The organism is Ruegeria sp. A5, assembly GCF_056543005.1.
The window spans coordinates 171,336-227,859 of the sequence record NZ_JBQGAV010000002.1 but is presented as its reverse complement, the minus strand read 5'-3'; the positions used below and the strand labels follow the sequence as shown (position 1 = coordinate 227,859).

Genomic DNA, 56,524 nt, shown 5'->3' with positions numbered 1-56,524 from the left:
CTGGTGCAACCCTTGCTGGCCGGACGCTGGTTGCCTGGGCTTTCACCTGTGCGCAGCCGCTTATGGCACAGGCGGTGCGGTCTGGCCCTTGTCGCAGCGATCGTAATCCATGTGGGCGGTTTGTGGATCACGAGCCCGCCGGATGTCGTGGACGCGCTTCTATTCGTATCAGCCACACCCTTTTCCGTCTGGGGTGTGATCGCGATGTGGACGGGTTTTGCTGCAGCAACGATGGGCGTTCTGCGCCTACGCCTGAACCTGCGATTTCGGCTCTGGCGTCTGGGGCACACAGGACTGGCGCTGGTAACCATTCTGGGCAGTGTCGTACACGCCCTGCTGATTGAGGGCACAATGGAGATCATGACCAAGATCGCATTGTGTGTGCTGGTAGTTCTGGCGTGCGTTGCTACGCTCGCCAGATTACGGGTCTGGGAAGTGTCCCGACGCGTTTAGTCCTCCCATACGCATACCGGGGCCGCGTCAGGCTGACAGGCGTTTGGCATAGGTCGCGCGATCTATTTCAACATCCCGCACGGTGATGCTGCCGACCGTGGGCGCAGACGCAGCCAGAACATTCAGAATGATCGCGTTCAACTCGGCGCGCGTTGCCTCATCTCGGCCTTGCAACAACAAGAGCGTGGCATGAATGAAGGTCTGCGGTTCGGTCCCGATGCGGAAATACGGAAACGAGGTGGCACGGATTTTGAGTGTTGGGGCATCGAATTCTTCATGCGCGGCGAGCACGGAATAGAGCTGCTCACAGATGGCTTGAAAATCATGAGTTTTTTCGAGCCCGGCAGAGAATTCCAGAGTAATGTGTGGCATTGGTTGCTCCGAGATTTAAGAGAGCCATCTATGGCTCTCCCAGATTGCTGTCGGCCTCAGACGCCCAGACACCAGCGCATCACGGCTTTTTGCGCATGCAGGCGGTTTTCGGCCTCGTCAAAGATCACCGAGTTCGGGCCGTCCATGACCTCGGATGTGGCCTCTTCTTCGCGGTGCGCAGGCAGGCAGTGCATGAACAACGCGTCTGGCTTGGCATGCGACATCAGCTCGGCGTTGACCTGATAGGGGCGCAGCATGTTGTGGCGGCGCTCCTTCGCGGATTGAGAATCGTGCATTGAGACCCAAGTATCGGCGACCACGAGGTCGGCCCCTTCAACAGCTTTGTGCGGGTCCCGTTCGATCACGATTTTCGAGCCCTTCTGGCGTGCAAGCCCCATGAATTCTTCTTCCGGGTCCAGCTGCGCCGGGCCGGTGAATGTCAGGTCGAAACCGAATTGACCGGCGGCATGCAGAAATGAAGCGCAGACATTGTTGCCGTCGCCGGTCCAAACGACCTTTTTTCCTGCGATGGGGCCGCGATGCTCTTCATAGGTCAGCACATCGGCCATGATTTGGCAGGGATGTGTACGATCGGTCAGACCATTGATGACGGGAACGTCCGAGTATTCGGACATCTCGGTCAGGATGGTTTCATCAAAGGTTCGGATCATGATCATGTCGACATAGCGCGACAGGACCCGTGCAGTGTCGGCGATGGTCTCGCCATGGCCCAGCTGCATGTCCTTGCCGGACAGCACCATGGTCTGCCCGCCCATTTGGCGCACGCCAACATCGAAGGACACACGGGTCCGCGTTGATGGCTTTTCAAAGATCAGCGCAACCATGCGGCCTGCCAGAGGCTGCTCGTCGTCCGGGGCAGCTTTGGGGCGCCCAAGGCGCGCCTGTTTCATCGCGCTCGCCTGATCGATCATGTTCCGCAGATCACCTGCGTTAGTTTTGTGGATATCAAGGAAGTGGTTCATTTTAATTCACTTTTTAATCAGGCGAGTTCAGGCCGAAGCCATTGCGTTTTCGACTTGTGCCGCAGTTTTTTCGAGGCGGATCAGGGCTTGTGCGATGTCATCCTCGGTGAGGGTCAGCGGCGGCAGCAGGCGGATCACGTTATCTGCGGCGGGAACCGTTATGACCTCGTTGTCATAGCCAGCGTTGACCACGTCGATATTGGTGGGCTTGCATTTCAGGCCTAGCATCAGGCCTGAGCCGCGCACCTCCTGGAATACTTCGGGGTGGTCCGCGATCAGGCCTTCGAGCTTCTGACGCAGCAGGCCCGCCTTGCGATTCACCCCTTCGAGGAAGGCCGGAGTGGCGACCTGATCGATCACCGCGCAGCCTACAGCGCAGCCCAGCGGGTTGCCGCCATAGGTCGAGCCGTGGGTGCCTGCCGTCATGCCGCTGGCGGCCTCTTCGGTGGCCAGAACCGCACCCAGAGGAAAACCGCCGCCAATGCCTTTGGCGACCATCATGATATCCGGCGTGATGCCGGCCCATTCATGGGCAAAGAGTTTGCCGGTCCGCCCAACGCCGCATTGGACCTCATCGAGGATCAGCAAAAGGCCGTTATCATCGCAAATCTGGCGCAAGGCTTTCAGCTCTGCATCCGGAACAGGGCGGATGCCGCCTTCGCCCTGAACCGGTTCGATCAGGATGGCTGCCGTGGTGTCGGTGATGGCGTTGGTGACGCCGTCGAGGTCTCCGAATGTCAGATGCACAAAGCCGGGAAGCAGCGGTCCAAAGCCTTTGGTCATCTTCTCGGACCCGGCGGCGGCGATACCCGCCGATGACCGGCCATGGAATGAGCCGTCGAAAGTGATGATCTCGACCTTCTCGGGCTGACCTTTGTCATAGAAATACTTGCGGGCCATTTTGACGGCCAATTCGCAGGATTCTGTTCCCGAATTGGTGAAGAACACCGTATCGGCAAAGGTGTGTTCCACCAGCTTGTCCGCCAGTGCCTGCTGTTGCGGGATGTTATAGAGGTTTGAAACATGCCACAGCGCATGCGCCTGTTCCGTCAGGGCCGCCACCAGCGCCGGATGCGCATGACCCAGCGCGTTTACCGCTATGCCCGCGCCCAGATCCAGAAAACGTCGGCCATCCGCCTCGGTCAGCCAGGCGCCTTCGCCCTTCACAAATGTCAGGGGCGCGCGGTTATAGGTCGGCAGAACGGACGGGATCATCGGATCATCCTTTTCGAATAGCTTGAGCCCTGTGAGTGATACACTGGGGCCATGGTCGTCAACTGATTTGGTGGGGTTTGCGCGGATTTGGACAGCGCAAATGGATCAAACGGGCCGATTATGCGGTCAGGCGTCGGCGTCGGAGGCGCAGGATATGTGCGGTATTGATCATGTGAGGCCGTATAGCGGGGTGCACCGGGTCTGAAAACCCCGTTTTTGCGATCGGGGCAAAAATCATTCTGAGACTGGGATTTACCGCTTGTCATTTACCCGACGCTGGCGCACGGCTGAACCATGACACCGATACGTCAGAATCCTGCCCTTGCGGCCCTGCTGATCCTTGCGGCCAGCGCCCTTCTCGCAGGGACCACATTGCTGGCGAAAGCACTGGGGACGGATGTGCTTGGCCCCGCCCTGCATCCGATGCAGATCAGCCATGGACGGTTTCTGTTTGCCTTTCTGGTAATCGTGACAGCCGTCGGCATCATGCGCCCCCGCCTGAGCCGCCCGCATTGGGGTCTGCATATCGGACGGACAAGCTTCGGCTGGCTAGGGATCACGCTGATGTTTGCATCCGTTGCTTTCATACCGATTGCGGATGCGACGGCGATCTCGTTCCTGAACCCGGTCTTTGCCATGATGTTGGCGATCCCGCTGCTGAAAGAAGGTGTCGGCCCGTGGCGCTGGTTGGCCGCCATCGTGGCCTTGATCGGTGCCTTGGTTCTGTTGCGTCCAACGCCCGCTAGCTTTCAACCCGCTGCATTACTGGCCCTGACCGCAGCAGTGATAATTGGGATGGAACTGATCTTTATCAAAAAGCTCTCGGGCCGAGAAATACCGATCCAGATTCTGCTGATCAACAATGCGATGGGTCTGACCATTGCGACAGTCGCGGTAAGTTTCGTTTTCCAGATGCCGACGCCTCAGCAATGGGCGGCGCTGGCCTCGATTGGTGTGCTAATGGCCTGTGCGCAGGCTTGTTTCGTCAACGGAATGGCGCGGGCGGATGCCTCTTTTGTGGCTCCGATCAGCTACGCTACGCTGATCTTCGCTGCCTTCTACGATTTCGCGGTATTCAAGGTGATACCGGATGGGATCAGCCTGATCGGCTCGGCCATCATCCTGACCGGAGGTCTGATTCTGGTCTGGCGCGAGGCGATACACCGTCAGGCCTTGAGCCGGTAGCCGGTGCGCAACATCTGCCAGGTCAATCCTCCAACCAACAATGTCGCGCTGGCGCAGATCGCCATGCCCAACCAAGGAGAGCTGTCGGACACGCCGATCATCCCATAGCGCAACCCGTCAATCAGATAGAAGACCGGGTTCGCATGGCTTAGCCGATTGAGCACTGGCGGTAGCGCCTGCACAGAATAGAAAGTGCCGGACAAGAAAGCCAAAGGCGTGACGATGAAGTTGGTGATCGCCGCCATCTGGTCAAACTTGTTGGCAAAAATCCCGGCAAAAAGCCCAAGCGCGCCCATGAACGCGCCACCTAAAACCACGAATATCAGTGCGATCAGCGGGTTCTGCGGCACGATGCCCAGAACCAACGCCAGAGCGATTGCGACAACAAGGGCGATCAGGATTCCGCGGGCGATGCCTCCGGCCAGATAACCCAACAGGATTTCCAGCGGCGATAGCGGCGGCATCAGCGTATCGACGATATTACCCTGAACCTTGGCGATCACCATCGATGACGATGTATTGGCAAAGGCGTTCTGAATCACGGTCATCATCATGATGCCCGGTGCCAGAAAGGTCAGAAACGGCACCCCCATCACATCCGGTCGGCTGGGACCAATGGCAATGTTGAAGATCAGCAGGAACAGGCCTGCCGTCACCAGCGGTGCCAGCAGGGTCTGCGTCCACACGGCCAGAAAGCGCAGGGTTTCGCGCTGCGCCAGTGTATAGAGGCCCATCCAATTCACCGCGCCAAAGCGGCGTGCGTCGTGATCCATGAGATTATGCATGCTCTGCCCCATACCTGATTCGAAGACCGCTTGTAACTCGGGCCGCAGTGTTTAGAATAGGGCGCTGAGATGATTTCCCAAGGCGGCCCGAATCCGGGGCCGCTTTCCGCTTTTGAAAGGCAAATGATGTCCTGGACTGACGAGCGTGTAGAGCTGCTGAAAAAGATGTGGGGCGAGGGCCAGTCGGCCAGCCAGATCGCCAAGGAACTGGGCGGCGTGACCCGCAATGCGGTGATCGGCAAGGTGCACCGTCTGGGTCTGTCGAATCGCGCCACCGGTGCAAGCCCGGCAAAGGCCGAGCCTAAGGAAAAACCGGCCCCCGCGCCCAAGGCCGAGGCCAAACCGAAACCGACACCCAAGACTGAACCGGCCCGTCCGGTGCCAGCCCCCGAGGCCAAACCGGTCACCCCGGCCCGTCGCCAGATCATACCCGCCGGCCAGCCGCTGCCTCCGCAACCGTCGGCCAATGAGATCAGCCCCGAGGCTTTGGCCAAGGTCAACGAGATTGAAAAGAAGGCCAAGAAGCTGTCTTTGATGGAGCTGACCGAAAAGACCTGCAAATGGCCTGTCGGCGACCCCGCGACCGAGGATTTCTGGTTCTGCGGCCTGCCCGTCGAGGCAGGCAAACCCTATTGCGAAGCGCATGTGGGCGTGGCGTTCCAGCCGATGAGCTCGCGTCGCGACCGTCGGCGGTAACTGCGAACGCGAGAACCTAAACCATTACTAGGGAACGTGAAAAGGGCGCAGGCGTTTCGCCACGCCTCTTACCGGAAGCGCTGCATAGTCGGGAACAACACAAGGCGTAACGAGCTCTTACAAAGAAAACACCCTCGCTGAAAACTGCGAGGGTGTTTTAGACTGGAACGCCGGCTGTGCGGGACAAACCGGCCGATTGATGCGCAAAGCGCGTTCAGCGTGTATTGACGACAGGCGGATTTTTGCAACGGCCCAGACAGTAGTGAACTCCCTCGGCCGCGCCAGAATCAAGCTTTTCAGGCACAATTGGTCCCGGGAACATCATATCGACACAGGCATCCGGATTGGACTTAAAGTAATTCCTAATGCGCCAAGAAGCACCCGAGGTTTTCGTATAAGCCCTCCATCGAATAGGGTCCTTGTCATCTTTCTCGTTGGCTTCCCAATAATTAACGATTTCGATATTTGCACCATGCGCATATAGTTTGCGGTCAAACCCTTCTGCCATGCCTTTCGAAACTTCGAGGCCGGTGGCCTGCGCCGCATCTGGGAACACGTTGTCCTCGTTGGTTAAGTCCTTTTCATCGACCAACGCAGAGGTGGCCTCGATATGGAAATACTGGTATCGGACCTTCTCATTGTTGTTCTGAGGATTGGCTATGATTGTACGCATGATCACGCATAGGCGCAAATTGCCATCTTTGTAGTGATAGCCCGGAATATTCGCATGGAGGCATTCATCTAGGATCTGACCCTTTACCTTTACATCCCATTTGTTTTGCGTGTTTCTACCTCCTTGCGCGGTTCGAAGAAGAGCTCTGCCGGTGATACCGGACAAACTATCTTTGAACGCACGGCCGCCCCAAATACTCTCGCGGCGCTTAGCACAATTCGCAATGTTCTCTCTCGCGCCACAGTTCATTACAGTTTTGAATTGCTGATCCGTCAGATCGCGTACCGAAACCATTTTGGGATTTCCGGCCCCAAGTCCGCCAACCATGAATTTCTGATCTGGTACATTTTTGAAATCGATTGATCTGACTGTCTTCGGGGGCTTTACCGTTGGTGCACAAGCGCCTAGGAGAATTGCAGCAGAAATGGTCGCGGTCATGATCGAAAGGAATTTTCGCACCTTTGGCTCCAAATAATTGTATCCAATGTGGCACAATAACATGGAAATGGCGCGCAAACGAAGTTTTTCTTGGAAAGCACGAATGGCGCAAAAGGGCTCGAACCTGACATTGAAGTGCCGGTGATCTTGGAACCGCTGGTATATGACTAGCCTTTCACTGCGCTGGATGTGACGGCAAATCCGGCATCGGAACCCAGCCGGGCAGTTCATCGGGTGAGACCGAGACATGCAACTTTTCTGACCGGTCGCGCCCCACCTTTCGATGCTTGCGCAGCAGGAAAATCTTACCCCAGCCGCGCCATGTGCCCACGGATTGCGCATGCGGATCGGTAGGGAAACGGTCGCGCCAGCCCTCGGGCAATGGCAGGCCGTGCAGCTCGGCCTTGTCCAGCATCCAGATCAGGGAGATGTTGCTGAGGGGGCGGGCCTCTTCGAACCCGTTCAGCTGGCCGCCAACATCGCCGTGGGTGCCGCGGAACCAAACCTGCTCGATATGGCCTTTGAAGTCAGGCGTGCATTTCCACAGCACCGGCTCGAACACCTCGCGGGTCTCGTCCAGCGCCATGGCGTGATAGCCGTGGCGGGTGGCAGGGCCAAGCTGGTGGTTGTGGAAGGCATGGCGTTCCTCGGCCCAGCGCCAGAGCAGCGGCAGGCGCAGGCCCAGCGCCTTGACCGTGTCCCAGACGCCGACCATCTCGATGGCGACATCCTCGTGACAGAACTCCCGACGAAAGACCGCCGCCGCTTCGCCATTGGCGTTACATTCATAGTGTCGATAGGCCTGTTTGATATTGCGGACAGTGGCGTGTTCGGCCTTGAGCAACCCGATAGCATCGATCACGCCCGCAAGGCTGCGGACCCCGTATGCGCCGCGTGAATAGCCGATGAAAAAGATCTTATCACCGGGTTTGTAACGCGAAGCCAAATAACCATAGGCCCGACGAATCTGACGGTTGATACCCCGCCCCATCATCACGTCCATAGTCGACTTCCAGCTTTCCCACTGCACGCCGGATTCGTAGAAAACCGAAACCTGGCTGCCCATCTCGCAGCACAGGCGCAGGGTCTGGCCCGCGTGGGTTTCCCGCCCTGCTTCCAGCGTCGACATGGTGCCGTCAAGAATGATGACATGGCTGACAGGTTCGCGGTGGCGCGTTTCGGCCGAGTGCTCGGACCGCAGAGGCCGTCCGAGCCATCCCAGTACCTTTCTACTCAGCCGCGACAGAACCATGCGTCAACAATTCCCAAACTTTGTGAGGTGTGAAAGGCATATCCGCCTGCCGCACCCCGTGATCCCAGAGCGCATCCTGTACCGCGTTCGCCACTGCGGCCAGTGCGCCCACGGTGCCTGCCTCGCCACAGCCTTTCATCCCCATCGGGTTGGCGGTTGACGGAACCGGCGCCGAGGTAAACTCTATCATGGGTATCTCAGCAGCGCGGGGCAAGGCGTAGTCCATGAACGAAGCCGTGAGCAGTTGCCCCTCGGTATCATGAACAACATGCTCGGTCAGTGCTTGGCCGATACCCTGCACTACCCCGCCATGCACCTGCCCCTCGGCCAGCATCGGGTTGATAAGATTGCCGAAATCATCCACCACCGTGTAGCGGTCGACCCATGTTTCACCAGTGAAAGAATCGATAACGACTTCGGCAACATGTGCACCATTGGGATAGCTGCGTGCATCTAGCGTAGCGCGGGCTTCGTGCTGCAACAGATCGGTGCGCCCGTCAGCGCGCGCCATCTCGGCCGCCTCGGTCAGCGTGGGGGTCAGGTTGGACCCCGGCGCGCGGAAGGTTTCATGGTCGAAGGTCACATCGCTTTCCTCGACCCCCATCTTATCCGCAAGATAGGGCGTGAATGCGGCGATCATCGTATCAACTGTGACCAGTGTCGCGTTGCTTTGGGTCGTGACCGAGCGTGATCCGCCGGTTCCGCCGCCCTGCGCCAGCCTGTCCGTGTCGCCTTGCACAACATTGATCAGGTGCGAAGGAATCCCTGTCTGGTCCGATAGGAACTGGGCATAGACGGTCTCGTGCCCTTGCCCATTGGACTGAGTGCCGACATAGAGGTTCACCGTTCCGTCCTCGCAAAACTCGATCTTCGCGCCTTCGGAAGGGTCTCCCAAAATACTTTCGATATAGTAACAAAGCCCCTGCCCCCGGATCAGGCCGTTTTCCGCATCCGCCGCTTTGCGGGCCTCAAAGCCCGTAGTCTGTTCGGCGGCGCGGCTGAGGACCATGTTGAACTCACCCACATCATAGGTTTCGCCGGTTGCGGTCTTATAGGGGAAGGCTTCGGGTCGGATGAAATTCTTGCGCCGCAACTCCCACGGATCAATCCCCAACTCACGCGCAGCACGGTCCATGACGCGTTCCAGCACATAGATCGCCTCGGGTCGCCCGGCACCGCGATAGGCGTCGACCTGCGTGGTGTTGGTGAAGAATCCTTCGACCCGCAAGTAGGTGGTCTGAACATCGTAGACACCCATCAAAACCTTACTGAACAGGCTGGTCTGGATCGCCTGCGCGAAATGGCTGTTATAAGCGCCAAGGTTGATCTTGCTGTGGACCCGGTAAGCAGTGATCTTGTGATCGGCATCAAAGGCGAGCTCCGCCAGTGAGGTCAGGTCGCGGCCGTGGTGATCGGACAACATCGCTTCGGACCGGTCCGACATCCAGTGCACCGGCTGGCCCAGTTTCATGGCAGCAACAGCAACGGTGAAATATTCGGGATAAGGCATCGCCTTCATACCAAATCCGCCGCCGACATCTGGCGTAGTGACGCGGATCGCCTCGGGGTCCAGTTTCAGCTTTTGTGCCAGTTGCGCTTTCATCCCCCAGACACCCTGCCCGCCATATGAGAAATGCATACGGCCATCCGACCAATCGGCCTGACAGCCACGCGGTTCGATCGAGCTCACGATGACCCGGTTGTCATGCACGTTCAGCGCGACGGTGCGCGCCGCTGCCTGAAAGGCGGCATTGGTCGCCTTCTCATCACCCAAGCCCCAGTCAAAGGCGCGGTTGTCGGGGGCTTGTGGATGCAAAGGTTCGCCACCCGCAGCGACATCCATCTTGACCGGCAGGTCTTCGGTTTCCATCCAGATCAATTCGACTGCATCGCGGGCCTGTAACAACGAGTCGGCAATGACGACCGCAACGGGTTCTCCGACGAAACGCACGCGGTCCTTGGCCAGCATGTTCCGCTCAGACGCAGCGCCTTGACTGCCGTCGCGGTTGGCGACTGTAGTCGCGTTCATCACCGTATCGATCCCGGCAGCAGTCAGATCTTCCAGCGTCATGACCAAGCGCACCCCATCCGCTGTACGTGCATCTTCAAGGTCCAGCGACGTGATCGTGGCATGCGCCACCGGGCTGCGAAAGAATGCTGCGAACAGCGCATTCTCGGGCACAGAATCGTCCATGTATTGCCCCTGCCCGGTCAGAAACCGCTGGTCCTCGGTCCGTTTGATGGGCTGGCTTTTGCCGAATTTTTCCATGGGATGATCCTCTGGCTGCCTGAATGCGCGACCCTAGCGTGAAGCAGGACCTTGTCCAGTGGCTGAGAAAATTAACCCCGCACGGTCTGAAAGCGACATTCATGTCTGGAAACAGCGTTGCGCGCCGATCTGGGCCGCGCCTAGGCTGAACCTAAATTCAGTCGAGTGGAGGTTTCCATGCCCAAAGAAATCAAGCTGACGAATGGCCGATTGGACAGCCAAAGTGCCGAGGCCTATTGGGATGATGGGTTTATATTTCCGATCCCCGTGTTCTCTGCCGCAGAAGCCGCCGGGTACCGTGCCGAGTTGGAGGATGTCGAGGCCAGCTGGCGCGAGGCTGACCTGCCGCTACCCCTGAACATGTACAAACGCATCAACGCGCATGTGGTGATGCCATTTGCCACTCGCATCGCGTTGGATCCGCGCGTTTTGGACGTTGTCGAAGGTGTTTTGGGCCCAGACCTGCTGTTGTGGTCAGCTGAGCTGTTCATCAAGGAACCGCGCACGACGCAAGTGGTGGGCATGCATCAGGACCTGACATATTGGGGTATGGGTGAAACCTCGGACCAGTTGACCGCCTGGATCGCCCTGTCCCCTGCGACGGTTGAAAGTGGCTGCATGGATTTCGTGAAGGCCAGCCACAAGAACCCGATCCTGCCGCATAATGATACGTTCTCCGACAACAACCTGCTGTCGCGTGGGCAAGAGGTGGCAGTCGATGTCGCGGAGGAAGACAAAACCCATATCGAGTTGCAGCCCGGCCAGATGTCGCTGCACCATGGGCTGACCATTCACGGGTCAGGGCCGAACGTATCTGATGATCGTCGAATTGGCCTGGCTATCCGTTATCTCAACCCCAATGCGCAGCAGAAAGTGGCGGATCGCGACTATGCCATTCTGGCGCGGGGCGAGGACCGGGTGGGGAATTTCATCCATATCCCTGAGCCGACCGAGCTGTTTGCTCCTGAGGCGCTGGACCTGCACGCGCGCATCCGCAGCGATCAGGCCAAGGCGATGGGGCAAGGGGCCAGCGAAAAGCTGGATCTTTATGCGCCCGCCCCGTCAAATCCCGGCTGATCATTGCAGGACCGCCGCGCAGGGCCTTCCCCTTCCTGCGTCCATTCGCTATTGCAGGCGCTGACCCGATATTGTTGACGCAGGACGCATCCCATGGCGATGGAAAAGACATTCAACGCGGCCGAGGCCGAGGCCCGCATCTATCAGGCCTGGGAAACGGCCGGAGCCTTCAAGGCAGGCGCGAACAAATCGCGCGACGAGAGTTTTACCATCATGATCCCGCCACCGAACGTGACGGGTGCGCTGCATGTGGGCCACGCGTTCAACAACACACTGCAGGATATTCTGACCCGCTGGCACCGGATGCGCGGGTTCGACACGCTATGGCAGCCCGGTCAGGACCACGCTGGTATCGCTACGCAGATGCAGGTGGAAAAGATGTTGGCCAACACCCAGCAGCCGGGACGTCGTGAGCTGGGACGTGAGGCGTTTCTGGACAAGGTCTGGGAATGGAAGGGAGAATACGGCGGCACGATCATCGAGCAGCTCAAGCGTTTGGGCTCCAGCTGCGACTGGTCGCGTAATGCCTTCACCATGGCAGGTGCGCCGCGCGACCCGCGTACAGGTCATGAGAACTCGCCGAACTTCCACGACGCGGTCATCAAGGTCTTCGTCGACATGTACGAAAAGGGCCTGATCTATCGCGGCAAGCGGCTGGTCAATTGGGACCCGCATTTCGAGACCGCGATTTCGGACCTTGAGGTCGAGAATATCGAAGTTGCGGGCCATATGTGGCACTTCAAGTATCCGCTGGCGGGCGGTGAGACCTATACCTACGTCGAGAAAGATGAGGACGGGAATATCGTGCTGGAGGAAGAGCGCGACTATATCTCGATCGCCACGACTCGCCCCGAAACCATGCTCGGCGACGGCGCAGTTGCGGTTCACCCATCCGATGAGCGCTATGCGCCCATCGTCGGAAAACTTTGCGAAATCCCGGTAGGCCCGAAAGAGCATCGCCGTCAGATCCCGATCATCACCGATGATTACCCTGATCCAGATTTCGGCTCGGGCGCGGTGAAAATCACCGGTGCACATGACTTCAACGACAATATGGTCGCCAAGCGCGGCGGCATTCCAATGTATCGCCTGATGGACACCAAAGGCGCAATGCGCGCCGATGGTGCGCCTTATGCCGAAGAGGCGGACAAGGCGCAGGAATACGCGCGCGGGCGAGAGTTCACCGAGAACGAGATCGACGCGATCAACCTGATCCCTGATCATCTGCGCGGCCTCGACCGGTTCGAGGCACGTGCGAAGGTGGTTGAGGAGATCACTGCAGACGGTCTGGCTGTCATGACTCGCGCGGATGATCAACGTCTGGGTTCGACCGCTTTAAAGCCGGAACACGAAGGCGCGGACAAGCTGGTGCCGCTGGTCGAAAGCAAACCGATCATGCAGCCCTTCGGCGACCGCTCGAAAGTCGTCATCGAGCCGATGTTCACCGACCAATGGTTCGTCGACGCCGCCAAGGTCGTCGGCCCTGCGCTGGACGCGGTCAAGGACGGCACGGTCAAGATCATCCCCGAGTCGGGCGAGAAGACCTATTACCACTGGCTGGAAAACATCGAGCCGTGGTGCATCTCGCGCCAGCTGTGGTGGGGGCATCAGATACCGGTTTGGTATGGCCTCGATCTCTCGGCTGAGAATTTCAAGGACGACGAAAACGACGGCGACCTTGATTTGGTCGAATTGGGTCGTTTGCTGAACGAAGGCGGCATGCTGCATCGTGGCAATGTCATGGAATGCGCGGCAAGCCTTGAGGCCGTTACAGAGAAATTCCTCGACGACAATGCCAATATACCCAGCCCGCTGAGCCACGCGACGGTCATCGAAGTTGCCGATAAGCAGGAAGCGATCCATCAGTTCGCCGAAAGCCTTGCTCAATACGCAGTCGAACAAGACCCGACCAAGCTGGTCTACCCGGTCTGGCGCGACCCCGACGTACTCGACACATGGTTCTCTTCCGGCCTCTGGCCTATCGGCACGCTGGGCTGGCCTGAAAAGACTGAAGAGTTAGAGCGCTATTTCCCAACCGATGTGTTGATCACCGGCTTTGACATCCTGTTCTTCTGGGTCGCGCGGATGATGATGATGCAACTGGCCGTAGTGAACGAGATCCCGTTCCACACCGTCTATCTGCACCAGCTCGTCCGCGACGAGAAGGGCAAGAAGATGTCCAAAACCACCGGCAACGTGATCGACCCGTTGGAGATCGTGGACGAATTCGGTGCTGACGCGCTGCGCTTTACCAATGCCTCGATGGCGGCTATTGGCGGGGTACTGAAACTGTCGCGCGAGCGCATCACAGGTTACCGTAACTTCGGCACCAAACTGTGGAACGCTGTCCGCTTTGCCGAGATGAATGAGGTCTTCACCGACGCTGTCCCGCAACTGGACGTGGCTGACCTGAAACCCAAAGCCGCCGTGAACCGCTGGATCATCGGTGAAACCGCCCGTGTGCGGGAAGAGGTCGACGCGGCATTGGAAAGCTATCGTTTCAACGACGCGGCCAACGGGCTTTATGCCTTTGTCTGGGGCAAGGTCTGCGACTGGTATGTAGAACTGTCGAAACCCCTGCTGCAAGGCGATAACGCCGAGGCACAGGCCGAAACCCGCGCCACCATGCGCTGGGTTCTGGATCAGTGCATGGTTCTGCTGCACCCGATCATGCCCTTCATCACCGAAGAACTCTGGGGCCTGACCGGCACGCGGCCCAAGATGGTCGTGCATGCAGACTGGCCAACCTATACGGCGGCTAACCTGATCGACGCGGATGCGGATCGCGAGATGAACTGGGTGATCTCGGTGATCGAAAACACCCGCTCGGCCCGCGCGCAGATGCGAGTTCCTGCTGGCCTATACGTGCCGATGCTGGTGACTGAGATTGACGCGCACGGCCAAGCTGCATGGGACCGCAACGAAGCGCTGATCAAACGTCTGGCGCGGATCGACAGCCTGACCAAGGCGGATGAACTGCCAAAGGGCACGATCTCGATTGCCGCCCCCGGTGCCTCCTTTGGCCTGCCACTGGCGGACATCATCGACATTGGTGCGGAAAAGGAACGGCTGGAAAAAGCCAAAGGCAAGTTGGCCAAGGAACTCGGCGGTCTGCGCGGGCGCCTGAACAACCCGAAATTCGTGGCATCGGCCCCGGAAGAGGTTGTTGCGGAAGCCAAAGCTAACCTTGCCGCCCGCGAAGAAGAAGAAGCCAAGCTAAACGAAGCTCTCGCCCGTTTGGCTGAAATCGCCTGATCTTTTTCCTGCTGCTGACATATTGAAATCGAACCTCACCACCCAACCGGCGGTGAGGTTTTTCTTTACCCTCAGAGCTTTCCCCTTGTTCACGCCACGCCCCGCTTGTTAGCACTTCGACGACACAACCTGGCGAGGCACTGACGATGCGATCTTTCCCTCCAATGCAGACCGTCTCAACCGGGTTGGTTGTGGCCATTGTCGGGTTCTTCAGCTCGTTTCCCATCGTATTGCAAGGGTTGGGCGCAATGGGAGCTTCATCGCAGGAAGCCGCCTCGGGTCTGATGAGTGCGGCGATTGCCATGGGGCTTGCAGCCATCGTCCTCAGCCTGCGGTACAAAATGCCGATCAGCGTTGCGTGGTCGACCCCGGGGGCCGCTCTGTTAGCAGTCTCGGCCACCCCGGTCGAGGGATTTTCAGGCGCGATTGGTGCGTTCCTGTGCGCCGGAGCATTAACGGTTCTGGCAGGGCTGTGGAAGCCGCTGGGACGATTGGCAGCAGCAATTCCCACAACACTGGCGCAAGCAATGCTGGCAGGTGTGCTCTTGCCACTATGCCTTGTGCCCTTCAAGGCGGCGATCGAGATTCCATGGCAGGCGTTGCCGGTGATCCTGACGTGGTTTGTCGCGGGCCGTTTCAATCGGTTGATCGCAGTTCCGGCAGCTGTGGTCACGGCGGCTATCATTGTGTCGCTGAACGCAGGAGATGCCCAATTGATGCCGGATCGTTTGATCGCGGCTCCGATCTGGACCATGCCATCATTCTCGGTCGCGTCGGCCATCGGGATCGGCGTACCGCTGTTTATCGTCACGATGGCGACACAGAATATCCCCGGCGTCGCGGTGATGCGCAGCTTTGGCTTTGATCCTGTTCCCGGCCGGTTGTTTTCATCCGTCGGTGGCGCAAGCATGCTTTCGGCCCCTTTCGGGGCGCCCGCAACCTGCCTGGCCGCAATCACCGCAGCGATGTGTTCCAACGAGGAAAGCCACCCCGAACCGGCGCAGCGTTATTGGTCGGCAATCATGGGTGGCGTGTTCTACTGCCTCTTCGGTATCTTTGCCGTGGCGATCACCAGTTTTGCCGCCCATGCCGACCCGCTGCTTATGGGCACTCTGGCAGGTGTGGCCCTGATCGGGGTCCTGGCCAATGCCATGCATGCCGCACTGGACGTCCCTGTCGAGCGCGAAGCGGCTATTTTGACACTGGCCATCACAGCCTCTGGAATAACGGTTTTTGGATTGGGCGCGGCAGTCTGGGGGCTGTTGGCTGGGGGTATCGCATATCTGGCAACAAACCGAGTGCGCTGAGCCCTTTCATCAGAACCCCTCAGGCGGTAAAATGAGCGCATGTTCGGATCGCTTGGAAAACTGATTGAACGCCAGATCAAAAAGGCGCAGGCCGAAGGCCAACTGCAGGGTCTTGAAGGCGAAGGTGCCCCGTTGCCCGACCGCTCGGGCGAGGCACAAGGCGATCCCGCCATTGCTGCGGGTCATCGGATCATGGCGCAGGCCGGAGTGCTACCCGAGGAGTTCGACATCAAGAAACAGCTCGACGCCGCCCGCAAGGAGTTTGCAGCGCTGACTGACAATCAGGACCGCAGGGCCGCAATGGCAAAGATTGCTGATCTTGAGATGCGATACAACATGGCCCGCGATGCACGGCGCGCATTCATGCGGTGATCATTTGAACTCGGGCTTTCGGCCCTGCATCTGTGCCATGACAACTTCCATTTGATCCGACTTACCGATCAGGTCGACCTGTTCGGTAGATTCGGCCAACAGCACATCAGCACGGTCACGGGTTTCGGCCACACCAATCAACCGTTTGGCGGCGCGGATGGCGGACGGGCTTTTACCCGCGATGTCCTCGGCCAGCGCCAGCGCTTCGGTCAGGGGATCATCCGACAGTTTGGTAACAAGCCCCCAATCTGCCGCCTGAGGCGCTCCGATAGGGCGGGCGGTATAGGTCAGCAGGCGCAGCACGTCCGAGCGCACGAGCTCTGGCAGCAGAACCATGCCGCCCATGTCGGGGATAATGCCCCATTTCATCTCCATCACTGCCAGCTTGGCTTCGGGATGCGCGATGCGGATGTCAGCACCCAGCGCAATCTGTAGCCCACCGCCATAGGCGACGCCTTGAATAGCGCAGATCACCGGCACCGGGACGCGCCGCCAGATCAAGGCAAGTTCCTGCATTTCGTTGGCATCTTCGTGGCTGCGGGTCATCAGCCATTCGCTTGGGTCTGTGTGCGCCATGCTGGCAAAGCTGGCCATATCGAGCCCAGCGCAAAAGCTTTTGCCTTCCCCCGATAGCACCACGGCGCGAATGTCGGCTGCGGCGACCTCTTGACCGGCCGAAAGGATCGCCTTGATCATCGCATCGTCCAGCGCGTTCATCTTGTCGCCACGGGTCAGCGTGACACGTGCGATGTGGTCTTTGTATTCGATGGATACGCGGGACATGGGACCTCCGGGGCGTGTTTTGTTGTGTAAACATGCCAGCAAGACGCCAGCAGCGCCACAGCGACGTCAGGGCAAACCGCACATCCGAAGCCTCCTTTGAACTTCTGGCAAGGCTTGCCCCGCCTGATCGGTTGCGCTTATCTGCGGCCATGACTGGTCCTCGTTATACCCCGCTTGCCCTCACCCTGCCCGCGACCGTGCCTTTTGTCGGCCCCGAAACGCAGGAGCGCCAACGTGGCGCGCCCTTCGTGGCCCGGATCGGTGCGAATGAAAGCGTGTTTGGCCCGTCCCCGCGCGCCATCGATGCAATGCAACGGGCCGCAGGCGAGATATGGATGTATGGCGATCCCGAGAATTACGAACTACGCCATGCGCTGGCGGTACATCATGGGGTTGCGCCTGAAAATATCGTGGTTGGCGAAGGCATTGACGGGTTGCTGGGCTATCTGGTGCGCCTGTTGGTTGGTCACGGCGATGCAGTTGTGACTTCGGATGGAGCTTATCCGACTTTCAATTACCACGTGGCCGGGTTTGGTGGGGTATTGCACAAGGTCCCCTACCGCGACGATCACGAGGACCCGACGGCACTGTTCGCCAAAGCGGCGGAGGTAGACGCCAAGTTGGTCTATCTGGCCAACCCGGACAACCCGATGGGAACATGGCATTCAGGTGAGGATATCGTGTCCGCTCTGGAGGCTTTGCCAGAGGGCTGTTTGGTGGTTCTTGACGAGGCATATGTCGAATGCGCGCCCGAGGGGACCGCTGCACCTGTCGCTGCTGATGATTCACGTGTGATCCGGATGCGAACGTTTTCCAAGGTTTATGGCATGGCCGGGGCGCGGGTAGGCTACGCTATCGGCTCGCCCGAGTTGATTGCGAGCTTCAACAAAGTGCGCAACCATTTCGGCATGAACCGAGCCGCGCAGGCAGGGGCGTTGGCCGCGCTAAAAGATGAAGATTGGCTGACGCATGTGCAGCAAAGGATTGCTGGGTCCCGGAACCGCATCGAAGAGATTTCACGGTCGAATGGTCTGGTGCCTTTGCCGTCTGCGACAAACTTTGTCGCGATTGATTGTGGGCGCGATGGGGTGTTTGCCAAGGCCTTGTTGGACACGCTCGTTGAACAAGGCGTGTTCGTGCGGATGCCATTTGCCGCGCCCCAGAACCGGTGCATTCGGGTCAGCTGCGGAGGTGAGGCGGAAATGGCGGCGTTTGAAGCTGCTCTGCCCACGGCCTTGGCAAAAGCCCGAGCCTCGTAAAGGGGGCTGTCTGCCCACTATCGCGCACATGCGCGATTTCCCCCGAAGGTATTTCGGGCCAGATGAAGAGGCGGATCGGGCTTATCCGGCCAGCGTCGCGGCGGCGGCTTCGAGCGCACCCTGACCACGGGGGATATCGAGCGCAGCCATAGCGGTTTCGACGCCACCCAGCATGGCCATGACCATTTGAGCGTTTACGTGCCCCATGTGGCCAAGGCGGAAGCAGCCGTCCCAATCCTCCATTCCCAGACCGATGCCCAGCGTCAGACCCAGTTGGGTTTCGGTATAGCTGCGCAGCGGCGTGCCGCGCCCCTCGGTCAGGCGGAGGGCAGTGACCGCGTGGCTGCGATGGGCCGGGTCGGCGACGTTGAAATCCAGCGCGCCACCTTGCGCCCAGATTTCACAGGCGGCCCAGATGGCCGTTGCCAGGTGTTCGTGGCGAGCCCAGACCTGTTCGATCCCTTCGCCATGGATCAGGTCGAGCGCGGCGCGCAGGCCATACAGGTGGTGGGTTGGCGCGGTGCCGTTGAAATACTGATAGAACAGATCTGGATTGGCGCGTGGTTGCCAGTCCCAATAATGCGAGACGCGGGGCATTGTGGCGCGCTTGGCTTGCGCCTTGTCGTTGAAGAAGACAAAGCCGGTGCCCGCCGGGGTCATCAGCCCTTTCTGGCAAGCCGTGACAGTGACGTCGACACCCCAGGCATCCATCTCGAACCGGTCGCAGCCCATCGACGCGATGCAGTCAGCCATCAGCAAGGCTGGGTGGTCAAGGTCGTCGAGCAACGCTCGCAGGGCCGGGATATCGTTGCGGATCGATGTGGACGTATCGACGTGGACTGCAAGGACCGCTTTGATCTTGTGGCTGGTATCGTTACGCAGGGCCTCGGCGATGCGGTCAAGATCCCAGGGCGAGGACATGCCGAAATCGATCAGGTCAACCTTGGCGCCGATTCCTTCGGCCATCTCGGCCCAACCGTGGGTGAAGCGGCCAGAGGCCGGGGCAAGCACGGTTTCACCGGGTGCAATGACGTTGGAAAGCGCAGCCTCCCATGTACCGTGACCATTAGCGATATAGATGGCGACGTTGTGCTGAGTTCCGGCAACGCGTTTCAGATCTCGGGTGAGCGCGGGCATCATCTCGATCAATTCACCGTCATAGATATTGGGCGACGGACGGTGCATCGCTTGCAGCACCGTATCGGGCATGACCGAAGGGCCGGGGATGGCCAGATACTCGCGCCCATGCGCGAGGGAGGTTTGGTTTGTCATGAGGGCAACCTGTTTGAATTGAGGCCTACCCTAGCGTCTTGCCCTGCGGCGTCAATCCAGCAGACTGGCGGCCTCGCGGGCAAGTGTTTCGATCCCGGACCAATCACCGTTTTGAACCATCTGCTTCGGCGCGACCCAGCTGCCGCCGGCGCAGACAACATTCGACAGTGACAGGTAATCGAGGGCATTTGACGGCGATACGCCACCAGTTGGGCAGAAGGTGATCTGCGGTAGCGGTGCGCCGATCGCTTTTAGGGCGGGAGCCCCTCCTGAGGCCTCGGCGGGGAAGAATTTCAGCATGTCATAGCCCTTTTCCAGCAGAGCCATGGCTTCGCTTGCAGTAGCCGCACCGGGGAGAAGGGGCAGACCTTCGGCTTCGCAGGCGGCGATCAGGGCATCGGTTGCACCGGGCGAGACGCCGAACTGAGCGCCAGCCTCTTTGACAGCGCGGACATCTTCGGGTGTGACCAGTGTACCCGCCCCAACAACACCGCCGGGGACGTCGGCCATGGCGCGGATCGCGTCGAGCGCGGCGGGAGTGCGCAAGGTGACTTCAAGCGCCGGGAGGCCACCGGCGACCAAAGCTTCGGCCAACGGGCGCGCATGGGCCGCGTCGTCGACGACCAGGACTGGAACAATCGGGGCCAGCGCGCAGATCTCGCGGGTGCGTTGGGTTTTGGACATTGGGTTACACTCCGAAAATGCTGGCGCCGGTGTCGGCTGAGCCGACATTCTGACGGAAGGCGCCGAAGAGGTCACGGCCAACGCCGTGTTGGTTTGCCGTAAGGTCGGCGGTGGCCGGATTGCGGTCGAGAACACCAGGGGTCAGGATTTCCAACTCGCCCTTGACCGCATCAACGCGCAACTGGTCGCCGTCTTGCAGATAGGCGATCGGTCCACCATCCAGCGCCTCGGGGCAGACATGGATGGCCGCGGGCACTTTGCCGGATGCGCCCGACATACGGCCATCGGTGACCAGAGCCACCTTCTGCCCCCTGCCCTGCAGGATCGACAGGATCGGCGTCAGCGAATGAAGTTCAGGCATACCGTTGGCTTTTGGCCCTTGGAAGCGAACAACAACGATGACGTCATCGGTGAATTCTCCGGCTTTGAAAGCGGCTTTAACGGCGTTCTGGTCGTGGAATACACGCACGGGCGCTTCGACCACTTGGTGTTCAGGTGCTACAGCCGACACCTTCATGACCCCTGTGCCCAGATTGCCTGTCAAGCGAGAGAGCCCGCCCGTGGGTTGGAACGGGTCTTTGGCCGGGCGAACGATCTTTTCGTTCAGACTGTGGCCCGCGCCCTCTTCCCAGACCAACTCGCCGTCTTTCAGCTTGGGTTCTTTGGTGTAGTTGTGCAGGCCCTGCCCCGCGACAGTCAGCGTATCGGGGTGCAGCAAGCCATCTTCCAGCAGCGTACCGATGGCAAAGCCCAGGCCACCCGCAGCGTGGAAGTGGTTCACGTCTGCCAGACCGTTGGGATAGACGCGCGCGACCAAAGGCACGACAGCGGAGATGTCGGAAAAATCCTCCCAGTCCAGCACGATACCACCGGCACGCGCCATGGCGATCAGGTGGATCAGTAGGTTGGTGGAACCGCCGGTGGCCATCAGGCCGACGATGCCATTGACGAAAGCGCGTTCATCAAGGATCTGGCAGACCGGTGTGTAGTGATTGCCTAGTGCACTAAGGGAAAGGGCGCGGCCCGCACCTTCTTCGGTCAGCGCATCGCGCAGGGGCGTGTTGGGATTGACGAAGCTGGAGCCCGGCAGGTGCAAGCCCATGAACTCCATCAGCATCTGATTGGTGTTGGCGGTGCCATAAAAGGTGCAGGTGCCGGGGCCGTGATATGCGGCCATTTCGGCCTTCATCAGCTCTTCGCGGCCCACCTCTCCGGCGGCGAATTTCTGGCGGACCTTGGCCTTTTCGTCATTCGGCAGGCCACTGGTCATCGGACCTGCAGGCAGGAAGACGGCAGGAAGATGCCCAAAGGCTTGCGCGCCGATGATCAGGCCGGGCACGATCTTGTCACAGACGCCCAGGAAAACAGCGGCGTCATAAGTGTTGTGGCTTAGCGCCACTCCGGTCGCCAGCGCGATCACATCGCGCGAGAACAGAGATAGTTCCATCCCCGCCTCGCCTTGCGTGACGCCGTCGCACATGGCTGGCACGCCGCCTGCAACCTGCGCTGTGCCGCCTGCTGCGCGGATCGCATCGCGGATCAGGGCCGGGTAGCGTTCGAAAGGCTGATGGGCCGAGAGCATATCGTTATAGGCGGTAACGATCCCCAGATTGCCAGCCGTGCCGGTGGCCATGGAGTCCTGATCTTCGCCCGCCCCGGCATAGGCGTGGGCCTGCCCGCTGCAGGACAGGTGCGCACGCGCAGGGCCCTTGGATTTGGCCTGCTCCATTCGTTCAAGATGCGGGCCACGCAGATCGGCGCTGCGGTCGATGATGCGTTTGGTGACGTCGGATATAACTGTGTTGACCATGATTACCCTCCGATTTGACGCCAGCGGCGTCCATCGCGATGCATCAGCATCAATGCTTCTTCAGGCCCCGAGCTGCCCTGATCGTATTTCGCGGGCTTATCTCCACGCTCTTCCCAGCCGTGAATGATGGGATCGACCCAGGCCCATGCGGCCTCGGCCTCATCGCCGCGCATGAACAAAGTCTGGTCGCCGCGGATGACATCCATGATCAGGCGTTCATAGGCATCCGGGGATTGGCCGTCATCGCCCAGCGCATCAGCGAAACTCATATCGAGTGCAACGTCGGACAGGCGGAACCCGCCCTGCCCCGGTTCCTTGATGGTGGTGCGGAGCGTGATGCCTTCGTCCGGTTGCAGGCGGATCACCAGCACGTTGCCATGCAATGGTCCGACATTCGGAAAAATCGTATGCGGCGGATCGCGAAAGAACACTGCAATCTCGGATTCACGTGCGCGCAGGCGCTTGCCGGTCCGCAGATAAAACGGGACACCGGCCCAGCGCCAGTTGCCGATATGCGCCTTCAGCGCAATGAAGCTTTCGGTACGGCTGGCGGGGTTGCCGACGTGATCCAGATAGCCATCGCCCCCTTTTTCGGTGCGGTACTGACCACGAGCGATATCCTTGGGTTCCACCGGCTCCAGCGCTTCGATCACTTTGACTTTCTCATCGCGCACCGCGTTGGGTGAGAATTTCGAAGGCGGTTCCATCGCTGTCAGGCACAGCAATTGAACCAGATGGTTCTGGATCATGTCCCGCATCGCGCCGGACTGATCATAATAAGCACCGCGCCCTTCGACGCCCACGGTTTCGGCCACGGTGATCTGGACGTTATCAACATGAGTGGCGTTCCAGAGCGGTTCGAAAAGCGAGTTGGCAAAGCGCAGCGCCATCAGGTTCTGCACGGTTTCCTTGCCCAGATAATGATCGATCCGGTAAATCTGATGTTCTTCAAAACAGGCCCGTAGCCCTTCGTTCAACGCTTTGGCTGATGCCAGATCGTGACCAAAGGGTTTCTCGACCACGATACGACTGTCAGGTGTGGACAGGCCGTGCTCGTTCAGACGTTGGGCGATGCCCGAGAAAAGGCTTGGGCCTACTGACAGATAGAAGGCGCGTACCACATCCGGTCGCAGCGTTTTCGCTAGGTCAGACCAACCCGCATCGCCAAGCGCATCTACCGGAACATACTCGACGCGGGACAGAAAGCGATCAAGCGTATCCTTATTGAAACCCGGCGCAAACTCTTGCATCGACGCACGCAGCTGTTCACGGAACCCGTCGCTGTCCATGTCGGATCGGGCGGTTCCAATGATGCGCGCATCCTCAGGCATCTGGCCGACTTCGAAGCGATGATAGAGGCCCGGCAGGATTTTACGCTGCGCCAGATCGCCCGTCGCGCCGAACAACACAAGGTCGAACGGATCTACCGGAATTACGCGTGAGACCATTGCAAGGCTCCTTTCGAATTCCCCGCCAGCATAAGCGAGGTTTCAGCCCGGGATTAAAACGCATGTGCGTCATTAGCTATGTTATCGCTAACATTCACCGGCTGAATAGAAAACCTGAGCGCAAAAATCAAGCGCGGATTTGCAGCTGGCATCGCGGAAGATCAGTCAGGACTGCGTCCGCAGCCAGTCCATCACCGCCGGACGCACGGATTGTTCCCCACGATGGCGGGCATCGGCGATAATTTTACGCACATCCTGAAGGTTCGACCGCAACAACAGGCTTTTGACCGGCCCGATTGATGCGGGGCGCATCGAAAGGGTACGGATGCCCATGGCCGCGAGACACAGCGCCTCGACGGGACGACCGGCATCTTCGCCACAGAAGCTGAGCGGTGTGTCCGAGATCGAGCATCTCTCAACGATACGTTCAATGAAACTCAGAAAGCTGACATTCAGCGTATCGTAGCGACGGCGAACCAGTTCATTTTCGCGATCGGCGGCGAAGAAAAACTGTTTCAGGTCGTTCCCACCGATCGAGATAAAGCCGACTTCGTCAAAGAACTTCTGCGGCGCAAAGGCAAGTGAAGGCGTTTCCAGCATCGCCCCCACTTCGAGCGATTCAGGCAGAACATGGCCCAGACGCCGTTCACGCTCGATCGTTTTCTTGACCTCCCAGCGCGCCTCGCGAAACTCGTCAGCCTGCGCGACAAAGGGGAACATGATGGTCAGGGGGCGGCCATCAGCGGCGCGGATCAGCGCCTGCAACTGCATCCGCATCACGCCGCGCTTGTCCAGACCCACCCGGATCGCCCGCCAGCCCAGCGCAGGGTTCGGTTCTTCCACATGCTTCATATAGGGCAGAACTTTGTCTGACCCGATATCGAGTGTACGGAACACCACACGCTTTTCGCCCGCAGCATCCAGAACCCGTTTGTATTGCGTCACCAGCTCGGATCGCTTGGGCATCTGATTGCGGATCAGAAACTGCAGTTCGGTGCGAAACAGGCCCACTCCTTCGGCGCCAGAGGTACTAAGCGAGGGCAAATCGGCCATCAGGCCCGCGTTCATCACCATGTTGATTCGCGCACCATCCTGCGTGACGGTGGGCGTTTCACGGATCGAGGCGTAGCGTTCCTGCGCTTTGGCCTCCATCGCGATTTTGTCACGGAACGCACTAACGACGGTGTCTTCGGGGCGCAGATGAACGACACCGCTATCGCCATCAACCAGAATGTGATCGCCGTTCAGGGCTTCGGTGGTGATGCGGCCTACATGCACCACCAGTGGGATCGCCAACGCGCGCGCCACGATAGTGGCATGGCTTCCGACCGAGCCTTCTTCCAACACGATCCCTTTGAGAGAACGGCCATATTCCAGCAGATCACCGGGGCCGATATTTCGCGCAATTAGGATCGGATCGGGCGGCAGGTCAGCCCCATTTCCGTTACCCTGTCCAGTCAAAATTCGCAGCAACCGATTGCTGAGGTCGTCCAGATCGGCCAACCGTTCACGTAAATACGGATCGGTAACCTGCCCCATGCGAGCCCGCGCCTGAGATTGTTCTTTCTCGACCGCCGCCTCTGCGCTGAGACCAAGAGCGATGTCCTCCTCCATCCGGCGCATCCAACCCTTGGAGTTGGCGAACATCCGGTAGGCTTCCAGAACCTGCAACTGCTCTTTGTCGCCGCCCTGAGAAATCTCAAGCATCTTGTCGACGCCGACGCGTAGCTCTTCAACGGCCTCGGTCAGCCGCTCACGCTCACGATGCGGGTCTTCGGCAATGGGATTGGTGACAACAACACGAGGTTCATGCAGCCAGACATGGCCTTCAGCAGATCCCTCCTGCGCCGGGCCACCGGTAAGTTGCACCGATTGCTGGTGCAGCGGTGACAAGGCCGCGCCTTCGCCGACGAACGCGCCCAGTTCGGCCATTTCGGCCAGAACCATCGCGACAACTTCCAGCGCATAAACCTCATCCGCCGAAAACTCGCGCGCGTCCCGGGACTGAACCACCAGCACGCCCAGTTTCTGACCCAGACGCTGTACCGGCACACCAAGAAAGGACGAATACCGTTCCTCGCCAGTTTCCGGCATGTACCGAAAGCCCTTGGCCGAGGGCGCGTCCGCCGTATTCACCACCTTGCCAGATTTGGCGACGCGACCGACCAGCCCTTCGCCCATACGCATCCGCGTCTTGTGCACCGCTTCTGGGGACAGACCTTCGGTGGCGCACAGTTCAAGCGTATCCTCATCCCGAAACAGGTAGATCGAGCAAACTTCGCGACCGGTACTGTCGGCGATCAGGTGCGTGATCCGGTCAAGACGTTCCTGACCGGCGGCTTCGCTCGCCATTTCTTCGCGCAGCCGTCCCAGCAACTTGCGAGATTCTGTTTCCGTGCCTTCCGCCATGGCCCACCCACGTTACGGTTTCAGACAGGACACTTGGCTGAAAGCTCAGGCCGCCTTGTCCAGTTCAAAGGCATCATGCAGTGCCTGAACCGCAAGTTCCATGTATTTCCTGTCGATCAGGACGGAAATTTTAATCTCGGAGGTTGTAATGACCTTGATGTTAATCCCCTCATCCGAGAGAATCTTGAACATCTTGGCCGCAACACCGGATTGCGAGCGCATGCCGATCCCGACAACTGAGACCTTGCAAACGTCCTCATCCGCAACCAGTTCGGCGTAGTTCAGCTCACCCTGATCCTTGATCGCCAGCAATGCCTTTTCGGCGCGGGAGACCTGATTGGTCGGACAGGAAAAGGTCATGTCGGTGCGCCCTTCGTCCGAGATATTCTGGACGATCATGTCCACGTTCACGCCCTCGTCGCTGAGCGCGGTAAAGATGATCGAGGCGATGCCGGGACGGTCCGCCACCGAAACGACGGTCATCTTGGCTTCGTCGCGGGAATAGGCCACACCGGCCACAACATTGGATTCCATGATATCCTCCTCGTCGCAGACCAGTGTACCGGCCTCGTCGGATTGTTCCTCAAAGCTTGAAAGAACGCGCAGTTTCACCTTGTAGCGCATCGCCAGCTCGACCGAGCGGGTTTGAAGCACTTTGGCCCCCAGCGAGGCCAGTTCGAGCATTTCCTCGAACGAGATTTTGTCCAGCTTGCGCGCCTTTTCACAGATGCGCGGGTCGGTCGTATAGACACCGTCCACATCCGTATAGATGTCGCAGCGCTCGGCTTCGAAAGCGGCAGCAAAAGCCACGGCAGTGGTGTCTGAACCGCCCCGACCCAGCGTGGTGATGCGACCTTCGGGGCTGATGCCCTGGAAGCCCGCGACCACCGCAACGCGCATCCCTTCGCCGAATTTCTGGTTGATATTCTCGGGCGGGATTTCTTCGATCCGGGCCGCTGAATGGGCACCGTTGGTGATCAGCGGCACCTGCCAACCCTGCCAGCTGCGCGCCGGGATGTCCATTTCCTGCAGGGTCAGCGCCATCAGGCCAGCTGTTACGTTTTCACCAGAGGAGACAACGGCATCATATTCGCGCGCGTCATAGAGCGGAGAGATTTCATCGACCCAGCCCACCAGCTCGTTGGTCTTGCCGGACATCGCCGAAACGATGACGATGACGTCATAGCCTTTGGCTACCTCGACACCAACCCGTTTGGCAGCACGGCGGATCCGGTCCAGATTGGCGACCGATGTGCCGCCGAATTTCATCACGAGTACGGGCATGGGGGCTAGTGTCTCCGCGCCTTGAATTTCTGATCCCGTGCCTCTTATGCGAGGGGGGGCGCAAGGGCAAGTGGGCAAAGTCTGCACCGCAGTGCTTTACTTTGGTCGTGCGTGGTGTAAGCGTTCGGTCAAAGTCTTATTCCACGAGGATTTCAATGTTCCGCTTTGCCCTTGCCCTAAGCCTGGTTTCGACTGCCGCAAATGCCCAAGTGGCCACCCTATCGGGAACGGATGGCGAGAACTCATTAGGCACCGTTCCATGCGCTGCATTGGCAGGTGATACACTGGCCAGTTGTCCGGCCGAATTGCGGAAGCGCGAAGATGGAACGGCGACGTTGGCGGTTCAGTTGAACACTGGCGAGGTTCGGCGGATTTACTTCACCAAAGGCGTGCCGGATTCCAGCAGTTCGACATCGAAACTGACCTACGAGACACGCGGTGATATCATGGTGATCTTCATTGATCCCGGTGAAGTCTACGAAATCCCCAAGGCGGCCCTGAACTCTCAGTAAGGGTGCGCCCGACCATCCCAGGTTTCAAAACAACCGGTAGTATCGAGCGAGAGAGCAGCAAATCGCTCGATCAAGCCGTTTGCCGCCTGATCGACCGTGATCTCTGCCGCAGCTCCGCCCATGTCCGTCTGCACCCAGCCCGGATGGTAGATTCCCACCGCAATGCCATCCGCCTGTAGGTCAGTCGCTAGGTTGCGGCCCAAATTCAGCGCCGCCGCCTTTGACGCACGGTAGATATAGCTGCCACCCGGCGCGCGCGTATGTGACGCCATCTGAGACGAAACGATGGCGATCCGGCCCCGCGCGGTTCGCAGGTTCGGCAACAAGGACTGAATGGTCAGAAACACGCCTGTCACGTTGGCGGCAAAGCTTTGCGCCCACATCTCGGCGGGATAGCCACTAATGTCGTGTCCTTTGTCCAGATAAACGCCCGCATTGCAGATCAGCAGGTCAATCTGGCGGCCTCGCAGTTGCTCGGCCATTGCAGCGTGCTGTTCAGGGTCCGTGACATCCAGCACGATATCTGCGCTACCGTCTCGGGCAGTTCCGGTCACTTCATGACCTTCTGCACGGTATTGATCCGCAATGGTTTTCCCGATCCCTCGGTTCGCGCCCGTAACAACGATGTGCATGGGTTAGTTGGTTTTGCGGCTCGGAACAAACGGCAACGGTGCGACCGGCACGCCGTCTTCAATCAGCGATTGCGCCTCTTCGGGCTTGGCCTCACCATAGATCGCGCGCTCGGGCGCATCCCCCAGATGGATTTTGCGGGCTTCTTTGGCGAAATCCTTGCCCACATAGTCCGAGTTTTCCTCGACCTTTCGACGCAGTTCGCTGAGGACCTCAGCGATCTCGGGCGAAGGTGTTGCCATGCTGATCTCATCCGCAGAGGGCTGCGCTGGTGCAACCTCGGTCACCGCCTTGCGCGCAGGCCGGACACGCGGTGTCATCACCGCCTTTTCCACCTTGTCGCAGCCGCATACCGCGCAGGTTACCAACCCGGCCGCTGACAGTTTGTCAAAGGCGGCTGCGGATTGAAACCAACTGTCAAAGCTGTGGTCATTGCTGCATTTCAATGCGTATTGAATCATATCACATCCAAAATCCGGTTGGCGAATAGATACCGACCAACATGGCAATATCAAGTCTTGATCTTGTCGCGCTACTGCCGGTGCAGCCCGAATCCACCCAAAAGCGCGGCGAGATCAGGCGACGCCACTTTCGATGACGCCTTTTTGGGCGAAACCCATCTGCGCCTGCGCTCACCCGCTTCGGGAAAATGCGCCTCAGATCGCTGCACATGCAGCGGAAACACATCAACCAGACACAGCGCCGATGGCTTGCCAGGCCGGTTCTTGATATAGGCAAACCGACCAAGGCTTTCGCTTCCGCACTGCCCCAAAACACCAGCCTCTTCCCAGGCCTCGCGGGCGGCTGTTTCAGACGGGGTCAGCCCGTTGATCAACCACCCCTTCGGGATGATCCAGCGCCGCGCCCTGCGCGTTGTGATCAACAAAATCTCTGGCAGGCCATCATTGGTTCGATAGCAAAGCGCAGCGGATTGAGCATAAACAGGCAGCGCCCCGGAAAGGGAGAGGTTCTCGGCCGAAAGATCGGCGATAGCACCATTACTGCGCCCGTCAAACACGGTTCATATCCACTGCTCGCTCCGCTTATGTTGCGGTTTATAAAGTGATATTTATCATATCCGGCAGAGTCTGCCAAGCTTTACGGGAAAGCCCCCTTGTTCAGAGCCATCCGCCCCGACAAACGCCGCACCAGTTCGTCATGAGGGATGTCGGCATCAATCGCCAATCGACGCAGCCCAAAATGCACATGCGCGATCTGCTGGTAGTAGCGGGTATAGACAAAATTTGTACCGCCCCCGGCAAGCGCCCCAAGTAACGGTACAGACTGCGCCGCCAGCTTCTGGCCCAGCACTACGGACAGGCGCGGCGCCACCATCGCAATGAGGCGTTGCATGGTCGGTCCGGTCAGGGTCATGCGCATTGAGAAAAAGCCCAGATCAGCCCCGTCATCCTCGGCCAAAGGACCTGCGGCTGACAACACTCGGATCGAGTCGAATTTCACGTTCTCGGCGGTCGGATCAAATCCTTCCCGCATCGCTGCGCCTTGGATCGCGCGCAGCATCATGGCGGTTGTCGCGGGCAGCTCGACAAGTGCTGTGGACACTCCACCCAGACCTCCGGCTGCGCCCATGGCAGTGGTCAAGGCTGTGTTGACCCATGGTTTCTGGTCAGGCACGGCACGCCGAGAGCCTTCGGCCGCATGCATGGCAAGCCAAAGCGCCTGTTCGGTTGCTTCGGTCAGACCTTCTCGCACCGGCTTAGGTAACTGATCCAATAAGGATTCCGCCGAACCACCAAGCTTGTTCAGCAGATTCACTCCTGCGCCACCTGCCGCACCGTACAGCTGCGCAAGCCGATCAAGCTCGGCCTCGGGATCGAGTTTTTCGACAAGAACCACGTCCTGCATCTGTGCCCTCCTGTCCTGAAAACATCGGGACCTTGCAGCGGGTTTTCAATGGGTCAACGGGTCCAGCGACTAACAAGCCCCTGAATTTCGGACCAAACTCCGGGGGTCAATTCCAAACCCAGTATGCGATCAGGGTTGGTGGGCGGGGGCATTTCGACACCCGTCAGCGGGGTGAACCCGAACCGGGCATAATAGGGCGCATCGCCCACAAGCATGACGCGATCCCACCCTTTGGCGCGCCCGGCCTCTACCCCCTGATGGATCAGATATCCGCCCAACCCTTCGCCTTGATGGGTCGGGTGGACCGCCACTGGACCTAGCAGCAGCGCGTCATGTTCACCCACATGCACGGGCCAAAACCGGATTGCACCAGCCAGAATGCCCTGCCCATCGCGCGCGACCTGCGACAGGCCAGCGACAGGCGGCACGTCATCGCGCAGACGATAAGACGACAACGCCTCGCGCCCCGGAGCAAAGCACAGGTCATAGAGCGCTTCGACCTCCCACCAGTCTTCCGGCTCTTCCGGCCTGATCTTGAATTGCTGCACGCGCGCCCTCTTATCCTTGCTGGAAATCGCCCTAGCACTTCGATAGGCCTTGGGCAAACGCTTGGAGTCCATATGTTCTATCGCCCCGAAGACGGCCACGGCCTGCCGCACAACCCCTTCAACGCCATCATAACCCCACGCCCGATCGGCTGGATTTCGACGCGCGATGCTGACGGGATCAACAACCTGGCCCCGTATTCCTTCTTCAATGGTGTCGCTTATACACCGCCCCAGGTGATGTTCGCCTCAACCGGCTCCAAACACGATCAGGATGGCGGCAAGGACAGCATCGCCAATATCGAGGTCACGAAGGTATTCTGCGTCAACGTGGTGGCCCATGCGCATCGCGATGCAATGAATGCCAGCTCAGAGGGTTTGGGAAAGCACGTCGACGAGTTCACTCATGCTGGGCTGACACCCGTTGAATGCGAAACCATAAATTGCTCTCGGGTCGAGGGAGCGCCCGCAGCGCTGGAATGCAAACTTACTCAGATCGTTACTCTGCCGGGTGAGTCCAATCGGGTGGTGTTCGGAGAGGTCACTGGTGTGCACCTGCACGATGACCACATCCGTGACGGCAAATTTGACGTGACCTCATTCAACCCGCTCGCGCGGTTGGGTTATCGGGACTATTCTGTGGTGACAGAATTGTTCAGCCTTTCACGCCCGGATGACTAATGCCACTGCCTGATCCTACATGCAGATATCCGATTGTTCTGCCCGACGGCTCTAGCCACAACGGAACAGTGTTTCTGTCTCAGGCCATCGATCATCCCCGCTTTGAGGCAGGAGCTTACACTTATGCGTCGGATTTCGATGCACCGAAGGACTGGGCGCAGCGGCTTGCACCGTATCTGTTTCCCTTTTCAGAAGAAAAGCTGATGCTGGGCAAGTACTGCCAAATCGCTCATGGAGTAAGGTTTATCACTGCCTCCGCAAATCACGCGACCGATGGCTTGACCTGCTTTCCATTTCCAATTTTCGATCCGGATCGCATGTCAGGCTACCAGCCTGATACACGTGATACCGTTATCGGGCACGATGTCTGGATCGGTTACGGAGCTTTGATTTTACCCGGAGCGCAGATCGGAAATGGCGCGATTGTTGGCGCAGGCTCGGTCGTGCGGGGTCAGGTTCCACCCTATGCAGTCGTTACCGGAAATCCGGCAAAAGTCCGGCGCTATCGTTTTGATCGCGATGTGATTGAAAGGCTGCAAGACTTGCGATGGTGGGATTGGCCCGCAGAAACCATCACTCGGGCCGAAGATGCCTTGCTTTCAGGCAATATCGATGCGTTGGAGCGCATTGCTTCTGAGATATAAGGCGGCCAATCCGGCCGCCCTTTCGCGTATTCAGTGCCCGCCCAGAATACCGGTGCGGACCGAATAATCCACAGCCAGTTCGTAATCCGGGTCATCATCGCTGTCGACCATCAGATGGCCGGCCTTGTTCAGCAGTGTATGACAGTCACGGCTCAGGTGCCGCAGCATGACGCGTTTGCCAGCAGCTTCGTATTTGGCGGCGATGTTTTCGATAGCCTGCAGCGCGGATTGGTCCACCACACGGCTGGCTGCAAAGTCGATGATGACGGTCTCGGGGTCGTTTGTTACGTCGAACAGCTCCACGAAGCCCTCGGACGAACCAAAGAACAGCGGGCCCTGAATTTCATAGACCTTCGCCCCTTCTTCCGTTTCCGAGTCGCGCGTAACCGCGTGGATGCGTTTGGCGTTATTCCATGCATAAGCCAGGGCAGAGACAATCACACCGACCACAACAGCCACCGCAAGGTCTTCCATCACGGTGACGACTGTCACCAGTACGATCACGAACGCATCCATCAAAGGCACCTTGCGCATGATCTTCAGCGAATTCCAGGCGAAGGTTCCGATCACCACCATGAACATCACACCGACAAGTGCGGCCAGTGGAATCTGCTCGATCAGAGGCGAACCCACAAGGATGAAGAGCAACAGAAACAGCGCTGCAGCGATACCTGCGATACGCGTGCGCCCGCCTGACTTCACGTTGATCATCGACTGACCGATCATCGCACAACCGCCCATACCACCAAAGAAACCGGTGACTACGTTCGCTGTGCCCTGCGCGATACATTCCTGCGAAGCACCACCGCGCTTGCCGGTGATCTCACCCACAAGGTTTAGCGTCAGCAGGGATTCAATCAGACCGATGGCGGCAAGGATCAGGGCATAGGGCAGGATGATTTCAAAGGTCTCCCAGTTCAGCGGCACCATAGGTATATGGAAGCTGGGCAGGCCGCCTTCGATCGAAGCAAGATCACCGACACGCGGGACGTCCAGCCCAATGCCAATGACCAAAGCAGCGACAACAAAAATCCCGGCCAGAGGCGCTGGGATGACGCGGGTGATGCGGGGCATGATCCAGATCACAGCCATGGTAAGAGCGACCAGACCCAGCATTGTGTAGAGCTGTAGGCCCGAAAGCCACTCGCCACCGCCCATGCCGTGGCCGGTGTTTTCCATGGTTCCGGGCACTTTGAACTGCCCCAGCTGCGCCAGAAAGATCACGATCGCCAGACCGTTCACAAAGCCCAGCATCACCGGATGCGGCACAAGTCGGATGAACCGGCCCCAATGCATCGCACCTGCGATGATCTGCATAATCCCCATCAGCACCACCGTTGCGAACAGGTATTCGACCCCGTGTTGTGCGACCAGTGCGACCATGACAACCGCAAGCGCCCCGGTCGCGCCCGAGACCATGCCGGGGCGACCACCGATCAACGCAGTGATCAGACCGACCAGAAACGCCGCGTAAAGCCCGACCAGAGGGTGCACCCCGGCGACAAAGGCAAAGGCCACGGCTTCGGGGACCAGCGCCAGGGCGACGGTGAGACCGGACAGCAGTTCGATCCGCAGGCGGGAAAAGGTCAATCCCTCATCCGGGACCCAGCGCAAATCGGGTTTGGCTATACGATTGGCAAAGCTTGCCAGCATGGCTCGGGGCATGGATCGGTCCTGTTGGTCGGTATTGTTCGCGCGAAAGGGGCCTTCTAGCGGTCAAACCGGTCTTGAGATACCGCGCCAGGCGGGACCCTGATATGCGCCGTGCGCATAGCTTGACCCAAGCGCACACAAACCGTTGAACCCACTTGTCAAATGAAGCTGTGGCCCGCAGAACTCACACAGCAGGAATTTTCAACGGAGAGCACTCGTGACCCAAACAAAAATCGCCGTCATTGGAGGATCGGGCATTTATGACATCGATGGTCTGGAGAATGCCGAGTGGGTCACAGTAGAAACGCCATGGGGCGATCCGTCGGATCAGATCCTGACCGGGTCGCTCGATGGGGTCGAAATGGCCTTCTTGCCGCGTCACGGTCGCGGACACGTGCACTCGCCGACCGAGGTGCCCTATCGCGCCAATATCGACGCGTTGAAACGGCTTGGCGTAACGGATGTGATCTCGGTCTCGGCCTGCGGGTCGTTCCGCGAACATATGGCGCCGGGTGATTTCGTGATCGTGGATCAGTTCATCGATCGAACATTTGCCCGTGAAAAGAGCTTTTTCGGGACTGGCTGCGTCGCCCATGTCAGTGTTGCGCATCCGACCTGCCCGCGCCTGTCGGACGCTTGTGAGACTGCTGGCAAGACGGCTGGCATCACCATCCACCGAGGTGGAACCTATCTGGCGATGGAAGGACCGCAGTTCTCGTCATTGGCGGAATCCAAATTATACCGCGAGCAATGGGGGTGCGACGTGATCGGCATGACCAACATGCCCGAAGCGAAACTCGCCCGCGAGGCCGAGCTTTGTTATGCCTCAATTGCCATGGTCACCGACTATGACAGCTGGCACCCTGATCACGGTGAAGTCGACGTGGCCGCCATCATCGCCACGCTGACCGGTAATGCGGAAAAAGGCCGGGCATTGGTCAAAGGTCTACCCGCTATGCTGGGGACCGACCGTGCGCCCTGCCCGCATGGCTGCGACCGGGCGCTGGAGTATGCCATCCTGACCGCGCCTGAAAAGCGCGATCCGGAATTGTTGGCCAAGCTGGATGCTGTGGCTGGGCGGGTGTTATGAACTCAGTTCTGAGACAGGTTCTTTTGCACCTCGTCCCATAGGCCACGCGACCACAAATCGTTGTGGGTGCCGTCGGGGATCACGTAAATCTGCGCGGTATCGGACATCTCGGCCAGAGCTTTTCCGTGATGCAGTGGAATAGTTTCATCCTCGGTGCCGTGAAAAATCAACGTCGGCACCGAGATCTGTTCGATAAGGTCACGTGTGGCGAACTGATCCCTCATCAAGGCTGAGACCGGCAGGAAAGGATAGCGTTCCGCCGCGACATCAACGGTTGCAGTGAACGGGGCCTCAAGCACCAGAAGTTCTGCATCGGGACGCTCGGCAGCCACAGCGGCGGCAATGCCGGTGCCGAGGCTCTGACCGTGCAGCACCACAGCTTTGCCCTGACCCGCCAGCCTGTCATAGAGCTGAACTCCATCAGAGATCAGCGCCAGTTCCGAGGGCTCGCCTTCGCTGCCCGGAAAGCCGCGATAGCTGGGGGCAAGCAGCCCGTAGCCCGAGTTGAGGATTTCGCGCAGCCGTTCAGCACGGTCCCCCAGATTGCCGCTTTGGCCGTGGAAGAATAGGACGGTCGGTGCATCCGGGATTGCAGCGGGTGCAGCCCAGACCGTCAGGGCAGTACCATCAGCCATTGTCAGCGACAGCGCATCAACATCCGCCAACCCCACCGAAGCCGGATCCGGTAACGTACCTTCGGGTTTGTACAGCAGAGATTGCTGGTTGAAAAACATGTATCCGAGGACGCCCGCATACAAGATCGCCCCGGCCAACAGCAGTCCTACCAAGATGCTTTTGAGGCGCTCGACATCGGATCTGGCGCGGCCGGTATCGGCCTCAGCGTGTTGGGTTTGTACCATGGCTCCCTCCTTTGGGTCGCATTGCGAGAGTGGGGTACATTGGAGGCGTTTCAAGATGCATAAGCCAAGCTTCATCCAATCTTAAACCTGTTGCGGCAATCCCAGACCGCATTGCACGCTTGAATTCCCCGCCCCATGTCCTTGGTATTTAGGCGACCCCGGCTTCGCAAATCCGAACGCCAACCCGTTGGAGACGGTGTTTCACCACGAGAATGTGCCCGCAAAGCCTTGACCAATACGTCGTGCCAAGGCTTGCTGTGGGAAACACTCTAATAGGATACTCCATGTCCATTGAAATCTGGCTGGCCTTTGTGGCCGCTTCGACCGCGCTGCTGCTGATCCCAGGCCCGACCGTGTTGCTGGTGCTTAGCTATGCGCTGTCGAAAGGACGCAGTGTGGCGGTTGCCTCGGCCACTGGGGTCGCATTGGGGGATTTGGTGGCGATGACCGCGTCGCTGCTGGGGCTAGGGGCGCTGGTGCTGGCCTCTGCCACACTGTTTACCGTGCTGAAATGGGTTGGGGCAGCCTATCTTGTCTGGCTTGGTGTCAAACTCCTGCGCAGCGCGCCGTCGGGCGGGCTGCAAGCAATTGAAACCGAACGTGACGTGACCGCCCGCAGTGTTTTTGGCCATGCCGCTGCAGTCACCGCGCTGAACCCGAAGTCCATTGCCTTCTTCATCGCTTTCGTACCGCAATTCTTGCGTCCAGCCGAGCCTTTGGGTCCGCAATTCGCGATCCTGATCGCAACATTTGTGGGTCTCGCGGGGTTGAACGCGCTGGCCTACGCGCTGCTGGCAGACAAGCTGCGCCGGATGATCGGACGCGCGAATGTCATCACGACCATGACCCGGTTCGGAGGGTTGACCCTGATCGGAATGGGCATCGCCACAGCGGTTCTGCGCCGCCCGGCGTGATTTCAGTTTTCAGCGTTTTCCTTCATGAACCCCCGGATAAACCGGCGAATTTCGCGGGCGGCGGAGGTGTCCAGATCCCTGCACAACTCGACGAATGCATCGCGCTCATCCTTGTCGAGACGCAAAATCAACTGACTGTTTTTCTTGGTAGATTTCTTTCCATCTTTCTTGGTCACACGTCCAGTCCCCGTCCTGCCCTTGATTCTAAGCGCGATGCATTGTATATACATAGAATATAAAATGTAGATATCGCGCACATAACAGCAAAAGTGAGATTAAAGCAATGAACCTTCATGTCGCGCAAGCCATTCTTCTTCGGGATCAACGCAACTGGCGCAAGCCGCACCTGTCCTGGCTTCCGAACGCGCTGTATCGCTACTACGGCCTGCCTAACGCCATGCGCGGCCGCAGCAAGTAGCCGCAGGGGCCAGAGTTCTCTTGCATGACCGCACCTTATGGGCGAAATACCCCGCGCGTGTTTGATGCCAAAGGGGTGGCCCATGTCCAGAAACAAAACGGTCAAGGATTACATTCGGACCATCGTCGATTTCCCGCATGAAGGGATCATGTTCCGCGATGTCACCACCCTGTTTGCCGACCCGCGTGGGTTCCGCATGGCAATCGACCAGATGTTGCACCCTTACGCCGGTGAGCGAATCGACAAAGTTGTGGGCCTTGAGGCGCGCGGCTTTATTCTGGGCGGTGCGATTGCCCACCAGCTGAGCGTTGGATTCGTGCCGATCCGCAAAAAGGGCAAACTGCCCGGCACCACGATCAGCCAGGACTACAAGCTGGAATATGGCGAGGCGATCGTCGAAATTCACGATGACGCCATCCAGCCGGGTGAGAAGATCCTGGTCGTTGATGATCTTCTGGCTACCGGAGGCACCGCCGCCGCGGGGATCAAGCTGATCGAACGGCTGGGCGGCGAGATCATCTCATGCGCGTTCATCATCGATCTGCCCGAATTGGGTGGTCGCAAAGCGCTGGAAGATTTGGGCATGGACGTGCACGTTCTGTGCGAGTTCGAAGGGCTCTGATCTCCACAAACTTCACAAACTCGTGACTGGAAATCGCGTGCGCCGCAGGCTTAGCGCGATTGGGGTCACATTCAAGAAACAGTTGCCTCTGGATTCTGTGATCTTGTCGCGACCTGACTGCGTACCCCGAATGATGCCACCTAAGGCATTCTCAACAAGGGAAATCATGTCATGTTGCGCAAATTCGCTGTTGCTGGAGTTGCCAGTTTTCTGTTGACCACCTCTGCTTTGGCAGATGGGCACGCCAAGGATATCGTCGATACTGCGGTGGGCGCGGGCAGTTTTGAAACGCTCGTCGCTGCCGTTCAGGCCGCCGAACTGGTTGAAACGCTGAAAGGCGAAGGGCCGTTCACCGTTTTCGCCCCAACGGATGAGGCTTTTGCAGCGCTGCCCGAGGGCACGGTCGAAAATCTTCTGAAGCCCGAAAACAAGGACCAGTTGGTCGCAGTGCTGACCTATCACGTTGTCCCGGGCAAAGTGATGTCGGGTGATCTGTCCGATGACATGACCGCCGCCACCGTGCAGGGCGGAGATATCACCATCGATCTCGACAATGGCGTCATGGTGAATGATGCCAACGTTGTGCAAGCCGATATCGAAGCCGAGAACGGCGTGATCCATGTGATCGACAAGGTCATTCTGCCCGCGTCGTAAAGAACCGCAGCGCCCCGGTATACGTCCGGGGCGCGTCTATTAGGCCAGAACCGCCCCGGGGTTCATAATCCCCTGAGGATCAAGCGCTGTTTTAATCGCCCTCATGGCCTGCAACTTGACCGGATCACCATAGCGTTCCAGATCATCTGTCTTGAGCCGACCGACACCGTGTTCGGCGCTCATCGATCCACCAAATTCTTGAACCAGATCATGTACCGCGCGTTTGACCGCGCCCCGCTGTGCGACAAACTCCGCCTTATCCTGCCCGGCAGGTGGAAACACGTTATAGTGCAGATTACCGTCGCCCAGATGTCCAAAGCAGTTCACGCGAAACGGCCCCTGCCCAGCCACCACATCCGCACCACGCCGAATGAACTCTGGAATGCGGGAAATCGGGACCGAGATATCATGGCTGGAAACTGACCCGATCAGCCGGTTGGCCTCGGGGATGCGCTCGCGCACGGCCCAGAGATCTGACCGCTGTGCTTCGCTCTGCGCGATGACCGCATCGCGGACCAGATCGCGCTCATCAGCGGCGACATAAATCGCCTCAAGCATGTCCGAAGGGTCTTGGCCGACAGACAGGCCCAGCTCGATCAACACACTCCATTCCGGTTTTGCCGCAAAGGGTTGCCGCACGTCGGGCAAAACCTCGGTCAGGAATTTGAGTCCCTGCCCATGGATCAACTCAAACGTACTGACCGCTTCCCCCACTTGATCCCGCGCCACTGACAACAGATCAATGGCAGCCTCGGGTGAGGAGACCTGAAACATTGCGGTTCCAACGCCCCTGGGTCGCGGGAACAGCTTCAACGCCGCCGCCGTAATTATGCCAAGTGTCCCTTCGGACCCGATCATCAGGTTACGCAGGTCATAACCGGTGTTGTCCTTACGCAACCGGCTAAGCCCATGCCAGATCTCACCACTGGGCAATACCACCTCAAGCCCCAGGCACAGATCGCGCGCATTGCCATAGCGCAGCACATTCACGCCACCCGCATTGGTGGCCAGATTGCCGCCAATCCGGCAAGAACCCTGCGCAGCCAGCGACAGGGGAAATAGACGGTCCGCGTCTTCAGCGGCAGTCTGGACGTCGGCCAGAATGGCACCGGCCTCGGCCACAAGTATGTTCTCGGTGGGGTAAGTCGCCCGTATCGCCGTCATCCGTTCCAGGGAAACGATCAAAGGGACAGGACCATCCGGAACAACCTGCCCTCCTACCAGGCCGGTGCCGCCGCCATAAGGGACAACAGGCACCCGAGCGTCTGCGGCCAATTGCACCAAAGCCGACACATCTTCCACGGTGCGCGGCAAGGCAAGCAAACCGGGCTGCCCGACAAACCGCTGACGCGGCTCTTCAAGGTAACGATCTGCAATCGGGCGCAAAACGTCAGCACCCAATCGGGCTCTGATTGCTTCGGCAAGGCGGCTGTCTGCAGGGTTCAGTTTCATGGCTCTTCCCTGCCAAAGGCCACGGGCCGCGACAAGCCCTATTCCAGCTCTATCAGGTACTGAGGCTCCAGCACCACAACCGTCGGCCTGTCGGGCAGCGTGCGCAACGAGACGACAATCTCGGAGACCCCATCCCGTTCAACCGGGAATTCATCCCGAATATCCACCAAAAACCGCTGGAGCGAAAAGTCCGAGAACCAATGCATCGGGATAATGACCGAGCTTTTGAGGCGTTTCAGAACCTGAACCATCTCGGGCAAGGGCATCGTGGTGCCTCCGTCCACCGCCGCCATGACCACATCCAGCCGACCCAGTGCAGCGAATTGTTCATCCGACGGAATGTGATGCAGATGCCCCAGATGGCCGATGCACAACCCCTCGACCTCGAACACAAAGATCGAGTTTCCGCGATCTTCAATACCGCCATAGGCCGAACGGATATCGGTCGACACATTGCGAATCAGCATCTCACCCAGATCAAGATGGTGCTCGATGCCTTCGCCGAACTCGCCCCAGCCCGGCAAGACATACGGGATGGCCGGATCGGGATGGGCGGTCCAGTGGGTGCTGTGCGCATGGTTCATTGTGACCACGTCAGGAACTAGCGCAGCGCCGCCGATAAAACCGGTGAAATCGGTCACCGCGTTCAGCCCGCCCTGTGTCTGGATCAGAAACGATGCATGCGCGACATAGCTGATACGAACCGAAAACTCGGGCACGGGATCCTGCCACGCCGCTTTGTGAAGATATTCAATCCCCGGTGCCGCATCTGCGATGGCGATGCAGTGACTAGGCCGCCGCTCCTGCGCCACAGCCCCGCCTGCAATCATCATCAGTCCCGCAACAAACCGCCACATAGGGCAAGTGTAGCGCAATGGGCCAACAAGTCATGCCCTTGTTGATCTGGCCACGGATATCTCCAGGACAGGAGGCTTGCCATGCCTGGCGGCAGAGCCCTCTAGCCTGCCTCAGTCTTGCCCCGACGATCGGACCTTAGGCTGGCATACAGAACATGTGTTCGCCAGCGCCCATTGATCTGCAGATAAGACTGCGCCACGCCTTCGTATTTGAAGCCTGAGCTTTCCAGCAGACCGCGAGAGGCCTTGTTCTCAGGCAAACACGCGGCCTCGATCCGGCTTAAATCCAGACGGGTGAAGGCGTGATGAACAACGGCGCCAATTGCTTCGCGCATGAACCCCTGACGCGCAAAGGCCTGCCCGGTCCAATAGCCCAAGGTGCCAGCCTGCGCCGGACCACGGCGAACATTGTCCAACGTGATCGCCCCCAGCAGAATATTGTCTGTGCGACGAAACAGGAACAGAGGTATCGCCGTTCCACTCGCGACTGAGCGCTGGGCCCAATAGACCCGGTTGGTAAACGACTTGCGGCTCAGATGGTCCTTGGCCCAAACCGGCTCCCACGGCACCAGATAGTCCTTTGAAGCACGCCGCAGGGCGGTCCAGTCGTTGAAGTCGGAATGCATGGGCGGGCGCAGCGTCAAGCGCTCGGTTTCGAGTTTCAGCTTGCGTCTGCCTAACAGCATCACGCCGCACGCCTCTCCTGCAGATCCACCAGCGTCGGTGCGCCCGAGACCGGCCCATATAGCGCCAGCGCTGCAGGGGCTTTGACTGCCATGTCTTCGGCAAAGGCACGGACGTCCTCGGTGCTGACCGCATCGATCTTGGCCACGGTGTCCACAAGCGAGGGCACACGTCCCCAGATCTGCACCAGCCGCGCCAGACGTTCGGCCCGGTTCGACGGGCTTTCCAGCCCCATCAGCATCCCGGCCTTCATCTGGGCACGCGCACGCGCAACCTCTTCGGCGCTCATGTCATCAGCCGCGCGCTTCATCTCATCGATCGTGATACCTGCCAGTTCCGCGACCTGATCGGCGGAAGTTCCGGCATAGATCGTGGTTGTACCTGTATCCGCATAAGCGCCGGTCTGGGCAAAGATCGTATAGCAAAGCCCGCGCGTCTCGCGCACTTCCTGAAACAGGCGCGAGGACATGCCGCCGCCCAAAGCGGTGGAATAAATCTGGGCCGTATAGATCGCATCATCGCGATAACCGGGGCTTTCCAGCGCCAGTGCGAAATGCGCTTGCTCCAACTCTTTCTCCTGCCGCGCCTCTCCGCCGGTGAACCGCGCCGCCTCAGGGATCAGTCCCGTGCGCGGTTTCAGGTGGCCGAACATCTTTTCGGCCAGTTTCATCAGCGCGTCATGATCTACGGCTCCTGCGGCAGACAATATCATCTGCTCTGGCCCGTAATGTTCCGCCACGAAACCCGACAGATCGTCACGCGAAAACGCACTGACGCGCTCGGTCGGGCCCAGAATGGTGCGGCCAAGGGGTTGGTCGTGATAGCTCTGCTCTTGCAGCCAGTCAAAGATTACATCGTCCGGCGTATCATAGGCCTGACCAATCTCTTGCAGGATCACGCCGCGCTCGACCTCGATCTCGCGCGGGTCGAATACCGGGTTCAGGACGATGTCGCCGATCACGTCCATGGCCAGCGCCACATCGTCCTTCAGTACGCGTGCATAATAGGCCGTAACTTCGCGCGAGGTATAGGCGTTGATGTACCCGCCCACATCCTCGATCGCTTCGGCGATTTGCAGCGCAGAACGCCGCTGGGTTCCCTTGAACGCCATATGCTCAAGGAAATGCGCGATACCGTTCTGCTCGATCCGCTCGTGCCGCCCACCGGCGGTTACCCAGATGCCGATGGCCGCAGATTGCAGCCCCGGCATATGTTCACTGACGATACGAAATCCGTTCTTCAGTTGGTCCTGTCTGACTGTCACTCAGCAATATGCCTTCTGATATGATCCTCAAGGGCACCCAGATCGTTCGCAACGCGGGTCACCCGTTCCGGACGTTCATACAGATCAGACATGCGGGATGGAAGAGGCGGATGTTCGCCGCTTGCCTTCTCGACCGCCGCCGGGAACTTCGCGGGATGCGCGGTTGCGAGCGTGATCATGGGCGCATCGGCAGCGCGGTGGTCTTCAGCCACTTTGATCCCAACGGCGGTGTGCGGACAAACCAACTCGGCGCTGTGGACCATCGTGCGCCTGATCGTCTCAAGCGTCTCGTCCTCAGAAACGCGGCCCGAGTCAAAGCTTTCTCGCAGAGCCTCCATCGCGCCTTGGCTGACATTGAAGCCTCCGCTCTTGAGTTCATCCATCAACTGAGCGACTGCGCCGCCATCTTCGCCATAGGCGTAGTACAGTGCGCGCTCAAAGTTCGAGCTAACCTGAATATCCATCGAAGGGCTGATTGAGGGGATCGTATCGCCCTTGAAATATCCCTCGCCCGAGAGACAGCGATGCAGAATGTCGTTCTGGTTGGTCGCCACCACCAGACGATCGATGGGCAGCCCCATGCGTTTGGCCAGATAGCCTGCGAAGATATCGCCGAAATTCCCTGTCGGCACGGTGAAGCTGACCTTGCGATGTGGCGCGCCGAGGCTGACGGCGGCGGAGAAATAGTAAACGATCTGTGCCAACACGCGGGCGAAGTTGATCGAATTGACGCCTGCAAGTTTCACACCGTCGCGGAAATCAAAGTCGTTGAACATGTCTTTGAGCGCTGCCTGACAGTCATCGAAATCGCCGTCTACCGCCAAAGCGTGCACATTACTGTCTGCAGGCGTAGTCATCTGACGGCGCTGCACTTCTGAAACACGGCCATGTGGGAACAGGATGAACACATCCACCGCATCCAGCCCACGGAACGCCTCGATGGCGGCAGAACCGGTGTCCCCGCTCGTCGCGCCGACAATGGTCACGCGATCTTCGCGCCGTTTGAGCGCGACCTGGAACAGCTGGCCGATTAGCTGCATGGCGAAATCTTTGAAGGCCAGCGTGGGGCCGTGAAACAGCTCCAGCAGAAAATGGTTCTCGTTCAGCTGCTTCAAGGGCGCGCGGGCGTCATGGCCGAAGCCCTCATAAGCGCGCGCTATGATCTTTTTGAACTCATCATCAGAGAACGAGCCGCTCACATAAGGCCACATCACGCGGAATGCGATTTCTTCATAGGACAGGCCAGCCAACGCAGCAATTTCGTCCTGCGACATCACCGGAATTTCAGCGGGCAAGTACAGACCACCATCACGGGCCAGTCCGGTCAGCATCGCCTCTTCAAAGGTCAGTTCGGGCGCCTGCCCGCGGGTCGAGATGTATTTCATGTCGCGTCACTTTCGGAATTGGCACGGCTACGCCACAGGAAGTATCCGGTCATTGCGGCCCAGACCAGAGCAAGACCAAACCAGATGATTGCATATTGCAAATGATCGTTGGGGATGCCCGCCGTATCCACCGGCATTGGCGTTACATTCGGATCGGTTTCCGAGCGGGCAATTAGCAACACCGGCTCAGCCCCCAGCGCGGCGGCCAGACTGGGCACATCACGGGCGAACCAGATGTTGCCGTCAATATCTGCGTCAGGCGTGTAGCCATCAACTTCATCGGGCCAGTGCAGGTTGCCGGTGATTTCCATCGGGCCAGTCAGGCGAACAGCCTGCTTGGCTGTGGTCGGCACAAAGCCGCGATCCACCAGAATAGTCCGGTCGTCGGTGGCAAAGGACTGGATGATCCGATACCCCGGCCCCACCTGCTTGACCGAAACCAAAACGTGGATCTCGCCCGGTTCGATCTCGCCTGTGACCGTCACCGGCAGGTATTTGTCCGCATCTTCGGACACCTGCAATGGCAAGGCGACAGGATCGGCAGCGATGCGGCTTTCGATCTCGGCCAGCACCTCCTGTTTCCAGGTCAGCCGCTGCAGTTGCCAAGTGCCCAGCGACAGCAGCAGGCCCAGACCGGCAAAGCCGAAGATCAGCAGAAACAGAATGCGACGCATATTGGGATCAGACCTTGTTGCGTGAACCGGCGCCTTGTTAAGGGGCACGTGAACCGAAGTGCAACCATGTAATTGTATGGGGCGCAATCTTGCGCCCCTGATTGAGAAAAAGCCGCCCCGTGGGGCGGCTTTTGCAATTGGATCACCTGCGTGGCGTTACATCAGCGGGGCCTGACCCCAGATGTAGACGGCGAAAAACAGGAACAGCCAGACGACGTCAACGAAGTGCCAGTACCAAGCGGCAGCCTCGAAACCGACGTGTTTCTCGGGCGTAAAGTCCCCCTTCAGGGCGCGGATCAGACAGACCGACAGGAAGATGGTGCCGATAATCACATGCGCGCCGTGGAAACCGGTTGCCATGAAGAAGTTCGAATAGAACTGATCGCCACCGAACTCCCAACCCTCATGGGCCAGTAACTCATAGTATTCAAACGCCTGAAGCGCAGTAAAGGCGATGCCCAGAACGATACCAATGGCCAGACCATTGATCAGCGCCTTGCGGTCATTGTCATGAACAAGCGCGTGGTGGGCCCAAGTAATCGCACAACCTGACAGCAACAGGACCAAAGTGTTGATCAGTGGCAGGTGGAACGGATCAACGGCGTGGATATCCGGCTGGATGTATTCAGTACCGGCATAGTCGTACATCGGATACATGCGATGTTTGAAGAACGACCAGAACCAGGCGAAGAAGAACATCACCTCGGACATCACGAACAGGATAAAGCCATAGCGCAGGCCGATACGCACGACCGGCGTATGATCGCCCTGACGGCTTTCAACCACGACTTCGGACCACCATGCAAACATGGTATAAAGAACCCCGACCAGCCCCATCCAGAAGATCCACGGGGTGATCCCGTGCATCCAAAGAACGGCCCCGAACAGCATCACAAATCCGCTTACCGCGCCGATCAGTGGCCAGATTGACGGGTTCAGAATGTGGTAATCATGGTCTTTTGCGTGTGCCATCAGCGTCCCTCACCTACAGGCGTTAGTTCTTGTTTGTCTCAGCCTGCACGTCAAGGGCGGCATAGCCCTCGGGCAGATCAATCTCATAGAATGTATACGACAGCGTGATCGTATGCACATATTTTGCTTCGGGATCTTCGATCAGTTCGGGATCGACGAAGAACGTAACGGGCATCTCGACTCGCTCGCCCGGCTCCAACACCTGTTCATCGAAGCAGAAACAGGCGATTTTCTGAAAATACCCCCCGGCGGAATAGGGCGCCACGTTGTAGGACGCCTGCCCTGCGACGGGCTTGTCGGTTGGATTGTACGCTTCGTAGAACGCCAGACCTGTCTCACCGATACGTATTTTCATCTCGCGTTCGACGGGATTGAATTCCCACGGCATACCCTTGGCCTTGGAGGCATCAAATCGGACTGTCACCACTTGGTCGAGAATGTCATCAGGGGCTTTCTCGGCAACCCCCGTGGTCCCTCCATACCCCGTGACCCGGCAGAACCAATTATAAAACGGCACCGCTGCCCATGCCAAACCGCCCATAAGGACGACGACGCCGACCAGTTGCGCGACCGTTTTCTGTGGCCCCGTCAACTTCATCAGTTCTGCACCTGCTGCGTCGCCAGACTAAAATCTGTGTTCGAGACCTTGACGACTGTCAGGCCGAAGATGATCACGATGAACGCGGCCAGTGTCAGGCCGACGCCCAGATTGCGGCTGAACCGTCTTTGGTGAAGTTCGTGAGTTTTGCGCAGGCTCATGACCAGCCTCCTAATCCGTAAGGTTTCAACAGGGCCTCGACGAGAATCGCGCCGAAATGCAGAAACAAGTACAGCAGCGACAGTTTGAAAAAACTGCGTTCGACCTTGAAGTTGTCGGCCTCCGAATCGTCTTCGTTTCGACGAGAAATCTGCCAGGCCCCCCGCAGAAACAAGCCATTCAGAACCAGCGCAACAACTAGATAAATCGGGCCTCCGATATCCGAGAACGCAGTCCCCACCGCCAGCAACGCCAGCAACGCGGTATAAACCAGAATATGCCAGCGCGTCGCGCGTCGACCATGGGTGACGGTCAACATCGGCACCCCGGCATCGTCATAGTCCGAGCGCATGAACAAAGCCAAAGCCCAGAAATGCGGAGGTGTCCACATGAATGTCAGGGCAAACATCAACCACGGTTCGAGAGTCATCGAGCCAGTGGCCGCGACCCATCCGATGACCGGCGGGAACGCCCCCGCGGCACCACCAATGACGATGTTCTGCGGAGTCGAGCGTTTCAGCCACATCGTGTAGACGACGACATAGAAGAAAATTGTGAAGGCCAGAAACGCCCCTGCAAACCAGTTGGTTGCCAAACCCAGCATAATCACGGACAGGCCAGACAGAGCCAGACCCAGCGCCAATGCCTCGCCTTCTTCGACTTTGCCAGAGGGGATTGGACGGCCTTTGGTGCGCTTCATCACGCGGTCGATATCCGCGTCCCACCACATGTTCAGCGCGCCGGATGCACCGCCACCAATAGCGATGAACAGGATGGCGCAGAAGCCAACAAACGGATGTATCGGAACCGGAGCCGCAAGCAGTCCGACCAAAGCCGTGAATACGACCAGCGACATCACGCGCGGCTTCAGCAGGGCGAAATAATCGCCAAAGCTGGCCTCGTCCGCGCGGGTCTGCGCAGAGACGGTGCTGGCATTGAAGCTTGCGTCGCTCATATCCGGTCCTTTTCGGGGCAAAAGCTGCGCGATTTCCGCGCAGCCCGCATGTGTTTACCTAGGCCGCAAAGGGCTTAGTTCGAGGCCACTTGGTAGGAAGCAGGCTGACCTGCATATTCTTCAAGCGCACCCTGCAGCCACTGTTCATATGCCTCTTCGCTGACCACTTTGACAGTGATTGGCATATAGGCATGGTCTTTACCGCACAGCTCAGAACACTGTCCGAAATAGACGCCTTCCTTGTCTGCTTCGAACCACAGTTCGGCCAGACGACCAGGAACGCCGTCCTGCTTCACGCCGAACGAAGGAATGGTCCAGGAATGGATCACGTCCGATGCAGTAACCTGCATCACGACAATCTTGCCGACCGGAACAACGACCGCGGTGTCGGTGGCGAGCAGCCATTCGTCTTCGCCATAGCCTGCATCGGCCAGCTTCGCCCGCATCGCATCGTCCAGAACAAATGGGGTTACGTCGGCATCCGCCGGGCGCGCGCCCTCGTCCAAGGTGGCCGGGTGGCCCAGGAGATAGCTATCGAAGGCAAAGTCATGATCGACATATTCGTAGGTCCAGTACCACTGGTTCCCCACGACTTTGATGGTGATGTCGCCTTCGGGAATCTCTTGTTGCTTGAAAAGAACCGGCAGCGAGAAAGCCCCGATGAAGACCAGAATCAGGATCGGGCCCAAAGTCCAGGCAATCTCAACCGGAGTGTAATGCGAGAACCGAGCCGGGTTCGGGTTTACGCGCTGGTTGTAGCGTACGATGCAGTAAACCAGCAGACCCGCAACAAACACACAGATCGCGGTGATGATCACCAGAATCATGTTGTCCAGCGACTGAATCCCTTCGGCAAGGCTGGTGGCAGCAGGCTGGAACCCCATACCGCCGTCAACCGGCTTGCCAATAATCTCAAGCTCCTGAGCCATGGCGGGAAGGCTGGAGAGGGCCGTAGCAAGCCCGGAAAGCATCAAAGCATTCTTCATTTTCTGTCCTGATCGTTTGATCTTTGCGTCTCTCGCGAAAAGGTGTGAATCGGTCGCACCTCTCCCGTTGTCTTTGGCCGCGTTAAAAACCATATTCCGTCGGGTAGATAAAGCAAAATGCTTGCGTCAAACAGACGCTATTTTTGATCTGGATCAAACCCGAAAGGTCACAACTGATGACTCAGGCCCCGTTTCGCCCGTTTGAAAGCGTTCTTCCCGAGGATGAAGCGCTTGCTGTACTGAAGGCTGCAACTGATGGCGCCGAGGATGGGGAACTGTTCGTAGAACGGCGCAAATCCGAATCTTTGGTGTTTGATGACGGCCGATTGCGCACGGCCTCTTACGACGCTTCCGAGGGATTCGGTCTTCGCGCGGTGCAGGGTGAAGTGGCTGGATACGCGCATTCAACGGATGTTTCGATTCCCTCTCTGAAGCGTGCAGCCGAAACCGCGCGGTTGGCGGTCGGCGATGGTGGTGGGACGCTGGCCGGGCCACCACGTGCCACCAATACCAGGTTATATACCGATGAAGACCCGATCGAATCCGCCGCCTTCCCGGTCAAAATCGAGACACTGCGCGAGATAGACGCTTTTACCCGTGGTCTGGATTCCCGGGTTGTGCAAGTCAGCGCCACGATTGCCGCTGCAGTGCAGGAGGTCGAGATTCTTCGCCCCGATGGTGTGCAGGTGCGCGATATACGCCCGATGACCCGCCTGAACATCTCGGTTATCGTAGAACAGAACGGCAGGCGCGAAAGCGGCTCTGCCGGAGGTGGCGGTCGCGTGGGGCTGGATGGCTTGATCGATCCCTCAGACTGGCAAGATAAGGCGCGTGAGGCTCTGCGGATCGCGATGGTCAATCTGGATGCCGTCCCTGCACCTGCCGGCGTGATGGAAGTCGCGTTGGGCCCCGGATGGCCCGGTATTCTGTTGCACGAGGCCATCGGCCACGGGCTTGAAGGTGATTTCAACCGCAAGGGCAGTTCCGCTTTTGCCGGGCTGATGGGGCAGCAGATCGCTTCGAAAGGTGTAACAGTCGTGGATGATGGGACGATTGCAGACCGACGCGGTTCGATATCAGTGGATGACGAGGGTACACCCAGTTCGCGTACAGTTCTGATCGAGGATGGAATCCTCACCGGATATATGCAGGACCGCCAGAACGCACGCCTGATGGGCGTTGCTCCAACCGGGAACGGCCGGCGTCAAAGCTATGCCCATAAACCGATGCCGCGCATGACCAACACGATCATGTTGGGTGGCGATGCCGATCCGGCCTCGTTGGTGGCAGATATCAAAGACGGCATCTGGGCTGTGGGCTTCGGCGGTGGCCAGGTCGACATCACCAACGGCAAGTTCGTGTTCTCCTGCACCGAGGCATATCGTGTCGAGAACGGCAAGATCGGCGCTCCGGTCAAAGGCGCGACGCTGATTGGCGACGGCCCCTCGGCGCTAAAACGCATTCGGGGACTGGGCAATGACATGGCGCTGGATCCCGGCATGGGCACATGTGGCAAGGATGGGCAATGGGTGCCGGTCGGTGTCGGCCAACCTACCGTTTTGATGGATGGGCTGACTGTGGGCGGCTCTGCCACCTGAGTCGGCCCAAAATGAGAATCGAGGCGCGAAGGGTTAACACACTACCCTTCGCGTGAAATCAAAAACTCATCCATGGATATGTGAGCCAAGATAATTCGCACGAATTTTCTTTCTTTCTTTCAATGACATAATCATCTCTCCGAGGGATGGGTTCGAAAAATACTGATCTAATTTTCTAAGATTCACAGGCTGTTAACCCGCTGCACTGTAAACCAGTTTTGCAATCAGGCGGAGCATCGGATGACCGAAGAGCAGCTTTCTTCCAATCACCCCCCACTCCCACCCACCACGGAAGAGGACCGGTTTTCCTGGCTCCGTCTGTTGCGCTCACGCAAAGTAGGGCCGGCAACATTCCGGCGCTTATTGCGCGAACATGGCTCGGCGCAGAACGCGCTGGCCGCGTTGCCGGAAATGGCGCGCGCTGCCGGGATCGAGGATTATGAAATCTGCCCGTCCGGCGTAATTGAGGCGGAGCTCAAGGCCGCAAAGGTCGCCAAAGCGCGGCTTTTGTGCCTTGGGGCCGCCGATTACCCTTACGCGTTATGTGACCTTTCGGATGCGCCCCCGATGCTTTGGGCAATCGGCGATCCGTCGATCTTGAAACGCCGGGCAATTGCCATGGTCGGGGCACGGAACTGTTCTTCGCTGGGCGCGCGCATGGCGCGGGCGTTGGCGACGGATCTGGGTAAGCAAGACTATGTCGTGGTCTCGGGGCTTGCCCGCGGCATTGACACCTCGGCGCACCTCGCCACGTTGGCGACCGGTACTGTGGCAGTGTTAGCAGGTGGGGTAGATGTGATTTATCCGGCCGAAAATGCCGATCTTGCGCGAGATATCGCAGAAACCGGTCTTCGCCTGTCTGAACAACCGATGGGCACAACGCCTCAGGCAAGACATTTTCCACGCCGCAATCGCATCATCTCGGGTCTGGCGCAGGCAGTAGTCGTTGTCGAGGCCGCGGCGAAATCCGGCAGCTTGATCACCGCGCGGGACGCCCTGGACCAAGGGCGCGAGGTTCTGGCCGTGCCCGGCCATCCCTTTGACGCTCGTGCCGCAGGATGCAATCTGCTGATCCGAGACGGGGCTATACTCGTCCGCAATGCAGAAGACGTGATTGATGCTTTGCCCAAGCAACAGCTACAATCTTCTGCCCAACAAATCCTACCCCTTGGAACCGACGCAGACTCAGCCGAATTCACGCCCCAAGCCTTGCACGAGGCGATTCTGACTCGACTTGGCCCATCTCCGATCGCGGAAGACCAGTTGATCCGGGACATCGCTGCATCTGCGGGCGAAGTCGGCCCTGTGTTGGTCGATCTGGAGCTTGAGGGCAAGATTCAGCGGCAACCAGGCGGCCTGCTGTCACTTTGCGCCTAAGCTATCGAACGGATTCGACACCGGATTCCGCGAGCGGTGCGGCCAGAACCGGCTTGAATTCAGAGTATTTTTAGTAGTGAAAACGAACGCATTGACAATTCGATCTTGCCCCACACATTTTGCACGGTCATACAAAGCGCAAAATCCGTCGAGCGAGGATTCCTCTTAAATGCCCGTAGTTGTTGTAGAATCTCCGGCCAAAGCAAAAACGATCAATAAATATCTTGGCCCCGACTACACCGTTTTGGCCTCATATGGCCATGTGCGGGACCTGCCGCCGAAGGATGGGTCGGTCGATCCCGAGCATGAATTTTCAATGAAATGGGAGGTCGGCAATGACAGCCGTAAGCATGTCAAGGCGATCGCCGACGCTCTGAAAGAAGACAACGCACTGATCCTCGCGACCGACCCTGATCGAGAAGGCGAGGCAATCAGCTGGCACCTCCAAGAAGCGCTGACCAAGCGGCGTTCGATCAAGAAGGACACGCCAGTCAGCCGTGTGACGTTCAACGCGATCACCAAGGACGCCGTGACCGAGGCGATGCAGAACCCGCGTGAGGTCGATATGCCGCTGGTCGAGGCTTACCTGGCCCGCCGCGCGTTGGACTATCTGGTAGGGTTCAACCTGTCACCCGTTCTGTGGCGCAAGTTGCCGGGTGCCCGTTCAGCGGGGCGCGTGCAATCGGTCTGCCTGCGCCTCATCGTTGAACGCGAGATGGAGATCGAAGCCTTCAAGCCGGTCGAATACTGGTCGGTCAAAGCTGTGTTCGAGACGCCTCGGGGCCAGACCTACGAGGCGCGTCTGGTCACGCTGGCAGGCAAGAAACTGGACAAGCACGATCTGGCCAACGCAACGCAAGCCGAACTGGCGGTTCAGGCGATCACCAGCCGTGATCTGAGCGTGACATCGGTCGAGGCCAAGCCTGCCGCGCGCAACCCCTCTGCCCCGTTCATGACGTCGACCTTGCAGCAAGAAGCCAGCCGCAAGTTCGGCATGGGTGCACGCCATGCGATGCAGGTGGCCCAGCGACTGTATGAGGCCGGATACATTACCTACATGCGAACCGACGGCATCGACATGGCCCCCGAGGCCGTGGCGGCAGCGCGCGATGTAATCGCCGACCGTTATGGTGCGGAATACGTGCCAGACAGCCCGCGCATGTACAAAAACAAGGCCAAAAACGCTCAGGAAGCACACGAGTGTATTCGCCCGACAGATATGTCGCGCGATGCCAAGGCGCTGAAGGTGACCGATGAGGATCAGCGCAAGCTTTATGATCTGATCTGGAAACGCACCATTGCCTGTCAGATGGCTGCCGCACGGCTTGAACGGACGACTGTTGAGATTACCAGCACGGACGGTCAGGTTGGCCTGCGCGCCACTGGTCAGGTGGTGCTGTTCGATGGCTTCATGCGCGTTTACGAAGAAGGCCGCGATGACGTGGTCGACGATGACGACAAGCGCTTGCCACAGATCATGCAGGGCGATCCCGCACGTTTTGCCAAGACCTCGCTGCGTGATCAGTTTGCCAAGGCCACCGCCGACTCGGAAAAGGCCGCCATTCTGGCCGAGAACGAATCCGTTCTGGCGCTGCAGCACCACACCCAACCGCCGCCGCGCTATACAGAGGCGACGCTGGTCAAACGGATGGAAGAGCTGGGGATCGGGCGTCCGTCGACCTATGCCTCGATTGTCACCACGATTCAGGATCGTGAATATGTACGTAAAGACAAGAATCGGCTGATCCCCGAAGAAAAGGGCCGGATCGTCACCATCTTCCTGCTGAATTTCTTTCGCCAGTATGTGGGCTACGAGTTCACCGCCAATCTGGAAGAAGAGCTTGACGACGTCAGCGCAGGTGAACGCGACTACAAGGATCTGCTGGGCAAGTTCTGGCGCGATTTCTCTGCCGCGATTGGTGAGACATCGGAGCTGCGTATCTCGGAAGTGCTGGACAAGCTGGACGAAGCGCTGGCACCGCAGCTGTATCCGCCGCGTGAAGATGGCTCGGACCCGCGCATTTGCCCGAAATGCGGTGTTGGCCAGTTACATCTGAAAACTTCGCGCACCGGCGGGTTTGTCGGTTGTGGCAACTATCCTGAGTGCACTTATACCCGTCCGATCGCTGGTGAGGGCGCGGAAGGTGACGAGCGTTTGCTGGGCGAAGATGGGGGCGATGAGATCTGGCTGAAATCCGGTCGATTTGGGCCATATGTCCAGCGCGGAGAGCCCACGCCTGAGAACAAGAAGCCTCCTCGTGCGTCCCTGCCCCGTGGCTGGAGCAAAGACGACATGGATCTGGAGAAAGCGCTGACTCTTCTGTCCTTGCCCCGTCAGATCGGCGAGCACCCCGAAGGCGGCATGATCAGTTCGAACTTTGGTCGCTTTGGACCTTATCTAATGCATCAGTTGGCCGACGAGGCAAAGCCTGTCTACGCCAACCTCAAAGACCCGAACGATGTGTTTGAGATCGGTATGAACCGCGCCGTCGAACTGTTGGCCGAAAAACGCGCCAATCCAGGTCGCGGACGTCGGGCGGCCGCGAAGCCGCTGAAAGAGCTGGGCGACCATCCCGATGGCGGCGCGATGCAGGTACTGGACGGGCGCTATGGACCGTATGTGAAATGGGAAAAGGTCAACGCGACGATCCCCAAAGACATCAAGCCCGAGGATGTGACCCAGGAAATGGCCATCGAACTGGTCAATGAACGCGCGGCCAAGAAAGGCACAAAGAAAAAGGCAGCCCCCAAGAAGAAAGCTGCTGCCAAGAAGACCACCAAGAAAGCAAGTTAGGTAGAAATACCACCTGCCCCTTGGATTCGTTGACTTCCCCGTGACGTGGCGGCACAAATCGGCCCAACATCATGTCATTGGGGGAGTTTTCCATGAAGAAAATCTATGACAATGCCGATGAGGCGCTCGATGGGGTGATATCGGACGGCATGCTGATCGCTGCGGGCGGCTTTGGGCTGTGCGGTATCCCGGAAATGCTGCTTGAAGCAATCAAGGCCTCAGGCGCGAAGGATCTGACATTTGCCTCGAATAACGCAGGTGTGGATGATTTTGGCATCGGCATCCTGCTGCAGACTAAGCAGGTCAAAAAGATGATCAGCTCTTACGTCGGGGAAAACGCCGAATTCATGCGCCAGTATCTCAGTGGAGAACTGGAGCTGGAATTCAATCCACAAGGCACACTGGCCGAGCGGATGCGGGCCGGTGGCGCTGGCATCCCCGGGTTTTACACCAAGACGGGCGTGGGAACGGTGATCGCGGAAGGCAAAGAGCACAAGGACTTCAACGGCGAGACCTATATCATGGAGGAAGGCATCTTTGCCGACCTCGCGATCGTAAAGGCGTGGAAAGCCGATGACACCGGGAACCTCGTGTTCCGCAAGACCGCCCGCAACTTCAACGTGCCCGCTGCAACCTGCGGCAAGATTTGTGTGGCTGAGGTTGAAGAAATCGTCCCGCGCGGTTCACTTGACCCGGATTCGATACACCTGCCCGGCATCTATGTGCATCGCATTATCCAAGGCAGCCACGAAAAGCGCATCGAACAGCGCACCACCCGCAAGAAGGAGGACGCATAATGCCCTGGGATCGCAATCAGATGGCCGCACGTGCGGCAGAAGAGCTGGAAGACGGCATGTATGTGAACCTCGGCATCGGTATTCCGACGCTGGTAGCGAACTATGTAGGGGACAAGGACATCACCCTACAGTCCGAAAACGGTATGCTGGGCATGGGGCCTTTCCCGTTTGAGGGCGAGGAAGACGCTGACCTGATCAACGCTGGCAAGCAGACGATTACCGAACTGTCCCGCACCTCTTACTTCGATAGCGCGACCTCGTTCGCCATGATCCGAGGCGGCAAGATTGCCGCTGCGATTTTGGGTGCGATGGAAGTGGACGAGAAAGGAGACCTGGCCAACTGGATGATTCCCGGCAAGCTGGTCAAAGGTATGGGCGGTGCGATGGATCTGGTCGCTGGCGTTGGTCGCGTGATCGTAGTGATGGATCACACCAACAAGCACGGTGATTCAAAAGTGCTGAAGGAATGCACGCTGCCTCTGACTGGCCAAGGCGTGGTGGATCGCATCATCACCAATCTGGGTGTTCTGGATGTCGTCGAAGGCGGCCTGAAGATCGTCGAACTGGCCGATGGCGTCAGCGAGGACGAGATGCGAGGAGCGACTCAGGCAACAATCGTAGATTGACCTCAGGCCAATGAAACATAAGGCCCGCTGCGACGCGGGCCTTTTTTAGTTCGAAGTCTGAAAAATGCAGGGGTCCGAAACGAACTGCGGTGTTGTTGTACAAAGAGCACTCGCGACCTGAAACGCGGCCAGAACCTTGGGCACGTAGTCTCTGGTCTCGGCATAAGGTGGCACACCACTATGCTTGCGCACGGCCCCTTCGCCGGCATTGTAACCTGCCAATACGAGAATCGGGTCATTGTCGAACTCGTTCATGAGCCAATGCAGGTATTTGACTCCACCTTCGATATTCTGTTCAGGTTTCAGGCTGTCCTCTACCCCAAAACGTTCGGCGGTAGCAGGCATCAATTGCATCAAGCCCTGCGCCCCGGCAGAACTGACAGCCTGTGTGCGGCCCGCAGATTCTACCGAGATAACGGCTAGGACAAGTGCGGGTGAGACATTCGTCCCTACGGTCGAACGTAGAATATCCACACCTCGCTTTTCTGCGATGTCTTGCAAGGTCTGCAGACGCGGCGCCGCGACACCCGTGGCAGTAAGCGCTTGAACGGCCTCTCTCAGCCTACCTGCGCTGGCCTGCGCCAGATCGGGGGATACCCGGCTCCAGAATGCTTTATAAGAGCCAACTGGCTTGGTCGCTCCCGCAATCTTCTGAGGAACCGATGGGGGCGGCTTTGCGATAGCGGCAATCTCAGGCACGTCCAGCTTGGCGCCAGTGCTGGGGGCTGATGGTGATGCTGCATGTTGTTCGGGCGTGATCTGAATCGTCACGCGCGGACGTGTCCCCGGTTTCGGGGCCTTTATGCGCTTATAGACGCCGCGCGGCTCGGTTTCGGTTGCAGTGACAGGAATCGCACCCGCCATCAGAAACACCGCTGCACCGGCGCATAATACTGCGTCCCGGAAATACATTTGCCTGCCTCGATTTCTTATCTTTTGAAGCATTTTGAACATCATAACGGCCCGCAACACCAGA

At 58.7% G+C, this 56,524-nt stretch carries 55 protein-coding genes (1 of these 55 running past the window's edge); 21 read left to right on the top strand and 34 right to left on the bottom strand.

The features are described from left to right. Positions 1–453 carry the 3' portion of a ferric reductase-like transmembrane domain-containing protein gene (locus tag ACR0AY_RS06880; protein ID WP_480453994.1) on the top strand. 144 nt of this gene lie to the left of the window's left edge, so the window shows 453 of its 597 coding nt (coding positions 145–597); its start codon lies beyond the left edge, outside the window; the stop codon is at positions 451–453. A gap of 27 nt (positions 454–480) precedes the next feature. Here ACR0AY_RS06880 and ACR0AY_RS06875 read toward each other — a convergent pair whose 3' ends face one another. From ACR0AY_RS06875 to ACR0AY_RS06865, 3 genes are read right to left on the bottom strand one after another with little or no spacing between them, the layout of a single operon-like run. Beyond that, on the bottom strand, positions 481–825 hold the full coding sequence (locus ACR0AY_RS06875) for a tautomerase family protein (RefSeq protein ID WP_170511329.1): 345 nt from the start codon (positions 823–825) through the stop codon (positions 481–483). Positions 826–881: 56 nt separating this feature from the next. Beyond that, on the bottom strand, positions 882–1,808 hold the full coding sequence (gene argF, locus ACR0AY_RS06870) for an ornithine carbamoyltransferase (RefSeq protein ID WP_170511331.1): 927 nt from the start codon (positions 1,806–1,808) through the stop codon (positions 882–884). Positions 1,809–1,835: 27 nt separating this feature from the next. Then, a complete protein-coding gene (locus ACR0AY_RS06865) occupies positions 1,836–3,023 on the bottom strand; it encodes an aspartate aminotransferase family protein (RefSeq protein ID WP_170511333.1) in 1,188 nt (395 codons plus the stop codon). 294 nt (positions 3,024–3,317) lie between these two features. Between ACR0AY_RS06865 and ACR0AY_RS06860 the strand changes: the two genes are divergently transcribed. Next, entirely contained in the window at positions 3,318–4,208 is an 891-nt protein-coding gene (locus ACR0AY_RS06860) for a DMT family transporter (RefSeq protein ID WP_170397236.1), read from the top strand. Here ACR0AY_RS06860 and ACR0AY_RS06855 read toward each other — a convergent pair. Then, positions 4,190–4,993 (bottom strand): ABC transporter permease, encoded by an 804-nt coding sequence (locus ACR0AY_RS06855; RefSeq protein WP_170397238.1) that lies wholly within the window; start codon positions 4,991–4,993, stop codon positions 4,190–4,192. The two genes, ACR0AY_RS06860 and ACR0AY_RS06855, sit on opposite strands and share 19 nt — an antisense overlap. Positions 4,994–5,119: 126 nt before the next feature. Between ACR0AY_RS06855 and ACR0AY_RS06850 the strand changes: the two genes are divergently transcribed. After that, positions 5,120–5,689, top strand: a complete 570-nt coding sequence (locus ACR0AY_RS06850; protein WP_170397240.1) for a GcrA family cell cycle regulator — start codon at positions 5,120–5,122, stop codon at positions 5,687–5,689. A gap of 214 nt (positions 5,690–5,903) precedes the next feature. On the opposite strand, the gene ACR0AY_RS06845 is transcribed toward ACR0AY_RS06850, so the two are convergent. The 3 genes from ACR0AY_RS06845 to ACR0AY_RS06835 form a co-directional block, all read right to left on the bottom strand. Continuing rightward, positions 5,904–6,800, bottom strand: a complete 897-nt coding sequence (locus ACR0AY_RS06845) for a hypothetical protein (RefSeq protein WP_480453893.1) — start codon at positions 6,798–6,800, stop codon at positions 5,904–5,906. A 175-nt stretch (positions 6,801–6,975) separates the two neighbouring features. Next, positions 6,976–8,052 carry a T6SS phospholipase effector Tle1-like catalytic domain-containing protein gene (locus ACR0AY_RS06840; RefSeq protein ID WP_170511336.1) on the bottom strand — a complete coding sequence of 359 codons (1,077 nt, stop codon included), beginning with the start codon at positions 8,050–8,052 and terminating at the stop codon, positions 6,976–6,978. Next, positions 8,030–10,321 carry a xanthine dehydrogenase family protein molybdopterin-binding subunit gene (locus ACR0AY_RS06835; RefSeq protein ID WP_170511338.1) on the bottom strand — a complete coding sequence of 764 codons (2,292 nt, stop codon included), beginning with the start codon at positions 10,319–10,321 and terminating at the stop codon, positions 8,030–8,032. The genes ACR0AY_RS06840 and ACR0AY_RS06835 overlap by 23 nt, the downstream gene beginning before the upstream one ends. 177 nt (positions 10,322–10,498) lie before the next feature. Between ACR0AY_RS06835 and ACR0AY_RS06830 the strand changes: the two genes are divergently transcribed. From ACR0AY_RS06830 to ACR0AY_RS06815, 4 genes are all read left to right on the top strand, one after another. Continuing rightward, positions 10,499–11,398 (top strand): phytanoyl-CoA dioxygenase family protein, encoded by a 900-nt coding sequence (locus ACR0AY_RS06830; protein WP_170404230.1) that lies wholly within the window; start codon positions 10,499–10,501, stop codon positions 11,396–11,398. Positions 11,399–11,491: 93 nt separating this feature from the next. After that, positions 11,492–14,653: a valine--tRNA ligase gene (locus ACR0AY_RS06825; protein WP_480453892.1), complete on the top strand. Its 3,162-nt coding sequence runs from the start codon at positions 11,492–11,494 to the stop codon at positions 14,651–14,653. Positions 14,654–14,799: 146 nt separating this feature from the next. Beyond that, positions 14,800–15,960: a benzoate/H(+) symporter BenE family transporter gene (locus tag ACR0AY_RS06820; RefSeq protein WP_170511342.1), complete on the top strand. Its 1,161-nt coding sequence runs from the start codon at positions 14,800–14,802 to the stop codon at positions 15,958–15,960. Between the two features lie 39 nt (positions 15,961–15,999). Next, positions 16,000–16,332, top strand: coding sequence for a DnaJ family domain-containing protein (locus ACR0AY_RS06815; protein ID WP_170511344.1), 333 nt, complete (start codon positions 16,000–16,002; stop codon positions 16,330–16,332). On the opposite strand, the gene ACR0AY_RS06810 is transcribed toward ACR0AY_RS06815, so the two are convergent. After that, entirely contained in the window at positions 16,333–17,115 is a 783-nt protein-coding gene (locus ACR0AY_RS06810) for a crotonase/enoyl-CoA hydratase family protein (RefSeq protein WP_170511346.1), read from the bottom strand. Between the two features lie 149 nt (positions 17,116–17,264). Here ACR0AY_RS06810 and ACR0AY_RS06805 point away from each other — a divergent pair, with 149 nt between their 5' ends. After that, positions 17,265–18,374, top strand: a complete 1,110-nt coding sequence (locus ACR0AY_RS06805; RefSeq protein ID WP_170511348.1) for a pyridoxal phosphate-dependent aminotransferase — start codon at positions 17,265–17,267, stop codon at positions 18,372–18,374. A gap of 81 nt (positions 18,375–18,455) precedes the next feature. On the opposite strand, the gene ACR0AY_RS06800 is transcribed toward ACR0AY_RS06805, so the two are convergent. From ACR0AY_RS06800 to ACR0AY_RS06775, 6 genes are all read right to left on the bottom strand, one after another. Continuing rightward, positions 18,456–19,646, bottom strand: a complete 1,191-nt coding sequence (locus ACR0AY_RS06800) for an aminotransferase class V-fold PLP-dependent enzyme (protein ID WP_170511349.1) — start codon at positions 19,644–19,646, stop codon at positions 18,456–18,458. A 51-nt stretch (positions 19,647–19,697) separates the two neighbouring features. Continuing rightward, positions 19,698–20,330 carry a bifunctional 4-hydroxy-2-oxoglutarate aldolase/2-dehydro-3-deoxy-phosphogluconate aldolase gene (locus ACR0AY_RS06795; RefSeq protein WP_170466124.1) on the bottom strand — a complete coding sequence of 211 codons (633 nt, stop codon included), beginning with the start codon at positions 20,328–20,330 and terminating at the stop codon, positions 19,698–19,700. A gap of 4 nt (positions 20,331–20,334) precedes the next feature. Next, positions 20,335–22,140, bottom strand: a complete 1,806-nt coding sequence (edd, locus tag ACR0AY_RS06790) for a phosphogluconate dehydratase (protein ID WP_480453889.1) — start codon at positions 22,138–22,140, stop codon at positions 20,335–20,337. Positions 22,141–22,142: 2 nt separating this feature from the next. After that, a complete protein-coding gene (zwf, locus tag ACR0AY_RS06785; protein WP_170511351.1) occupies positions 22,143–23,588 on the bottom strand; it encodes a glucose-6-phosphate dehydrogenase in 1,446 nt (481 codons plus the stop codon). A 165-nt stretch (positions 23,589–23,753) separates the two neighbouring features. Beyond that, positions 23,754–25,997, bottom strand: coding sequence for a phosphoenolpyruvate--protein phosphotransferase (ptsP, locus tag ACR0AY_RS06780; RefSeq protein ID WP_170511353.1), 2,244 nt, complete (start codon positions 25,995–25,997; stop codon positions 23,754–23,756). Between the two features lie 45 nt (positions 25,998–26,042). Next, positions 26,043–27,281 carry an aspartate kinase gene (locus ACR0AY_RS06775; RefSeq protein WP_170397275.1) on the bottom strand — a complete coding sequence of 413 codons (1,239 nt, stop codon included), beginning with the start codon at positions 27,279–27,281 and terminating at the stop codon, positions 26,043–26,045. Positions 27,282–27,436: 155 nt separating this feature from the next. Between ACR0AY_RS06775 and ACR0AY_RS06770 the strand changes: the two genes are divergently transcribed. Continuing rightward, positions 27,437–27,793: a hypothetical protein gene (locus ACR0AY_RS06770; RefSeq protein ID WP_170397277.1), complete on the top strand. Its 357-nt coding sequence runs from the start codon at positions 27,437–27,439 to the stop codon at positions 27,791–27,793. Here the strand turns inward: ACR0AY_RS06770 and ACR0AY_RS06765 are convergent. From ACR0AY_RS06765 to ACR0AY_RS06745, 5 genes are all read right to left on the bottom strand, one after another. Then, positions 27,787–28,425 carry an SDR family NAD(P)-dependent oxidoreductase gene (locus ACR0AY_RS06765; protein ID WP_480453887.1) on the bottom strand — a complete coding sequence of 213 codons (639 nt, stop codon included), beginning with the start codon at positions 28,423–28,425 and terminating at the stop codon, positions 27,787–27,789. The genes ACR0AY_RS06770 and ACR0AY_RS06765 overlap by 7 nt on opposite strands. A 3-nt stretch (positions 28,426–28,428) precedes the next feature. Further along, complete coding sequence (locus ACR0AY_RS06760) at positions 28,429–28,884, bottom strand: DUF1178 family protein (protein WP_170397281.1); 456 nt, start codon at positions 28,882–28,884, stop codon at positions 28,429–28,431. Between the two features lie 71 nt (positions 28,885–28,955). Then, the gene (locus ACR0AY_RS06755) at positions 28,956–29,441 is read right to left on the bottom strand and encodes an NUDIX hydrolase (RefSeq protein ID WP_170511357.1); all 486 of its coding nucleotides are present in this window, start codon (positions 29,439–29,441) and stop codon (positions 28,956–28,958) included. 80 nt (positions 29,442–29,521) lie between these two features. Next, the gene (locus ACR0AY_RS06750) at positions 29,522–30,289 is read right to left on the bottom strand and encodes an EcsC family protein (RefSeq protein ID WP_170404266.1); all 768 of its coding nucleotides are present in this window, start codon (positions 30,287–30,289) and stop codon (positions 29,522–29,524) included. 53 nt (positions 30,290–30,342) lie between these two features. Continuing rightward, entirely contained in the window at positions 30,343–30,837 is a 495-nt protein-coding gene (locus tag ACR0AY_RS06745; protein ID WP_170397287.1) for a GNAT family N-acetyltransferase, read from the bottom strand. 72 nt (positions 30,838–30,909) lie between these two features. Here ACR0AY_RS06745 and ACR0AY_RS06740 point away from each other — a divergent pair, with 72 nt between their 5' ends. Together ACR0AY_RS06740 and ACR0AY_RS06735 are read left to right on the top strand one after the other, a co-directional pair. Then, positions 30,910–31,515: a flavin reductase family protein gene (locus ACR0AY_RS06740; RefSeq protein WP_170511361.1), complete on the top strand. Its 606-nt coding sequence runs from the start codon at positions 30,910–30,912 to the stop codon at positions 31,513–31,515. Next, the gene (locus tag ACR0AY_RS06735; protein ID WP_170511363.1) at positions 31,515–32,159 is read left to right on the top strand and encodes a CatB-related O-acetyltransferase; all 645 of its coding nucleotides are present in this window, start codon (positions 31,515–31,517) and stop codon (positions 32,157–32,159) included. Before ACR0AY_RS06740 ends, ACR0AY_RS06735 begins: the two co-directional genes overlap by 1 nt. A gap of 30 nt (positions 32,160–32,189) precedes the next feature. On the opposite strand, the gene ACR0AY_RS06730 is transcribed toward ACR0AY_RS06735, so the two are convergent. Continuing rightward, on the bottom strand, positions 32,190–33,824 hold the full coding sequence (locus ACR0AY_RS06730) for a SulP family inorganic anion transporter (protein ID WP_170511365.1): 1,635 nt from the start codon (positions 33,822–33,824) through the stop codon (positions 32,190–32,192). Positions 33,825–34,029: 205 nt separating this feature from the next. Here ACR0AY_RS06730 and ACR0AY_RS06725 point away from each other — a divergent pair, with 205 nt between their 5' ends. Next, positions 34,030–34,902, top strand: a complete 873-nt coding sequence (locus ACR0AY_RS06725; protein WP_170511367.1) for an S-methyl-5'-thioadenosine phosphorylase — start codon at positions 34,030–34,032, stop codon at positions 34,900–34,902. A gap of 2 nt (positions 34,903–34,904) precedes the next feature. Here ACR0AY_RS06725 and ACR0AY_RS06720 read toward each other — a convergent pair whose 3' ends face one another. After that, the gene (locus ACR0AY_RS06720) at positions 34,905–35,762 is read right to left on the bottom strand and encodes an alpha/beta hydrolase (RefSeq protein WP_170511369.1); all 858 of its coding nucleotides are present in this window, start codon (positions 35,760–35,762) and stop codon (positions 34,905–34,907) included. Between the two features lie 284 nt (positions 35,763–36,046). On the opposite strand from ACR0AY_RS06720, the gene ACR0AY_RS06715 reads away from it, so the two are divergent. Continuing rightward, a complete protein-coding gene (locus tag ACR0AY_RS06715; RefSeq protein WP_170397298.1) occupies positions 36,047–36,676 on the top strand; it encodes a LysE family translocator in 630 nt (209 codons plus the stop codon). Positions 36,677–36,678: 2 nt separating this feature from the next. Here the strand turns inward: ACR0AY_RS06715 and ACR0AY_RS06710 are convergent, their stop codons facing one another. Next, positions 36,679–36,852, bottom strand: coding sequence for a hypothetical protein (locus tag ACR0AY_RS06710; protein ID WP_170404284.1), 174 nt, complete (start codon positions 36,850–36,852; stop codon positions 36,679–36,681). 107 nt (positions 36,853–36,959) lie between these two features. Between ACR0AY_RS06710 and ACR0AY_RS06705 the strand changes: the two genes are divergently transcribed. The 3 genes from ACR0AY_RS06705 to ACR0AY_RS06695 all read left to right on the top strand — a co-directional run bounded on the left by ACR0AY_RS06705 (position 36,960) and on the right by ACR0AY_RS06695 (position 38,370). Further along, positions 36,960–37,094, top strand: coding sequence for a hypothetical protein (locus ACR0AY_RS06705; RefSeq protein ID WP_255612018.1), 135 nt, complete (start codon positions 36,960–36,962; stop codon positions 37,092–37,094). 82 nt (positions 37,095–37,176) lie between these two features. Beyond that, on the top strand, positions 37,177–37,716 hold the full coding sequence (locus ACR0AY_RS06700) for an adenine phosphoribosyltransferase (RefSeq protein WP_010441681.1): 540 nt from the start codon (positions 37,177–37,179) through the stop codon (positions 37,714–37,716). A gap of 171 nt (positions 37,717–37,887) precedes the next feature. Then, positions 37,888–38,370: a fasciclin domain-containing protein gene (locus tag ACR0AY_RS06695; RefSeq protein ID WP_170397302.1), complete on the top strand. Its 483-nt coding sequence runs from the start codon at positions 37,888–37,890 to the stop codon at positions 38,368–38,370. Positions 38,371–38,409: 39 nt separating this feature from the next. Here ACR0AY_RS06695 and ACR0AY_RS06690 read toward each other — a convergent pair whose 3' ends face one another. From ACR0AY_RS06690 to coxB, 11 genes are all read right to left on the bottom strand, one after another. Then, positions 38,410–39,822, bottom strand: coding sequence for an FAD-binding oxidoreductase (locus ACR0AY_RS06690; protein WP_170511371.1), 1,413 nt, complete (start codon positions 39,820–39,822; stop codon positions 38,410–38,412). A 38-nt stretch (positions 39,823–39,860) separates the two neighbouring features. Further along, a complete protein-coding gene (locus ACR0AY_RS06685; protein ID WP_170511373.1) occupies positions 39,861–40,679 on the bottom strand; it encodes an MBL fold metallo-hydrolase in 819 nt (272 codons plus the stop codon). Between the two features lie 101 nt (positions 40,680–40,780). Further along, positions 40,781–41,365 carry a GNAT family N-acetyltransferase gene (locus ACR0AY_RS06680; protein ID WP_170397308.1) on the bottom strand — a complete coding sequence of 195 codons (585 nt, stop codon included), beginning with the start codon at positions 41,363–41,365 and terminating at the stop codon, positions 40,781–40,783. Then, on the bottom strand, positions 41,365–42,627 hold the full coding sequence (locus tag ACR0AY_RS06675) for a M16 family metallopeptidase (RefSeq protein ID WP_170511375.1): 1,263 nt from the start codon (positions 42,625–42,627) through the stop codon (positions 41,365–41,367). The genes ACR0AY_RS06680 and ACR0AY_RS06675 overlap by 1 nt, the downstream gene beginning before the upstream one ends. Next, the gene (thrC, locus tag ACR0AY_RS06670; RefSeq protein WP_480453884.1) at positions 42,624–44,012 is read right to left on the bottom strand and encodes a threonine synthase; all 1,389 of its coding nucleotides are present in this window, start codon (positions 44,010–44,012) and stop codon (positions 42,624–42,626) included. Before thrC ends, ACR0AY_RS06675 begins: the two co-directional genes overlap by 4 nt. Next, positions 44,009–44,686, bottom strand: a complete 678-nt coding sequence (locus ACR0AY_RS06665) for an SURF1 family protein (protein WP_170511377.1) — start codon at positions 44,684–44,686, stop codon at positions 44,009–44,011. The genes thrC and ACR0AY_RS06665 overlap by 4 nt, the downstream gene beginning before the upstream one ends. Positions 44,687–44,842: 156 nt before the next feature. Beyond that, positions 44,843–45,658 carry a cytochrome c oxidase subunit 3 gene (locus ACR0AY_RS06660; RefSeq protein ID WP_170397316.1) on the bottom strand — a complete coding sequence of 272 codons (816 nt, stop codon included), beginning with the start codon at positions 45,656–45,658 and terminating at the stop codon, positions 44,843–44,845. Positions 45,659–45,680: 22 nt separating this feature from the next. Next, positions 45,681–46,256, bottom strand: a complete 576-nt coding sequence (locus tag ACR0AY_RS06655) for a cytochrome c oxidase assembly protein (protein ID WP_170511378.1) — start codon at positions 46,254–46,256, stop codon at positions 45,681–45,683. Continuing rightward, on the bottom strand, positions 46,256–46,417 hold the full coding sequence (locus ACR0AY_RS06650) for a hypothetical protein (RefSeq protein ID WP_170397320.1): 162 nt from the start codon (positions 46,415–46,417) through the stop codon (positions 46,256–46,258). The genes ACR0AY_RS06655 and ACR0AY_RS06650 overlap by 1 nt, the downstream gene beginning before the upstream one ends. Then, on the bottom strand, positions 46,414–47,370 hold the full coding sequence (gene cyoE, locus ACR0AY_RS06645; RefSeq protein ID WP_170397322.1) for a heme o synthase: 957 nt from the start codon (positions 47,368–47,370) through the stop codon (positions 46,414–46,416). Before cyoE ends, ACR0AY_RS06650 begins: the two co-directional genes overlap by 4 nt. 74 nt (positions 47,371–47,444) lie before the next feature. Next, the gene (gene coxB, locus ACR0AY_RS06640; protein ID WP_170397324.1) at positions 47,445–48,356 is read right to left on the bottom strand and encodes a cytochrome c oxidase subunit II; all 912 of its coding nucleotides are present in this window, start codon (positions 48,354–48,356) and stop codon (positions 47,445–47,447) included. A 176-nt stretch (positions 48,357–48,532) separates the two neighbouring features. Here coxB and tldD point away from each other — a divergent pair, with 176 nt between their 5' ends. The 5 genes from tldD to ACR0AY_RS06615 all read left to right on the top strand — a co-directional run bounded on the left by tldD (position 48,533) and on the right by ACR0AY_RS06615 (position 55,548). Beyond that, positions 48,533–49,954, top strand: a complete 1,422-nt coding sequence (gene tldD, locus ACR0AY_RS06635; protein ID WP_170511380.1) for a metalloprotease TldD — start codon at positions 48,533–48,535, stop codon at positions 49,952–49,954. Between the two features lie 240 nt (positions 49,955–50,194). Beyond that, a complete protein-coding gene (gene dprA, locus ACR0AY_RS06630) occupies positions 50,195–51,331 on the top strand; it encodes a DNA-processing protein DprA (RefSeq protein WP_170511382.1) in 1,137 nt (378 codons plus the stop codon). Between the two features lie 169 nt (positions 51,332–51,500). Then, entirely contained in the window at positions 51,501–54,125 is a 2,625-nt protein-coding gene (gene topA, locus ACR0AY_RS06625) for a type I DNA topoisomerase (RefSeq protein ID WP_170511384.1), read from the top strand. Positions 54,126–54,217: 92 nt separating this feature from the next. Further along, positions 54,218–54,922 carry a CoA transferase subunit A gene (locus tag ACR0AY_RS06620; protein WP_170397331.1) on the top strand — a complete coding sequence of 235 codons (705 nt, stop codon included), beginning with the start codon at positions 54,218–54,220 and terminating at the stop codon, positions 54,920–54,922. Continuing rightward, a complete protein-coding gene (locus ACR0AY_RS06615; protein ID WP_170397333.1) occupies positions 54,922–55,548 on the top strand; it encodes a 3-oxoacid CoA-transferase subunit B in 627 nt (208 codons plus the stop codon). Before ACR0AY_RS06620 ends, ACR0AY_RS06615 begins: the two co-directional genes overlap by 1 nt. 45 nt (positions 55,549–55,593) lie before the next feature. Here the strand turns inward: ACR0AY_RS06615 and ACR0AY_RS06610 are convergent, their stop codons facing one another. Then, complete coding sequence (locus ACR0AY_RS06610; RefSeq protein WP_170511388.1) at positions 55,594–56,460, bottom strand: transglycosylase SLT domain-containing protein; 867 nt, start codon at positions 56,458–56,460, stop codon at positions 55,594–55,596. Between the last annotated feature and the right edge of the window lie 64 nt (positions 56,461–56,524).

Excerpts from the sequence above, each read along its gene's own strand:
- ACR0AY_RS06845 (WP_480453893.1), bottom strand. The coding sequence starts at position 6,800 with ATGACCGCGACCATTTCTGCTGCAATTCTCCTAGGCGCTTGTGCACCA.
- ACR0AY_RS06770 (WP_170397277.1), top strand. The coding sequence starts at position 27,437 with ATGTTCCGCTTTGCCCTTGCCCTAAGCCTGGTTTCGACTGCCGCAAAT.
- ACR0AY_RS06850 (WP_170397240.1), top strand. The coding sequence starts at position 5,120 with ATGTCCTGGACTGACGAGCGTGTAGAGCTGCTGAAAAAGATGTGGGGC.
- ACR0AY_RS06620 (WP_170397331.1), top strand. The coding sequence starts at position 54,218 with ATGAAGAAAATCTATGACAATGCCGATGAGGCGCTCGATGGGGTGATA.
- ACR0AY_RS06720 (WP_170511369.1), bottom strand. The coding sequence starts at position 35,762 with ATGGTACAAACCCAACACGCTGAGGCCGATACCGGCCGCGCCAGATCC.
- zwf (WP_170511351.1), bottom strand. The coding sequence starts at position 23,588 with ATGGTCTCACGCGTAATTCCGGTAGATCCGTTCGACCTTGTGTTGTTC.
- ACR0AY_RS06700 (WP_010441681.1), top strand. The coding sequence starts at position 37,177 with ATGTCCAGAAACAAAACGGTCAAGGATTACATTCGGACCATCGTCGAT.
- argF (WP_170511331.1), bottom strand. The coding sequence starts at position 1,808 with ATGAACCACTTCCTTGATATCCACAAAACTAACGCAGGTGATCTGCGG.
- edd (WP_480453889.1), bottom strand. The coding sequence starts at position 22,140 with ATGGTCAACACAGTTATATCCGACGTCACCAAACGCATCATCGACCGC.
- ACR0AY_RS06820 (WP_170511342.1), top strand. The coding sequence starts at position 14,800 with ATGCGATCTTTCCCTCCAATGCAGACCGTCTCAACCGGGTTGGTTGTG.
- ACR0AY_RS06690 (WP_170511371.1), bottom strand. The coding sequence starts at position 39,822 with ATGAAACTGAACCCTGCAGACAGCCGCCTTGCCGAAGCAATCAGAGCC.
- ACR0AY_RS06695 (WP_170397302.1), top strand. The coding sequence starts at position 37,888 with ATGTTGCGCAAATTCGCTGTTGCTGGAGTTGCCAGTTTTCTGTTGACC.
- ACR0AY_RS06610 (WP_170511388.1), bottom strand. The coding sequence starts at position 56,460 with ATGTATTTCCGGGACGCAGTATTATGCGCCGGTGCAGCGGTGTTTCTG.
- ACR0AY_RS06875 (WP_170511329.1), bottom strand. The coding sequence starts at position 825 with ATGCCACACATTACTCTGGAATTCTCTGCCGGGCTCGAAAAAACTCAT.
- ACR0AY_RS06685 (WP_170511373.1), bottom strand. The coding sequence starts at position 40,679 with ATGTGGCGGTTTGTTGCGGGACTGATGATGATTGCAGGCGGGGCTGTG.
- ACR0AY_RS06815 (WP_170511344.1), top strand. The coding sequence starts at position 16,000 with ATGTTCGGATCGCTTGGAAAACTGATTGAACGCCAGATCAAAAAGGCG.
- ACR0AY_RS06865 (WP_170511333.1), bottom strand. The coding sequence starts at position 3,023 with ATGATCCCGTCCGTTCTGCCGACCTATAACCGCGCGCCCCTGACATTT.
- ACR0AY_RS06740 (WP_170511361.1), top strand. The coding sequence starts at position 30,910 with ATGTTCTATCGCCCCGAAGACGGCCACGGCCTGCCGCACAACCCCTTC.
- ACR0AY_RS06830 (WP_170404230.1), top strand. The coding sequence starts at position 10,499 with ATGCCCAAAGAAATCAAGCTGACGAATGGCCGATTGGACAGCCAAAGT.
- topA (WP_170511384.1), top strand. The coding sequence starts at position 51,501 with ATGCCCGTAGTTGTTGTAGAATCTCCGGCCAAAGCAAAAACGATCAAT.
- ACR0AY_RS06715 (WP_170397298.1), top strand. The coding sequence starts at position 36,047 with ATGTCCATTGAAATCTGGCTGGCCTTTGTGGCCGCTTCGACCGCGCTG.
- cyoE (WP_170397322.1), bottom strand. The coding sequence starts at position 47,370 with ATGAGCGACGCAAGCTTCAATGCCAGCACCGTCTCTGCGCAGACCCGC.
- ACR0AY_RS06650 (WP_170397320.1), bottom strand. The coding sequence starts at position 46,417 with ATGAGCCTGCGCAAAACTCACGAACTTCACCAAAGACGGTTCAGCCGC.
- ACR0AY_RS06680 (WP_170397308.1), bottom strand. The coding sequence starts at position 41,365 with ATGCTGTTAGGCAGACGCAAGCTGAAACTCGAAACCGAGCGCTTGACG.
- ACR0AY_RS06840 (WP_170511336.1), bottom strand. The coding sequence starts at position 8,052 with ATGGTTCTGTCGCGGCTGAGTAGAAAGGTACTGGGATGGCTCGGACGG.
- ACR0AY_RS06735 (WP_170511363.1), top strand. The coding sequence starts at position 31,515 with ATGCCACTGCCTGATCCTACATGCAGATATCCGATTGTTCTGCCCGAC.
- thrC (WP_480453884.1), bottom strand. The coding sequence starts at position 44,012 with ATGAAATACATCTCGACCCGCGGGCAGGCGCCCGAACTGACCTTTGAA.
- ACR0AY_RS06655 (WP_170511378.1), bottom strand. The coding sequence starts at position 46,256 with ATGAAGTTGACGGGGCCACAGAAAACGGTCGCGCAACTGGTCGGCGTC.
- ACR0AY_RS06660 (WP_170397316.1), bottom strand. The coding sequence starts at position 45,658 with ATGGCACACGCAAAAGACCATGATTACCACATTCTGAACCCGTCAATC.
- ACR0AY_RS06705 (WP_255612018.1), top strand. The coding sequence starts at position 36,960 with ATGAACCTTCATGTCGCGCAAGCCATTCTTCTTCGGGATCAACGCAAC.
- ptsP (WP_170511353.1), bottom strand. The coding sequence starts at position 25,997 with ATGGCGGAAGGCACGGAAACAGAATCTCGCAAGTTGCTGGGACGGCTG.
- ACR0AY_RS06795 (WP_170466124.1), bottom strand. The coding sequence starts at position 20,330 with ATGTCCAAAACCCAACGCACCCGCGAGATCTGCGCGCTGGCCCCGATT.
- coxB (WP_170397324.1), bottom strand. The coding sequence starts at position 48,356 with ATGAAGAATGCTTTGATGCTTTCCGGGCTTGCTACGGCCCTCTCCAGC.
- ACR0AY_RS06730 (WP_170511365.1), bottom strand. The coding sequence starts at position 33,824 with ATGCCCCGAGCCATGCTGGCAAGCTTTGCCAATCGTATAGCCAAACCC.
- ACR0AY_RS06805 (WP_170511348.1), top strand. The coding sequence starts at position 17,265 with ATGACTGGTCCTCGTTATACCCCGCTTGCCCTCACCCTGCCCGCGACC.
- ACR0AY_RS06855 (WP_170397238.1), bottom strand. The coding sequence starts at position 4,993 with ATGCATAATCTCATGGATCACGACGCACGCCGCTTTGGCGCGGTGAAT.
- ACR0AY_RS06825 (WP_480453892.1), top strand. The coding sequence starts at position 11,492 with ATGGCGATGGAAAAGACATTCAACGCGGCCGAGGCCGAGGCCCGCATC.
- ACR0AY_RS06860 (WP_170397236.1), top strand. The coding sequence starts at position 3,318 with ATGACACCGATACGTCAGAATCCTGCCCTTGCGGCCCTGCTGATCCTT.
- ACR0AY_RS06835 (WP_170511338.1), bottom strand. The coding sequence starts at position 10,321 with ATGGAAAAATTCGGCAAAAGCCAGCCCATCAAACGGACCGAGGACCAG.
- ACR0AY_RS06800 (WP_170511349.1), bottom strand. The coding sequence starts at position 19,646 with ATGACAAACCAAACCTCCCTCGCGCATGGGCGCGAGTATCTGGCCATC.
- ACR0AY_RS06775 (WP_170397275.1), bottom strand. The coding sequence starts at position 27,281 with ATGCCCGTACTCGTGATGAAATTCGGCGGCACATCGGTCGCCAATCTG.
- ACR0AY_RS06665 (WP_170511377.1), bottom strand. The coding sequence starts at position 44,686 with ATGCGTCGCATTCTGTTTCTGCTGATCTTCGGCTTTGCCGGTCTGGGC.
- ACR0AY_RS06750 (WP_170404266.1), bottom strand. The coding sequence starts at position 30,289 with ATGCAGGACGTGGTTCTTGTCGAAAAACTCGATCCCGAGGCCGAGCTT.
- dprA (WP_170511382.1), top strand. The coding sequence starts at position 50,195 with ATGACCGAAGAGCAGCTTTCTTCCAATCACCCCCCACTCCCACCCACC.
- ACR0AY_RS06765 (WP_480453887.1), bottom strand. The coding sequence starts at position 28,425 with ATGCACATCGTTGTTACGGGCGCGAACCGAGGGATCGGGAAAACCATT.
- ACR0AY_RS06760 (WP_170397281.1), bottom strand. The coding sequence starts at position 28,884 with ATGATTCAATACGCATTGAAATGCAGCAATGACCACAGCTTTGACAGT.
- ACR0AY_RS06810 (WP_170511346.1), bottom strand. The coding sequence starts at position 17,115 with ATGTCCCGCGTATCCATCGAATACAAAGACCACATCGCACGTGTCACG.
- tldD (WP_170511380.1), top strand. The coding sequence starts at position 48,533 with ATGACTCAGGCCCCGTTTCGCCCGTTTGAAAGCGTTCTTCCCGAGGAT.
- ACR0AY_RS06615 (WP_170397333.1), top strand. The coding sequence starts at position 54,922 with ATGCCCTGGGATCGCAATCAGATGGCCGCACGTGCGGCAGAAGAGCTG.